This is a genomic window from Ferrimonas gelatinilytica (genome assembly GCF_039544205.1).
GTDB classification, from domain to species: domain Bacteria; phylum Pseudomonadota; class Gammaproteobacteria; order Enterobacterales; family Shewanellaceae; genus Ferrimonas; species Ferrimonas gelatinilytica.
Genome location: NZ_BAABLF010000011.1, coordinates 1 through 57,671 on the forward strand (window position 1 = coordinate 1; position 57,671 = coordinate 57,671).

46 protein-coding genes and 2 pseudogenes (1 of these 48 running past the window's edge) are annotated in these 57,671 nt (G+C 59.7%); 16 read left to right on the forward strand and 32 right to left on the reverse strand.

The window, feature by feature from the left end; all coding sequences use genetic code 11:
- Window positions 1-145: 145 nt before the first annotated feature.
- Window positions 146-487: a hypothetical protein gene (locus ABD997_RS09170; protein WP_345316714.1), complete on the forward strand. Its 342-nt coding sequence runs from the start codon at window positions 146-148 to the stop codon at window positions 485-487.
- Between the two features lie 248 nt (window positions 488-735).
- Here the strand turns inward: ABD997_RS09170 and ABD997_RS09175 are convergent, their stop codons facing one another.
- From ABD997_RS09175 to ABD997_RS09220, 10 genes are all read right to left on the reverse strand, one after another.
- The gene (locus ABD997_RS09175) at window positions 736-2,532 is read right to left on the reverse strand and encodes a replication endonuclease (RefSeq protein ID WP_345316715.1); all 1,797 of its coding nucleotides are present in this window, start codon (window positions 2,530-2,532) and stop codon (window positions 736-738) included.
- A gap of 3 nt (window positions 2,533-2,535) precedes the next feature.
- Entirely contained in the window at window positions 2,536-2,778 is a 243-nt protein-coding gene (locus ABD997_RS09180; RefSeq protein ID WP_345316716.1) for a hypothetical protein, read from the reverse strand.
- 12 nt (window positions 2,779-2,790) lie between these two features.
- Entirely contained in the window at window positions 2,791-2,979 is a 189-nt protein-coding gene (locus tag ABD997_RS09185; RefSeq protein WP_345316717.1) for a helix-turn-helix domain-containing protein, read from the reverse strand.
- 245 nt (window positions 2,980-3,224) lie between these two features.
- Window positions 3,225-3,641 carry a hypothetical protein gene (locus ABD997_RS09190; RefSeq protein ID WP_345316718.1) on the reverse strand — a complete coding sequence of 139 codons (417 nt, stop codon included), beginning with the start codon at window positions 3,639-3,641 and terminating at the stop codon, window positions 3,225-3,227.
- Between the two features lie 31 nt (window positions 3,642-3,672).
- Window positions 3,673-4,458, reverse strand: coding sequence for a hypothetical protein (locus ABD997_RS09195; protein ID WP_345316719.1), 786 nt, complete (start codon window positions 4,456-4,458; stop codon window positions 3,673-3,675).
- 307 nt (window positions 4,459-4,765) lie between these two features.
- On the reverse strand, window positions 4,766-6,379 hold the full coding sequence (locus tag ABD997_RS09200) for a tetratricopeptide repeat-containing sulfotransferase family protein (RefSeq protein WP_345316720.1): 1,614 nt from the start codon (window positions 6,377-6,379) through the stop codon (window positions 4,766-4,768).
- Window positions 6,380-6,471: 92 nt separating this feature from the next.
- Window positions 6,472-8,883: a TonB-dependent receptor gene (locus ABD997_RS09205; RefSeq protein WP_345316721.1), complete on the reverse strand. Its 2,412-nt coding sequence runs from the start codon at window positions 8,881-8,883 to the stop codon at window positions 6,472-6,474.
- Window positions 8,884-8,958: 75 nt separating this feature from the next.
- Window positions 8,959-9,828 carry a carbon-nitrogen hydrolase family protein gene (locus tag ABD997_RS09210; protein WP_345316722.1) on the reverse strand — a complete coding sequence of 290 codons (870 nt, stop codon included), beginning with the start codon at window positions 9,826-9,828 and terminating at the stop codon, window positions 8,959-8,961.
- A 107-nt stretch (window positions 9,829-9,935) separates the two neighbouring features.
- Window positions 9,936-11,738 (reverse strand): MocR-like pyridoxine biosynthesis transcription factor PdxR, encoded by a 1,803-nt coding sequence (gene pdxR, locus ABD997_RS09215; RefSeq protein WP_345316723.1) that lies wholly within the window; start codon window positions 11,736-11,738, stop codon window positions 9,936-9,938.
- Window positions 11,739-11,809: 71 nt separating this feature from the next.
- A complete protein-coding gene (locus ABD997_RS09220) occupies window positions 11,810-12,763 on the reverse strand; it encodes a LysR family transcriptional regulator (RefSeq protein ID WP_345316724.1) in 954 nt (317 codons plus the stop codon).
- A gap of 102 nt (window positions 12,764-12,865) precedes the next feature.
- Between ABD997_RS09220 and ABD997_RS09225 the strand changes: the two genes are divergently transcribed.
- Window positions 12,866-14,332, forward strand: coding sequence for an NAD-dependent succinate-semialdehyde dehydrogenase (locus tag ABD997_RS09225; RefSeq protein WP_345316725.1), 1,467 nt, complete (start codon window positions 12,866-12,868; stop codon window positions 14,330-14,332).
- 12 nt (window positions 14,333-14,344) lie between these two features.
- A complete protein-coding gene (gene gabT / locus ABD997_RS09230) occupies window positions 14,345-15,637 on the forward strand; it encodes a 4-aminobutyrate--2-oxoglutarate transaminase (RefSeq protein WP_345316726.1) in 1,293 nt (430 codons plus the stop codon).
- Window positions 15,638-15,832: 195 nt separating this feature from the next.
- Here the strand turns inward: gabT and ABD997_RS09235 are convergent, their stop codons facing one another.
- From ABD997_RS09235 to ABD997_RS09265, 7 genes are all read right to left on the reverse strand, one after another.
- The gene (locus tag ABD997_RS09235) at window positions 15,833-16,450 is read right to left on the reverse strand and encodes a hypothetical protein (protein WP_345316727.1); all 618 of its coding nucleotides are present in this window, start codon (window positions 16,448-16,450) and stop codon (window positions 15,833-15,835) included.
- A 437-nt stretch (window positions 16,451-16,887) separates the two neighbouring features.
- Complete coding sequence (locus tag ABD997_RS09240) at window positions 16,888-17,232, reverse strand: hypothetical protein (RefSeq protein WP_345316728.1); 345 nt, start codon at window positions 17,230-17,232, stop codon at window positions 16,888-16,890.
- A 516-nt stretch (window positions 17,233-17,748) separates the two neighbouring features.
- Complete coding sequence (locus ABD997_RS09245) at window positions 17,749-18,060, reverse strand: hypothetical protein (protein ID WP_345316729.1); 312 nt, start codon at window positions 18,058-18,060, stop codon at window positions 17,749-17,751.
- An 83-nt stretch (window positions 18,061-18,143) separates the two neighbouring features.
- The gene (locus ABD997_RS09250) at window positions 18,144-18,698 is read right to left on the reverse strand and encodes a hypothetical protein (RefSeq protein ID WP_345316730.1); all 555 of its coding nucleotides are present in this window, start codon (window positions 18,696-18,698) and stop codon (window positions 18,144-18,146) included.
- 915 nt (window positions 18,699-19,613) lie between these two features.
- Window positions 19,614-22,130, reverse strand: coding sequence for a choice-of-anchor D domain-containing protein (locus ABD997_RS09255; RefSeq protein WP_345316731.1), 2,517 nt, complete (start codon window positions 22,128-22,130; stop codon window positions 19,614-19,616).
- A gap of 219 nt (window positions 22,131-22,349) precedes the next feature.
- Window positions 22,350-23,528 (reverse strand): MFS transporter, encoded by a 1,179-nt coding sequence (locus ABD997_RS09260; RefSeq protein ID WP_345316732.1) that lies wholly within the window; start codon window positions 23,526-23,528, stop codon window positions 22,350-22,352.
- Window positions 23,529-24,013: 485 nt separating this feature from the next.
- Entirely contained in the window at window positions 24,014-24,730 is a 717-nt protein-coding gene (locus ABD997_RS09265; RefSeq protein WP_345316733.1) for a YebC/PmpR family DNA-binding transcriptional regulator, read from the reverse strand.
- A gap of 372 nt (window positions 24,731-25,102) precedes the next feature.
- On the opposite strand from ABD997_RS09265, the gene ABD997_RS09270 reads away from it, so the two are divergent.
- The 3 genes from ABD997_RS09270 to ABD997_RS09280 all read left to right on the forward strand — a co-directional run bounded on the left by ABD997_RS09270 (window position 25,103) and on the right by ABD997_RS09280 (window position 31,345).
- Window positions 25,103-27,274: a TonB-dependent receptor gene (locus tag ABD997_RS09270; RefSeq protein ID WP_345316734.1), complete on the forward strand. Its 2,172-nt coding sequence runs from the start codon at window positions 25,103-25,105 to the stop codon at window positions 27,272-27,274.
- Between the two features lie 500 nt (window positions 27,275-27,774).
- Entirely contained in the window at window positions 27,775-29,949 is a 2,175-nt protein-coding gene (locus ABD997_RS09275) for a TonB-dependent receptor (RefSeq protein ID WP_345316735.1), read from the forward strand.
- Between the two features lie 307 nt (window positions 29,950-30,256).
- Entirely contained in the window at window positions 30,257-31,345 is a 1,089-nt protein-coding gene (locus ABD997_RS09280; RefSeq protein ID WP_345316736.1) for an AI-2E family transporter, read from the forward strand.
- Between the two features lie 117 nt (window positions 31,346-31,462).
- Here the strand turns inward: ABD997_RS09280 and fis are convergent, their stop codons facing one another.
- The 3 genes from fis to prmA form a co-directional block, all read right to left on the reverse strand.
- Entirely contained in the window at window positions 31,463-31,771 is a 309-nt protein-coding gene (fis, locus tag ABD997_RS09285; RefSeq protein ID WP_013343972.1) for a DNA-binding transcriptional regulator Fis, read from the reverse strand.
- Window positions 31,772-31,790: 19 nt separating this feature from the next.
- Entirely contained in the window at window positions 31,791-32,756 is a 966-nt protein-coding gene (dusB, locus tag ABD997_RS09290) for a tRNA dihydrouridine synthase DusB (protein ID WP_345316737.1), read from the reverse strand.
- A 213-nt stretch (window positions 32,757-32,969) separates the two neighbouring features.
- A complete protein-coding gene (gene prmA / locus ABD997_RS09295; protein ID WP_345316738.1) occupies window positions 32,970-33,851 on the reverse strand; it encodes a 50S ribosomal protein L11 methyltransferase in 882 nt (293 codons plus the stop codon).
- A 243-nt stretch (window positions 33,852-34,094) separates the two neighbouring features.
- Between prmA and ABD997_RS09300 the strand changes: the two genes are divergently transcribed.
- The 3 genes from ABD997_RS09300 (at window position 34,095) to ABD997_RS09310 (ending at window position 37,571) form a co-directional block, all read left to right on the forward strand.
- Window positions 34,095-34,787: a succinate dehydrogenase/fumarate reductase transmembrane subunit gene (locus ABD997_RS09300; RefSeq protein ID WP_345316739.1), complete on the forward strand. Its 693-nt coding sequence runs from the start codon at window positions 34,095-34,097 to the stop codon at window positions 34,785-34,787.
- A 73-nt stretch (window positions 34,788-34,860) separates the two neighbouring features.
- Entirely contained in the window at window positions 34,861-36,837 is a 1,977-nt protein-coding gene (locus tag ABD997_RS09305; protein WP_345316740.1) for a fumarate reductase flavoprotein subunit, read from the forward strand.
- Complete coding sequence (locus ABD997_RS09310) at window positions 36,834-37,571, forward strand: fumarate reductase iron-sulfur subunit (RefSeq protein WP_345316741.1); 738 nt, start codon at window positions 36,834-36,836, stop codon at window positions 37,569-37,571. Before ABD997_RS09305 ends, ABD997_RS09310 begins: the two co-directional genes overlap by 4 nt.
- 192 nt (window positions 37,572-37,763) lie before the next feature.
- Here the strand turns inward: ABD997_RS09310 and ABD997_RS09315 are convergent, their stop codons facing one another.
- Together ABD997_RS09315 and ABD997_RS09320 are read right to left on the reverse strand one after the other, a co-directional pair.
- A complete protein-coding gene (locus tag ABD997_RS09315; RefSeq protein WP_345316742.1) occupies window positions 37,764-39,212 on the reverse strand; it encodes a VWA domain-containing protein in 1,449 nt (482 codons plus the stop codon).
- Window positions 39,188-40,759 (reverse strand): AAA family ATPase, encoded by a 1,572-nt coding sequence (locus tag ABD997_RS09320; RefSeq protein ID WP_345316743.1) that lies wholly within the window; start codon window positions 40,757-40,759, stop codon window positions 39,188-39,190. The genes ABD997_RS09315 and ABD997_RS09320 overlap by 25 nt, the downstream gene beginning before the upstream one ends.
- Before the next feature lie 578 nt (window positions 40,760-41,337).
- Here ABD997_RS09320 and ABD997_RS09325 point away from each other — a divergent pair.
- Entirely contained in the window at window positions 41,338-42,936 is a 1,599-nt protein-coding gene (locus tag ABD997_RS09325) for a S8 family serine peptidase (RefSeq protein WP_345316744.1), read from the forward strand.
- A 72-nt stretch (window positions 42,937-43,008) separates the two neighbouring features.
- On the opposite strand, the gene accC is transcribed toward ABD997_RS09325, so the two are convergent.
- The 5 genes from accC to ABD997_RS09350 form a co-directional block, all read right to left on the reverse strand.
- Window positions 43,009-44,355 (reverse strand): acetyl-CoA carboxylase biotin carboxylase subunit, encoded by a 1,347-nt coding sequence (gene accC, locus ABD997_RS09330; RefSeq protein WP_345316745.1) that lies wholly within the window; start codon window positions 44,353-44,355, stop codon window positions 43,009-43,011.
- Between the two features lie 11 nt (window positions 44,356-44,366).
- Window positions 44,367-44,831: an acetyl-CoA carboxylase biotin carboxyl carrier protein gene (gene accB, locus ABD997_RS09335; protein ID WP_345316746.1), complete on the reverse strand. Its 465-nt coding sequence runs from the start codon at window positions 44,829-44,831 to the stop codon at window positions 44,367-44,369.
- 8 nt (window positions 44,832-44,839) lie between these two features.
- Window positions 44,840-45,301, reverse strand: coding sequence for a type II 3-dehydroquinate dehydratase (aroQ, locus tag ABD997_RS09340; RefSeq protein ID WP_345316747.1), 462 nt, complete (start codon window positions 45,299-45,301; stop codon window positions 44,840-44,842).
- 166 nt (window positions 45,302-45,467) lie between these two features.
- Window positions 45,468-45,884: an alternative ribosome rescue aminoacyl-tRNA hydrolase ArfB gene (gene arfB, locus ABD997_RS09345; protein ID WP_345316748.1), complete on the reverse strand. Its 417-nt coding sequence runs from the start codon at window positions 45,882-45,884 to the stop codon at window positions 45,468-45,470.
- 42 nt (window positions 45,885-45,926) lie between these two features.
- Window positions 45,927-46,349, reverse strand: a complete 423-nt coding sequence (locus ABD997_RS09350) for a DUF2057 family protein (protein ID WP_345316749.1) — start codon at window positions 46,347-46,349, stop codon at window positions 45,927-45,929.
- A 586-nt stretch (window positions 46,350-46,935) separates the two neighbouring features.
- Between ABD997_RS09350 and ABD997_RS09355 the strand changes: the two genes are divergently transcribed.
- The 4 genes and pseudogenes from ABD997_RS09355 to ABD997_RS09370 all read left to right on the forward strand — a co-directional run.
- Window positions 46,936-47,220, forward strand: coding sequence for a hypothetical protein (locus ABD997_RS09355; RefSeq protein ID WP_345316750.1), 285 nt, complete (start codon window positions 46,936-46,938; stop codon window positions 47,218-47,220).
- A 173-nt stretch (window positions 47,221-47,393) separates the two neighbouring features.
- Complete coding sequence (locus tag ABD997_RS09360; protein ID WP_345316751.1) at window positions 47,394-48,434, forward strand: patatin-like phospholipase domain-containing protein; 1,041 nt, start codon at window positions 47,394-47,396, stop codon at window positions 48,432-48,434.
- 85 nt (window positions 48,435-48,519) lie between these two features.
- Window positions 48,520-48,714: a DUF2061 domain-containing protein gene (locus ABD997_RS09365; protein ID WP_345316752.1), complete on the forward strand. Its 195-nt coding sequence runs from the start codon at window positions 48,520-48,522 to the stop codon at window positions 48,712-48,714.
- A 143-nt stretch (window positions 48,715-48,857) separates the two neighbouring features.
- Window positions 48,858-49,358 (forward strand): annotated as a pseudogene (locus ABD997_RS09370) (LON peptidase substrate-binding domain-containing protein); the annotation flags it as partial.
- Here the strand turns inward: ABD997_RS09370 and ABD997_RS09375 are convergent.
- The 3 genes from ABD997_RS09375 to cutA form a co-directional block, all read right to left on the reverse strand.
- Window positions 49,312-51,006, reverse strand: a complete 1,695-nt coding sequence (locus tag ABD997_RS09375; RefSeq protein ID WP_425557064.1) for a cation:proton antiporter domain-containing protein — start codon at window positions 51,004-51,006, stop codon at window positions 49,312-49,314. The pseudogene ABD997_RS09370 and the gene ABD997_RS09375 sit on opposite strands and share 47 nt — an antisense overlap.
- A 238-nt stretch (window positions 51,007-51,244) precedes the next feature.
- Entirely contained in the window at window positions 51,245-52,984 is a 1,740-nt protein-coding gene (locus ABD997_RS09380) for a protein-disulfide reductase DsbD (RefSeq protein WP_345316754.1), read from the reverse strand.
- Window positions 52,981-53,235, reverse strand: a complete 255-nt coding sequence (cutA, locus tag ABD997_RS09385) for a divalent-cation tolerance protein CutA (RefSeq protein WP_345316784.1) — start codon at window positions 53,233-53,235, stop codon at window positions 52,981-52,983. The genes ABD997_RS09380 and cutA overlap by 4 nt, the downstream gene beginning before the upstream one ends.
- Before the next feature lie 242 nt (window positions 53,236-53,477).
- Between cutA and ABD997_RS09390 the strand changes: the two are divergent.
- A pseudogene (locus ABD997_RS09390) lies at window positions 53,478-53,924 on the forward strand (FxsA family protein); the annotation flags it as partial.
- Between the two features lie 287 nt (window positions 53,925-54,211).
- On the opposite strand, the gene ABD997_RS09395 reads toward ABD997_RS09390, so the two are convergent.
- Complete coding sequence (locus tag ABD997_RS09395) at window positions 54,212-55,612, reverse strand: anaerobic C4-dicarboxylate transporter (protein WP_345316755.1); 1,401 nt, start codon at window positions 55,610-55,612, stop codon at window positions 54,212-54,214.
- A 246-nt stretch (window positions 55,613-55,858) separates the two neighbouring features.
- Window positions 55,859-57,235, reverse strand: a complete 1,377-nt coding sequence (locus ABD997_RS09400; protein WP_345316785.1) for an MATE family efflux transporter — start codon at window positions 57,233-57,235, stop codon at window positions 55,859-55,861.
- Window positions 57,236-57,524: 289 nt separating this feature from the next.
- Between ABD997_RS09400 and ABD997_RS09405 the strand changes: the two genes are divergently transcribed.
- Window positions 57,525-57,671, forward strand: the 5' portion of a protein-coding gene (locus ABD997_RS09405) for a co-chaperone GroES (RefSeq protein ID WP_345316756.1). 144 nt of this gene lie beyond the right edge of the window; 147 of the gene's 291 nt are visible here — the first part of the coding sequence; the start codon lies at window positions 57,525-57,527; its stop codon lies off the right edge, out of view.

A 57,671-nucleotide genomic window follows, 5' to 3' on the forward strand; every position in this document is an offset into this window, starting at 1 on the left:
AAATCTGCCTAACAAATCGCTGCACCGGACGTTTGACCCGCCGCCCATTTTTGCTGCCGCAAAAACGGTCGTCGCCTCAAACGCCGGTGAGCTCAGGCGTTAGGCTTCCAATCGACAAATTCACAACCAATAAAAAGGGAAAGTTATGGGAATCGCAGAACAAATCTTAGATTATCAACTCAAACGCGGAGTTTTTGACAACGCGGCATTTGCAGGAGCAGAGGGGATTGCTAAGCGTGCGGTAGCCGAAGGCTTCGATACGCTATCTACAAAACAAAAATCGGTTCTTGAACCATACCTCTCAAAGACATGTTCAGGTGTCACAGATCCCGGCGGGCATCATAATGAGTGTGCGGCTGAGTTAGAAGGTGAAGCACTATTAGATGCATATCATCGATGCGATGATACAGAGTGTTTGGTTTGCGAGAGCTGCAATAGTGATGAGGGGTATTATGCCCATCAATGGGACAGAATATCACAAGAATAAAGCCTAACAAGGCCATCATAGGGACATTGTTTACTCCGCGGCGCTTTGGGGTGGCTTCGCCACTTTACCCCAAATCACCACTCCATAAACAATGCCCCATATGGCGGCGTTAATACTGAGCCTTTGAGTGGCCGGAGGTTGCACTTAACTTTGGGCTGCAAACTTTTGCTGATTGTCTCCTTCGGGGCGGAAGCGGTTACGCAGTTCTGTAATAAATTCTGTTTGATAAGGGAGCTCGGTACAGTTATTCACAGAACTCCAAGTGAAGCAGCGCCAAGAGCCAGAGCATCAAGCCGCCGCCATTCGTGGTAGCGGGTTACCAGTTTCTGGCCCAAGTACGTGATTCCCTTTAATGCATGGCTAAATGTGCCGTCATAGCGATTGGTTCGGATCTCGCCTGTATCGCCATCACATCGCACTTCGTAGAGGGGAGCTATAGCCCCTTTGGCAGCTACGGGATGTACCTCGTCGGAAGCTATAGGGTCATCGGGTGCTATAGCACCTGATGGAACGGAGTGGCCTTTAGCTGAATTTTCACCTTTAGGTGAAACGTCCTGAAGGGGTACCCCCAGCATTACCTTTAGGTACGCGGCCCAGTCACCATCATCGGCAGCGTGCCAAGCTTTAGCTAAGGCCGTACCTTTAGCGACCATGTTGGCTTTTAGGCGGCGCAGTTCGCGCCAGACTGTGACTGAGGCTCCCCCGATCTGTTGGAACTGGCGAATGCCCCAACAAGACGCCCAGGCGCGGACACGCTCGGCGGCTTCAATAGGGTCTTCCCCGTAAACGCCAGAATTGAGATTTTCACCGTCGATGTTCTTACAGATGTATTTGGCGATGTACCCCGCTGCCGAACCCTTCTCTTTGTCGATCAGCTTTACGTCAACGCGATGCTCAGCTGCCCCGGGTTCGTCACCATCCATCTGCAATGCGTAGTGACGGATGGTGTCGATAAGCGCTTGATGTTGCGATTTAGGGGCGAACAACAGCAAATGCCAATGAGGGGTTCCGTCATGCTGTGGTTCAGCAATACGAAAACCATAAGGACGGAGCCCTTTTCGTTGCCAATCTGAACGGGTTTTGGCCCAGCAGGAACGGAGGTAGGCTTGACCATCCTTTGGGGTACTGCCATCCCATTTCTCGTTGGGGTGTCCAGTTTTGCTATAGGCGCGGTGGAAGCGGCTGGGGCAGCTGATGGTGATAAACAGCCCTTCGTCACCCTGGAGTTCGGCGAACTCTTCAAATCCGCGGGCGCGGACCATCAGTTCGGCTCGGCGGACCTTCGGATTCGAGACATTGAGCGCCGACAGTTCTTTCAGGGTGTATTGCTGATCCTGCTCGTTAATGAGCACGGTTTCTTCCAGCAACAGATCGGTGATGTATCTCTGCTGTCGAGCGGTTTGTGCTTGCCAGTGGCTGCAATAGATCCCGGCAAAGCGGTTCACCCGATTCAGGCTCAGGTAGACCACCTCCCTGTTCCGCTTAACGGCCTTTTTCAGTTGCCTGTACCACCAGTCTTCACAGCACGCACGGGCAATGCTGCCCTTAACTTGTGTGGTCGGGCGCAAGATAACGGTTTGGCGCTTGGCGTAAGCCATGAGCACAGGCAGCAACGAATCATCATCAGGGTTGCTTTTGCGCAGTGACAGGCAGAACCGGGCGTTTTGTTTTGCTGTGATCTTGAGGTTTGTATCGCTCAGGTCGAAAAACTCGTTACGGGGCGAACCGCCGAGTTTCTTCTTGATGGCCTTAACCGTGCGAAGCAGGAACAGGTTCCGTTCCTGGCGGGTTGGCAGTTTGCTATAGGCGGCCATCAACATCACCTGGATATCGTGAGGAAAGCCTCGCAGGTGTCGTTCAACGAAATCGCGGTCTTGCCATTCGACGTTAACGAGCAGGCTCTCTGGAACCAACTGGGTGGCTTCAAACAGAGCCTGACGTACCCGCGATGGAAAGGCGGGAGGTGTGTTGGTTTTCCCGTTAACGTAACGGGGAGTTGGCCCCGTTACGTTAACGGGCCTTGGGACGGTTTGAGGTGCGTACATAGATCACCCCTCACTGTCCGTTAACGCGATACGTTCGTAACGGACGCCGTTGACGTATTCAGTGACGTTACGTAATGAGCCGGCCTCAATGAGCTGGAATACCACTCGCTCTGAAAATGGCCCTGGATAAGTCTCTATCCCCTCCCAGGTGCCGTGACGGACTCCCATCTCGGAGATCATTCGAAGTGCATTGCCTTCCTTAAGCCAACGGATCAGGCAACGATGAGCACGAGAGTTAATCTTCATTGCTGCCTCCCCTTACGCCGTCTGTTCGAAGATGCGGCCTTCGATGAAGGCTTCCACATCGGTAAGCCGGTACATCACGCGACGACCGACTTTAACGAAGGGGAGGGGATAGCGCCCGGTACAACGCCAGACAGCCAGGGTGCCAATGGTGACGCCGAGCAACTCGGCAACTTTGGTAGGGTTTAACAGTGGTGGGTTCATCGCATTCTCCTTGGTGCTTATCAGTGATTTCTCCATCACCGTAAGCTCGAAGAATGCGGGTGTATCTGCGTCTGCTAGCAGAAGCATGTTTTCGCTTGCAGAGGCATGTTTGTGCTAGCAAACACATGCCGTCATGAAGCCAGAATTACAGGTTGAACCTCATCGAATCAACTTCATCTGTTACGCAAGTAACAGTGGGAAGGTCCGCCGAGCGAAACGCGTAAACGGACTCCTCCTACTACGTCTTACTTGTCCCAAATGATATTCTGGTGGCATGAGATAAGGCGTTCACTCGACAGACCCTCACACTCTTGAAATCCATTCTTTTCAAGAAAGTCTTCGATTAGCCAGTTCATTTCTAAAACGACGTTATCCGACCCATATTCAGTGTCAAAAAGATCTTTTAGCCTTGTGTCGTCTCTATGCATCAAGGTTAGCAAAGTGATTACTGATCTTTTCCCCTCTTCCTGACTGTCTGAAATGTCGTCGTATAGCTGGATCAATTGGTGAACTTCCATTCGTCTATCCATAGCCAACTCAGTTAAGGCAATGGACGTTCCAACATAAGCGTCTCGACTTTCTCCTCGTCCCATCGACCAACCACCTGCATAGGAAACGGCAAGCAATATTAGGGCAAATAGCGTAACTAAAATCTTCTTCATAGTGGCATAACAATTTGTTTTTATTGATTAGTCAAGATTTAGGAAAGCCCTTTAGTGTTCCTTTCTCATATCGTATTAGCCAACGGTAGATAGTTTCCCAAAAGTCATCTTCGCTTGGAATTGGCCGACTAATCTCTTGAGCTTTAGCGATTACTTCGTTAGCGATGCGTTTTGCAGCATTGCGCGTAGATGGGTAGCTTCCCTTCTGATAAAGCTCTATTGAAAGTGCCTTTAACGGATCATCTCTGACTGATTTTGCATTACCTGCTCTACGCTTTTCATCAATGCGTTTTTGCTCTGCAAATATCTCTCTTAGAAGTTGCTTTAGGTCTTCATCCTCGTGCAGAAGCATATTGGCAAACAACTGAAAAAGCTGCTGATCAGCAAGATCTAAGTGGCCATGCCCTGCAAGCAATGCCGAAGCTTGGAGTTGGCCGCGATATTCGGTTGGCAGCAACGAAGTCAGGTACTCTGCATTGGCGACTTGCTCGGGGGTGTAGTCTTCATCGTTATCCTCATTGGCGGCAATGAGGCTTCGGGGCAGTGCAGCGAGTTTTCGAGCGATTTCCAACTTTAGTTGTTCGATGGTTTTGACGGCATTGGGCTTGCGAGCAGCTTTTTTGATGAAATCCATACGCTCTTCTGCTTCCCACGTATTCATTTCTTGGAGGTCTTGCCAACTCTTTAGCCCTAAGCATTCAGCAACAGCGTCGAGATAGAGCTGAAAGTTAGGGAGGACTGAAGCGAAGAATGCTTCAGTTTCGGTTAGAGATAGGGCGAGAAACTCTTCGAAGTTGCTTGGGCGAGGCGGAGCCATTTTTATTGCATCCTTGCTGGCAAGTTATGACGACTAATGGAGCCATTTTGCAGTGGATTGCGTTGAAGCGCAAAGTGCAGAAAATCGAGGCTTGGCCGAAGGATTAGGCCAGGAAGGGCAGAAGAAAGCTTTGGTTTGGGGTCGGCACAAGTGCGGCACAAAATATTTCACCAATTTCAAGTGATTGAATTTATAGGTGAAAAATGAAGATGTGGCCTCCCTAGGAGGACACAGACTCACAGGCCGGAAGGCATCGCCCATCTCGGCATGCCCTCCGGCTTTTTTCTGTCCCCACTTATCAAGCTTCTCACTCTGCCACTTGGGGTAAGTAGGCTGGCTTTACCTCTTCGTTGTCCAGCAAACCGGCGTGTCGGAGTACCTTAGCCAGAGGCGTGAGTTGGGCTTCATAGCAACGCCAGAGATCCCGTGCACTCTGGTATAGGGGCTGACGCACCTGAGCGGCGCTGGCGGTGGTGCTGGCGGTCCGGTTGCGGTGGAACGCCATCACCTCCTCCTGCCAGGGGAGCCCACAGTAAGCCAGTAGCTCACGGACGGTGGGCTCCGGGGCGTCCACCAGGCGTTCGTATTCGAGATGGTGAATTTGACCCGGGTGGCAGCGTTGCCAGTGGGTCATCAGTCGGTGATAGCCACAGTAGTAGTGGCCAATCTCGTTTAGGTCGTAGGAGAAGGGGTAGGCCCGGTCGAACCACTGCTTGTAGATGGCGTAGCCGGCGGCCATGGGGTGGCGACGGACATGCACGATGCGGGCGTGGGGCAGGGCCCTCAGGATCAGGCCCACGTAGAGGAAGTTCAGCGGCATCTTGTCGACGAAATAGGGCGCTGAGGCCGCCTCCGGGGGCAGGCTGTCCAGGTAAGCCTGGCCCAGCGCGTCCCAATCCAGTCGGGTACTTTCATGGACCAGTTCGAGGGGCTGGCGCAGTGAACGCCCCTGCGCCCGGGCCTGCTGCTGGCTATGGCGGCTGAGCAGGCGGGCGAAGTCGTTCAGTTCGCCGGCGCCGTGGCACTTCGAGTGGGCATCGAGGAATCGCTCCACTAGGGTGCTGCCGCTGCGGGGCAGGCCCAACACGAAGATCGGGGTGGGCCCCTGAGGTTGGGTGTGGGGCGCTGAAATGGGGCCGAACTGCTCGGCGATGGTGTCCATGATCGCCAGATCCTGCTCCACCCGGTAGTGGATCTGCCCACGCCGTTGCTGGGCGCCGACGGCCAGGGCATCGAAGGCCAGCGGGTGCTGGCCGAGATCCTCCCGCTCTTTGGCCAGGGCGTAGTGCAGGGCCGGGCAGGGGCGTTGCCGCTGGGTGATGGCAAGTTGCAGGGCATCGATGTGGTGGCGCCCGGCCTGCTGTTTTCGCAGGCTGCTGCGCAGGTACCAGGCCTCGTCATCCTCCGGGTTGAGCTCAATGGCCGAATCCAGGGCGGTTTCCGCCTCCTCGAGCCGTCCCAGGTAGCGCAGCATGGTGGCCAGACTGTAGTGCAGCGTGGCCTCACGGGGATAGTGCTCGACCAGGTGCTGATACTGTTCGGCGGCGGCGTCGAAGCAGCCCAGTTCCGACAGCAGCCAGGCGCGATCGGCCCCGAGCTGGGGATCATCCAGCAGCCCCAACTCCAGAGCGAGTGACCGACCCTCCTGGTAGCGGCAAAGCGCGCGGAGGCAGCGGATCACCTGGAGGCGGGCTGCCGGCTCAGGCGCGAGTTGGGCCGCCTTTTGTGCCAGTGCCAGGGCGTTGCCCGTGTTCCCCAGGGTCAGTGCAATCTCGCTGGCCAGCTGCCAGCCCGGGGCGTAGGCCGGCGCCTGTTGGTTCAGGGTGCGGCAGAGCGTGGCGGCCTCGGCCAGTGCCCTCTGGTCGAGGGCGGTACGCACCCGGTGGGCCAGGCTGGCGGGTGTCATTGGTTGATTAGCCATGGTCTTTCCCTTCCCTGTGAAAGCATTCCAGTTTGTAACATAAAGAAAAAAGCCGGGCTCAGCCCGGCTTTTCTGCCTCTCTCGGTCAGCGGTCAGAAACGCCAGGTCAGGGCAGCCCCGTAGGTGCGTGGCAGGCTGATGTAATCCTTGGAGCTGTTGCCGAGGAAACCCTCGCTGGGCTCGGTGCCCATGTAATTCTCCAGCAATGCCCCAGTGACCCCCTCCTCGTTGAACAGGTTCTTGGCGTAGAACGCCAGGTCCCAGTGTTCGCCGGAGAGGCGGGTCTGCAAGTTCCAGAGGCTGAAGCCCTCCAGAGTTTTCCTGAACTTGTCGCTCTGGCTCAGGGAGTTCTCTGTTTCCGATTGGTAGTAGCCGCTGAGGGTAGTGATCCAGTAGAGATCGCCATTGACCTGGTAGCTGTAATCCAGCTGCAGGTTGACGGCGTGCTCAGACTGGCCCGGCAGGCGGCTGCCCTTCTCGGCGTAGAGGTACTCGGCACCGCTGCCGGGCAGGACGATGAAGTCCTTGCTCAGCTCGGCATCCACGTAGGCGTAGCCGAAGTTGTAGCTCAGGGCATCGGTAATATAGCCACGCGCCTCCAGCTCCAGCCCTTGGCTGCGGGCCTTATCGCCGTTGACGGCGGCGAAGAAGCCCCAGTTGGCGGTGGCAATATTGAGCTGGGGGTCGCTCCAGTCCATGTAGAAGGCGGAGACGGTGTAGCTGTGGTTATCGGTGGCGCCCTTTACCCCCGCTTCGTAGTTGATCACCGAATCGGAGTCGTAGCGCTGGTAGGCGGGGTCTTCCGCCAGGAATCCCTCAAGGGGAACGGCATTGGCGCCGCCGCGACGATAACCCTCGGACACCGTGGCATAGAACATGTGCTGGCGGCTGAAGTCCCAGGAGAGGTTGCCCTTGAACAGGAAATCGTCATCCTCGGTCTTGAAGTTGGGCTCGCTGTCGAAGCCGGGCCAGACCGGGAACGCCATCACGGTGTTATTGGTGAACTCATTGTCAAACCAGCGGGCGCCGGCGGTCAGGCGCAGGCTGTCGCTGATGTGGAAGGTCAGCTCGCCAAACACCGCGGTATCCTTGAAGGTTTGGTCCCGACGGTAGAAGAAATCCTGGTCCTGGACATCGGCTCCCCAGCTTATCCAAAGGGCCGCCTGATCCGTGGCCTCCATCCAGGCGGCCCAGCCCGGCATGAAGCTGTCCTGGAACGCCTTGAGGTCTTGGTCCATGTAGAAGGCGCCGAACACCCAGTCGATAAAGGCGTCCTCGGCGTTGGAGACGAGCCGCAGCTCCTGCACGAAGGCATCATCCTCGTAGCCGCGCTGCGCCACCGCCAGTGGGCGGGGCGTGCCGGCGTAGAGGCCGCTGAACCAGGCGTTCTTGGCGTAGAAGCCGGTGTTATCGCTGATGGATTCGCCCTTATGGTTATAGAGCGAGCTGGAGGAGCTGAGGGTGGCAAAGCCCAGGTCGAAGTCCATCTCCAGGGCGGTGAGCTCCACCTCCCGCTCCGAGGGCTCCAGCACCACGGCACCGTTCTGGTACTCGCCGTAGGGCTGTTCGGTGCCGTCGACCCAGTTGGTGCCCCGGGTCACCTGGCGCCGGCCGCCGGTGTCATCCTCCTGGCGCTGGTAGCTGAGAAGGGCGCTGAAGATATCCACCGGCTCAATCAGAATGGCGGCGCGGCCGTAGGTGATGTCCACGGTGTCGGCGTCTTCGACATAGCGAAACTCCGGCCCGCCGGCGGCAATATCACCACCCACGGCGGTGGGGGCGCCACTGCCATCCAGTTGGTAGACGTTGGCATAGTCGACGATGCCGTCGTTATCGATCTTACCGATGTTGCCCCGAAAGGCGATGTGCTCACCGAGGGAGACATTCACCAGGCCATCGTAGTTCAGGTTGATGCCGTCGGAGCCATCGGTCTGGCCCAGGTTAACGCTGACCTGGCCGGACAACTCCTCCATCTGGGGGCGGTTCATGATGTAGCGGACGGTGCCGGCCAGGGAGCCGGAGCCGTACAGGGTGCCCTGGGGGCCGCGCAGCACTTCCACCTGGGAGATGTCCTTGAGGATGAAGTTGGCGAACAGCGGCGTGTCATCGATGTAGGTGGCGACTGTGGGCACCGCGGAGAGGGAGATGTCCCCCTGGGTGGCGGAGTCTACGTTCATGCCCCGGATCATGATGCTGTTGACGGTGCCGGAGTTGCGATAGCCCCGGTCGATGACGGTGATGCCCGCGACGCCGCGCAGCAGGTCGACGGAGTCCACGATGCGCTGGGCTTCGAGCTCCTCGCCGCTGACGGCGGAGATGTTGTAGGGGATCTCATGGATCGACTGCACCCGCCGGGTGGCCGTCACTTCGATCCGCTCTATCTCGCGGCCACCTTGGGCCTCCTCGGCGTTCAGGCCAATGCTCAGTCCGCCCAGGGTGGCGGCGCTGATGGCCAGAGCCAGTTGGGAGCGCTTAAAGCGCGGTGTGTTCGCCTTCACTGCCATCGGTCGTCCCTCTCAAGAATGGTTCATCCTCTCCAACCTAAACGGCCGCGTTGGATCGGTGTTAGAGCCAGTGGATTAGTCGTTATGGTTCCAGTTGCGCGGTTTTGGCCTGGCCAGGGGGCCTAGTTTGTCCAGGGCCTCGGAGCGTGCCCCCGGTTGGTAGGGGGGGTAGGCCAGGGGGTGGTCACGGAAACTTTTCAGCGGCTGGCCGAGCCCATGCCAGCCCCGCTCCCGGCAGCGACGCAGGTAGTCCAGGTCCAGCTCCACCAGGATCACCTCGTGGTGGCTGCTGGCCTGGTGGAGCACCTCTCCGCCAGGGCCGGCAACGATGGAGTGGCCCACCCCAAGATCACCGGCGGCGTTGATGTCGAGCATGTAGAGCTGGTTCATGGTGGCGTTGGCGCGGGTCAGGGCCAGCTCGGCATTGCGGTCGATGGTGTTGGTGAGGGTGGGGTGAAGCACCACCTCCGCCCCCTGCCAGGCTAGGGTGCGACACACCTCGGGAAACCACATGTCGTAACAGATGGCGATGCCGAAGCGCCCCACGTCGGGCACGTCGAAGGTGACGCACTCGCTGCCGCTGCTGACACCGGTTTCGTAGGGCAGGAAGGGAAACATCTTGCGGTAGCGGGCGATCACCTCCCCATCGGGGGTGATCACCGGGGTGGTGTTGTAGATGGCGTCCCCGTCGCGCTCGTAGAGGGAGCCGGGCAGCAGCCAGATCCCCAGCTCCGCCGCTAGCTCGACGTAGCGTTGCTCCGCCTCGCCGGGCATCGGCTGGGCAAAGCGGGGGGCGCTGCCGAAGGTGCACAGCTCCGGCAGCAGCACCATATCCAGGTGAGGAAAGCGGGTCTTGGCCAGGATCACCTGCTGGCGGATGGCGGCAAAATTGTCCTGGTGATTGCCGAGGGCCAGCTGCAACCCGGCCACGGTGAAAGTACTCATAGGCTCACTCCCTGAGGCATGCCCACAGACGCGGGCCGATGAGGGATAAGCTAGGAGATGGGGCTGGATCGCTGTAGTACCAGATGGAAAACGGCGACTGGGCCAATTCAGCTGACCTGGCTGAAGAAGGCGGAGTCCGCCAGGTGGCCGTCTCGGAACCAGAGGATGCGGTTATCGTCCAGCACCACCTCGAACCCCGCCACTTCGCCGTAGGACCAGCTCTGCCACTGACGGTACCAGCGGTCCCCCTCCAGCCACCACTGGCCGCGATCGCTGCGCTCGTCCCGTCGCCCCTCCCAGCCCTCCATGGTGCCATCGGGGTAGAGGCGAATGCGGTAGGGATCCCCGAATACGGTGCGGCCGAGAAACTCGCAGTGGCCGAGGTGCTCCCGCAGACCCTGGGCATCCAGTTGCCGCCCGCTCGTGCCCTCAAGCCGTTGCCGGGGTGCATCGGAAAGCTCCCAGAACAGGGCGGCCAGCGCGGCGATCCCCGGGCGGATCTGTGCGGTGGGGATGCTGGAAACGCCGAGCCTCAGGGCGTTTTGGGGCGTGCGTGGGTCGCCGAAGAAGCGCTGCACCGGCTCCAGCAGGATCCCCCGTTTGGCCGCTTCATTGGCCAGCTCCTGGCTGCCCAGCTCCGCCGGCCCCTGGATCCAGCAGCTGCTGCCGCCGACGGTGCGGGAGGTAACGATGGCGGTGGGCAGGTAGTGGTTGAGGGCCTCCCGCAGCTCGCTCCAGCGCTCCGCCAGTTCGGTATTGAGCCGGCGCATCAGGGTGTCGTAGTGGCCGAGCGAGAGAAACCGCCCCAGGGTGTGCTGATTGTTGGTGGGGGGATGACGCAGGATCTGGCTGCGCAGGGCCCGGGCCCGGGCGATGAGCGGTGCCGGGGCCACCAGGTAACCCAGCCGCAACCCCGGCGCCAGCACCTTGGAGAAGCTGGAGCAGTAGAGCACCCGGCCGGCTTGGTCCAGGCTCTTCAACGCCGGGTGGGGGTTACTGACAAAGTTGCTCTCCGGTTCATAATCGTCCTCGATGATGAGGAAATCCTCCTCCTGCGCCCGCGTCAGCAGGGCCTCGCGCCGGGCCATGGAGAGGGTGACGGCAGTGGGCACCTGGTGGCTGGGGGTGACGTAGACCAGCTGGGTGCCCCGGGGAATGCTCTCCACTTCCAGCCCTTTGGGGTCCACCTCCACCAGCGCTAGCTTGCTGCGCCTCAGCTGCACCAACTGACGTATGCCGGGGAAACCCGGCTCCTCCACCGCGACCTGGGTGGACTCATCTGAAAGCAGCTGCATCAGCAGGTAGAGCGCCTGCTGGGAGCCGGTGGTGATCAGGATCTCCTCGGCGCTGGCCTGGATCCCCCGTCGTGGCAGCACCTTGGTGCGGATCTGCTCCACCAGCAGGGGGTCGTCCCGGTTGGCGCCATCGCTGGCCCAGTCGTGGATCGCGTCTATGCCCAGGCTCAGGCGAGAACACTCGCGCCAGGGGTTGGTGGGAAACAGCGAGGGGTCGAACTGGCCATCGATAAAGGGGTAGGGGTATTTGTGCCAGTTATCCGGATAGCTGCGCGCCAGTGGCTGCGGGGGCTCCTGCTTCAGGTAGCGGGACCACTCCAGTTCGCTCCGGCTGGATTTTGGGGGCAACGCCACTTGGGCCGGCGTCGGTGTGTCGCAGACAAAAAAGCCGCTACGCTCGCGGCTCTCCAGGTATCCCTCCTCCACCAGGGCGGTGAAAACATGGACCACGGTGTTGCGGGCGACACTGAGCTGGTCCGCCAGTTTTCGGGAGGAGGGCATGCGGCTGCCGGCGGGAAAGAAGCCGTTGCCGATGGCGGCGATCAGCTTCTGTTTGATCTGCTGCTGCAGGCTGAGGCCGCCTTCATTATCCAGTTGAAACAGGTGGTTCTGCATAGGGCCTGGGTGCCGTTAGGGGTACGCACTCAACCTATCCACTTTTGTAACCAACAGCAAGGTGACTGATTTTATTGAGAACTGTCTGAGCCTTCCGGGGCAGGTTCTGTCACCTTCGACAACAGCATCCGCTTGAGCAGCGCCGCCTTCGCCTTCTCCCGCGCTCCCGCCTTGTAGGCCAGCGCCAGTTGTACCGGGTAGCCGCGGCTATCGGGCTTCAGCAGCCGCATCCGTCCGTCCGCCAGGTAGGGGGCGAGGTAGGTCCGGGGGAAGAAGCCGAGGTAGACGCCGGAGAGCACCAGCGCGGTGCGGGTTTCATAGTGGTAGGCCCGGGCGGTGAGCCGCATCTTGCGCAGCACCTTGCGGCCAATCTCATTGAGCTCCACCCCGGGGTGAACGGTATCGCAGGCGTCGATCTCCTCGTCGTCCAAGCTGTCGTCGTCCCGGCCAAACAGAGGATGGTTGCGGCCGCAGGCGAGGTACATCTGCTCCCGGTAGAGGGGGACGTAGAGGAGGCCATCGATATTGCGGTAGTGGGGCAAGAGGCCAACATGGGCTTGTTCGTTGAGCAGCGCCTGCTCGATCTCCGGCAGGGTGGCGGACTGCAGGGCAAACTGCAGCTGGGGTTCCTGTCGGGCCAGTTCGGCGATGGTGGCGGGCAGGTTGAGCGGGGGCGCCAGGGCCAGGTCGTCGGAGCACCAGAGCACCAGGTCTCCCCGCAGGGTCGGGTCGAGATCCTGCACCTGGTGGCTGAAATGGTCCAGGGCCGACAGCAGCTCCAGCGTGGCCTGGTAGGTCTTCTGTCCCGGCTCGGTGAGCATGAACCCCTGCCGGCCCCGGCGGCACAGCACCAGTCCCAGCCGTTGCTCCAGGCTCTTGATGTGGATGCTGATGGTAGAGCGGGTGAGGTTGAGGCTGGATTCGGCCGCCGCAAAGCCCCCGCATTCGGCAACGGTGCGGAAGATACGCAGCAGCTTGATGTCGTAATCGCTGACCGGGCGGGGCAGGGAGGGAGCTCGGTACATAGTTTTAGGATTCTCAAACTGATTGTTTAAAGTTTAATCTTTACCTGGGTTTACGCCCGGATTCAAATGGAGACTCCTTTCCGTTTGCTTAAGGAGTGCCAGATGCACGGTTTGTCCGATAACGCTTTGCTGCAAAAAGGATCTTTCATCAATGGCCGATGGGAGGTCAGCGCCGACACCTTCGAGGTACGCAACCCCGCCAATGGCCAGCTGCTGGCGGAGATCAGCAACCATGGTGCCGAGGCGGCCACGGCGGCGGTGGAGGCAGCGTACCAGGCCCAGAAAGCCTGGGCGGCCCTGCCCGCAGCCAAGCGCGCCGAGACGCTGATGGCCTGGCACGATGAGATGCTGGCACATCAGGAGGATCTGGCCCGGCTGCTCACCCTGGAGCAGGGCAAGCCGTTGGCGGAGGCCCGTGGGGAGATCGCCTACGGGGCCAGCTATATCAAGTGGTTCTCCGAGGAGGCGGTGCGGATCTACGGCGACACCATCCCCGCTCCCTCCGGCGATAAGCGGTTGTTGGTGATCAAGCAGCCGGTGGGGGTGGTGGGCTCCATCACCCCCTGGAACTTCCCCAACGCCATGATGGTGCGCAAGGCGGCACCGGCGCTGGCAGCCGGCTGCACCTTCGTGGCCAAGCCGGCCTCGGAAACGCCCCTCTCCGCGCTGGCGGTGGCGGAGCTGGCCCGCCGGGTCGGCCTGCCGGACGGCGTCTTCAATGTTGTGGTGGGCACCGATTCCGCCGCCATTGGCAAGGTGCTCACCCAGCACCCCAAGATCAGCAAGTTCTCCTTCACCGGCTCCACCGCCACCGGCAGTAAGCTGCTGGCGCAATGCGCCGAGGGGATCAAGCGCACCTCCATGGAGTTGGGCGGCAATGCCCCCTTCATCGTGTTCGATGATGCGGATCTCGACGCTGCCATCGAGGGGCTGATGGCCGCCAAGTTCCGTAACGCCGGCCAGACCTGTGTCTGCAGCAACCGGGTCTTCGTCCAGCAGGGGGTGTATGACGCCTTCGCCGAGAAGCTGGCGAAGGCGGTGGCGGAGCTGACCGTCGGTGATGGCCTTGTCGAGGAGACGAAGATCGGCCCCCTGATCAACGAGGCGGCGGTGGAGAAGGTCTCGGATCTGGTCAGCCAATCCCTCTCCCAGGGGGCCAGTCGCCTGGGCAGCGTGTCGCTCAGTGCGGAGCAGCAGGCGCGGGGCTTCTACTACCCACCGACGGTGCTGACCGGGGTAAGTAACGCCATGGCGTTGGCGCGCAATGAGATCTTCGGCCCCGTGGTGCCGCTGATCCCCTTCGAGGATGAAGCGGACGCCATCGCCCAGGCTAACGACAGTGAATTCGGCCTGGCAGCCTATTTCTACAGCCGGGATATCGGCCGGGTGTTCCGGGTCAGCGAGGCGCTGGAGTACGGCATGGTGGCGGTGAACGAGGGGATCCTCTCCAACGCCGCGGCGCCCTTCGGGGGCGTGAAGGCCTCCGGCCACGGGCGGGAGGGCTCCAAGTACGGCCTCGACGATTACCTCGACATCAAATACCTCTGCCTCGGTGGCATGGACAAATAGGGAGCCAGACGCATGGACAATCAACAACTTCAGGCCCGCAAGGAGCTGGCTTTTGCCCGCGGCATGGGCAACCTCTACCCTGTCTACGCCGCCCGGGCGGAGAACGCCGAGATCTGGGACGTGGAGGGCAACCGCTACGTGGACTTTGCTGCCGGTATCGCGGTCACCAACACCGGCCACCTGCACCCGAAGGTGAAGGCGGCGGTGGCGGCCCAGTTGGAGGCGTTCAGCCACACCTGCGCCATGGTGACCCCCTACGAATCGATGGTGACGCTGGCGGAGAGTCTGAACCGCCTGGCCCCCGGCGACACCCCCAAGCGTTCCATTTTGGTCACGACCGGGGCCGAAGCGGTGGAGAACGCGGTGAAGATCGCCCGGGCCCACACCGGCCGCCCGGGGGTGATCGCCTTCCAGGGCGGCTTCCACGGCCGTACTAACCTGACCATGGGACTGACCGGCAAGGTCACCCCCTACAAGGCGGGCTTCGGCCCCTTCCCCGGTGAGATCTTCCACCTGCCCTTTCCCATCGCCTTCCACGGCTGTGGTGAGGATGCCTGCCTGGCGGCGCTCAACCAGCTGTTTCACTGCGACATCGAGCCGCAACGGGTGGCGGCGATCATCATCGAGCCGGTGCAGGGGGAGGGGGGCTTCTACCCCGCCCCGGCGGGCTTCATGCAGGCGCTGCGACGGGTCTGCGACGAGCATGGCATCGTTTTGATCTGCGACGAGATCCAGACCGGGTTCGCCCGTACCGGCAAGCTGTTTGCCAGCGAGCACTCCGGCATCGAACCGGATCTCATCACCCTGGCCAAGGGGCTGGCGGGGGGCTTCCCCATCGCCGCCGTCACCGGCAAGGCGTCGATCATGGACGCTGCCGCCCCGGGGGGGCTGGGCGGTACCTACGCCGGTTCCCCCCTGGGTTGCGTGGCCGCCAACGCGGTGCTGGAGGTGATCGAGGAGGAGCAACTGTGCCACAAGGCGCTGGCCATCGGCGAGTACCTGGAGGGACGGCTCAACCACTTGAAGGCGCTCTACCCCCAGTGGGTGGGGGAGATCCGCATCACCGGCGCCATGGTGGCGATGGAACTGGTCGAGGAGGGAGACGCCGGGCGTCCCAACCCGGCCCTGACCCGCGCCATCATTGCCAAGGCCCGGGAGCATGGTTTAATCCTGCTTGCCTGCGGGGTGCGGGCCAACGTCATCCGCATCCTGGCCCCCCTCACCATTCCCCATGCGCAACTGGGGGAGGGGGCGGATAAGCTGGAAGCGATCTTTGCAGCGGTGAGTGCCAGTCAGAACGCCTAGTCATCTTGATGCTTTAAACAAAAAGCGCCCCCATATTTGGGGCGCTTTTGCTGGAGCAAGGGCCGGTTTCGCCACAGAGCGGTCATCGAATAACGCCGCCATAAGCGGTACAAAAATGCTTGGCTAAACTTAGCGGCGAAGGAGCACAAGCCAAGCTTTTTGTTTCCTTATGCTTTAGGGCCTTGTTAGGCTTTGTTAGCAATTTAGTGGGTGCAAAAATAAGCCACTTCTTTTCGAAAATACAGATTGAGGTATTTGTTCAGTTTTACCATTGATAGTTAAAGAAAACGCAGAAACTTCTATAACTTCAACATTATCGGTGCTGACAATGAAAGACTCATAGAAATTTTCTTTATCTAAATTGTTTTTCTTTTTCATGATTGTGCCAACAAGATATGTTTCACTTGTACTGTCATTGCCTTGGCGTATCAACCTACGGAAACTTGCGACTTCAATACTTTTTTGAGTCTCATTAGTTGTTACCAACAATGGCTGCTGCGGCCAAATCACTTCGGCTTTTGATTGAAGTTTAAATGAAATGCCCAACCTGGTTATGCCCTGGTACTCCCATACATCCATATTCACTTCAACATCTTCAAACGAAAATATTAGTTGATTATCAACTCCAACTTGACCACGGCACCACTGTTTTTCAACTTTACCGCCAATAGCTTGTGGAAAGAAATACTCCTCGTGTAAAACTACGCATGAAGAAAGAGCACAAGTCATTAATAAAATAACGATGAGTTTGATTGTATTCTCCAGAAGCCTAACGCCCCCAACAGGGGCCGAGCGTAGCGAGATCCCACGCACTCAGTGCGCATTTCTGATTGGGCTTGTTATATGACACTGGACACCCAGGATGCTAATAGAATCCCCAAACACAGCAATCCTGGGGCAGCTAACGCAACCGGCCAGCGCAACTTATACAACAGTGTCGCCGGTAGTTTGTCAGGGTAAACATAACTGACGAAGAATCCGACCGCTGCGAACAGTGTAGAGAGTGTCACACCTATACCTACGCTCAGGAATGAAAGTGCTAGAAGAAAACCACCGGCATTCTTTCCTATTTCCTCAGACACTTGGTTTTCGAGAAAGGCAGCGATACCGACTCCCGCAAGGAGTGCTGCAGCTGAGATTGACATCGAAGCTAAGTAGATTACTCGATACATGATTGTGTCATATAACGCCTCAAGCAGCGGCGCGCGTTAGCGCGTCCAGCCACGAAGTGGCGATGCTGCCTTGACTTGTTAAGTGTTTGCACAAAGCTTTGCATATATTACCTTTTGGGCTGTTTCTGATTGCAAGCTTTCATAATGCTCAAATAGGCTAAACCAATGCAGCCTCTCGTTCATGGTCATACCGCCAATGCCTTCTATGGCCTCTTTTTCGAACTTAGACCAGAGGCCATACAGATGATTATGAGTATCCTCATTTCCGATCCAGGAATTGCCAAAGAATCGTTCAATTGAATTGGCTAATTGAATGACATCAGAATCATCTTTCTTCCACTCCGAAAGATACTTTCTCAGACGAGCAACCACCTCATCACCTGAGAATCTTTCAACTTCCTTGATATATTCGTCGTAGTTCATTCGTACACTTAACAGTGGAGTTATTGCGACCTTTGGAGAAAAATAATTCGCAATAACACCGGTGAAATTTCTCCTAACGTATCAGTCACTCCTAACTGAATCAATGATTTATGAAAAAATCAGAGCTGTTCTCTTGGTGAAACAGAGCGGTCATCCGGTGAAAGTTCGCCAACGCCGCGAGTGACCGCTTTGGGTGCTCTAGCGGCCGATTACCCTGCCGCTAACTTTGCCGCTAACTCTGCCGATCTGGCTGGGCTTTCGGCGCGGTTGGATAAACTGGGTGGCACGAATAGCCAGAAAAGGTCAGGCTACCGACAGTCAGTCCCTATCGGTTGGACTCGGCGGTGGCCTTGAACCAGAACTCGGCGTCGTTATCGCTGAAAGTGTAGTAAGCGGTGCCGTTGGGCAGCAGCAGGATGGAGATCCCGCCGTACCGCCCTCATAACCGGTGAAGCTGGGATGTGTCCGGCGCTGAAAGCGGGTCACTTCAGGCCAGACTTCATCGGATGGTTAAGTTTAATTAGTTCGACGAATGATCTCCACGATCTCCCTGGTGTTTTCAATCACCTTAAATATCTCATCCTCAATACCTATTGTGACGATATCGCCATTACGAGAGATAACTTTTCTTTGATTGTAGATCCTCGAGTCTATCACATTGCCAACTGCGATTTTCTTTTGCCATCCCGGAGGTAGGGGCTCGCCCCTGGCGACTTTCTTTTGTAGCCCAGGAGGCAACTCTTTATGCTTGTCATTTTTGGCAAGTGCTGCCTCACTAACCCCTAAGGACAGAAGCACTACCGATATCAGTATCTTTATATTTTTCATAATTTTCCTCATTGAGTTGATAAAACATAACGCCGCCAGAAAGGGTCGAAAAGTCAGAGCGAAGCGGAAGTTTCTTGGCCTTGTTAGAGATGCTTGTACCGCTGCTTGATAGTACTAACAATATGGTTTGCCTCTGCTTCATCTAGCTGCGCACCAAATTTATGTGTGCTATGGCCATAATCAAACACCACTGAGCCACCAGATATACCCCAAAACTCCATGCCATTGCGGGTACCAAACATTGAACTGTCTGGTGCTTGAGTTCTCAACTTAGATACTGCCGAGAGATCATACTCTTTTGATCTTTGAAAAACTGGAAGACGACGGATATGTTGAAGCTCGGTGCTTGATAAGTTGATTATTTCGCGACCATTTACGTTCCAGAGCCAAGCATATATAGCGAACGCACCACCTAAAGTCCAGCCACCGAGCCAAGTCAGCATAAACAGTTTAGGGGCGCCACTTTCCGGATTGAGGAGCTGAGCTAATGCCGTGACCTCACCAAAAGCCCACCCAACTAGCCAAAATGCTAAGAATAGAATTAAGAAATAATTCTTTTTGGCGGGGATGGTAATTCTTAAACCTGAGTGGGTTTCCTCTATTTGGCTTCTGCTTTTTCCAACTTCAACTTTTGCCATTTAACTTCCTTGTATCTCTAATAATGTATTAGTTCGAATTCCGTGTGACGGGTAAAATGGAGCTGTTCCATTTCGCCGCCGAAAGTGAGATGAAGCTATCAGGAGAACACATCTAAATCAATGGCTTAGATATGGTTTGTTGACTATTCTTTAGGTGGAAAAGAGCATTCATTCGCATAACGTGCCCTACTTTACTGCATGCCGATTTCTTGTCTCTGTCCTTGCCTGTGCCGCTTCGTACAGTCCCCCTAAACGTTAAATTGTTGATCCTTAATATTCTCCACTTTTTGTGGAGCCAGCATTGATTAATTTTTAATCAATCAATGCTGAACTCTCTCGGCCCTTCTTAACTTTAACCAATTCAAGGTATGTTTCCAGGCTCGAAAAAGCGCTATCAGCAGAATCGAAGCTCCCATAAGACAAATTGGCAACCACTCCCAAACCTCATAACGTCGCTGCGACAGAAACTCATAGCCGAGATAAGCTCCTATTGCAGTAAACCCACCGGCTCCGAGCCCGACCGCCCCTCCCAAGGCTGCGACACCAACGCCACCGGTAGCTAAGAATGTTAGGGCTCCCAACGCCCCACCGAGCAACACCCCTGATACAGATGACTCTGATTGGGCCATTACGATGCTGCCACCTAACACCCACGCTCCAAATACGAGTAGCAGTAGAGTGATCAGTTTTGAGCCAGTTGTATGAGTAACATTTAACAGTTGTTTAACGTTCATGTAGTCACGGCCCGGTGCTCAATATTATCTGTCACTATAGGACAAGGCTAGGTGTCTCGTTTGTGGCGAACCCAGCCCTTACTAGGTAACTCTCTCGATGGCTAGGGTGAGGCACAATTGGGAACAGTTATGCAGAACAAAGAGCGGGCGCTTAGGTAAGCGCCCGCGCTTTGTATCTCGGTTACTGGCAGTAGGCCCTTATCCGATTGGACTCGGCGGCGGCCTTGGACCAGAGGTAGGTGTCGTTATCGCTGAAATAGTAGTAGGCGGTGCCGTTGGGCAGCAGCAGGACGGAGATCCCGCCGTAGCCGGACATGAAGGGCACCCAGGTGTCGCTGCTGCAACCCACCTTGGTTTTCACCTCGTGGGCCCAGAACCCGTTGTTGTACTTGTAGTCCGTTAACGGATCCAGACCCCGGTCGCTGCTGTCCCTCTGCATTGCGGCTTCGAACAGGGTGCTGTCGAACATCGCCTGGCCGTTGATGGTGCCGTTGTCGGCGGAGAGAAAGCGAACCAGCTTGGCCACGTCATCGCGCAGGAAGGTGAGGCCCCAGCCGGTGAAGGGCTGCGCCTTGGCATCATAGGTGCGACGGCTGACCCGGGCGGCGGGCGACAGACCAAGGGGGGCGAAGAGGTCCGAGACGATGAGATCATCGAAGAGATCCGCCGTGCTGCCGCGCTGCTGTTTGAGGTAGGCGTCCATGGCGGTGCCGAGGATGTAGGTGTCCGAGGTGTGGTAGACCCACTGGGTGCCGGGCTGCGCCTTGCGGTTGTACTCGTTGCAGCTGTAGGCGATCTTGGAAGCGTGGTCCTCCGGCAGGAAGAGGTTGTTGGTGTGGCTGGCCCCCTCGTCACTCATGTAGCCGGTGAGGTTGTAGTTGCCGGTACCCATGTCCAGGTTGTCCTCGAACCGCACATCCCCCCAGTTGCCGTTACTGGCACAATCGCTGACGTAGTTGGCGATCACTTCGTTCTTTACCCCGGCATAGAGCTTCTCCAGCCGCATCAGGCCGGCCCCGGCAAACACCGTTTTGGCGGTGGAGTAGGAGGGGACGGTGATGCGGTCACAGTAGGGGTGCGGACCCTGGCGGGTCTGGCAGCCCCCGACGTAGTTGACGCCGTCGATGACGAAGCCAAACAGGGTCATGTAAGCCGGGTCGGTCTCATCGACGGAGCCGAACTGGCTGGGGTCGGCTCCGGGGTGGTCGTTGGCCAGTTCACTGATCGGCTTGGTGGGCATGCGTCCGACCTCCTCGGCCTGGTGGTCGGCCCTGAGGGTCGCAGCCCCAGCGACCGCCTGCGGGGTATAGCTGGCATCCAGCAGGCCCCACATGTCGAACTGGAAGTAGAGGCAGGTTTCGGAGGCGATCTGGTAGCTCACCTTGGAGACGCTGCCGTTCTCCTTGAACAGGAAACTCATCAGGCCGTTGTGCTGACAGTTGGCGTTTTTCTGGTGCAGGGTGAAGGGCAGCACAGCGCGGCTGTAGCCGTTATCCCCGTTCTCGTCCCAGACCCGTCCCGGCTCCAGGATATACTCCCACTCCGGATGGCTGGCAGGGATACTGCCGCGCTGGGCCGGTACCAGGTGGCTGCCGGTCTGGACAAACTCGAAGTCGAACTCCGGCAGGTGTTTGCGGGTGCTGTCGCCAGTGCCGGTGTAGCGGAAGCTGTCCTTGTGCTCATCGAACTGGCCGCTAGTGGCTTCGTCGAACAGCTCCAGGCGTCCCTCGAAGCGGTTGCTCGGATGGGCGGCCTCGGCGGGCAGGGCATAGCCGGAGGTGGCTACCAGCGCTTCGCTGCCGGCGGTGAGGGTGGCGTAGTCGAGCAGGGTCCGGTTCACCGCGCCGCTGCCGGAGAGCGGGTCGAAGTCATCCACCACGGTGCCCGGTTCGACGCCGGTGCCGGAGAGGGTCAGGACCAGCGGGCTGGATTCGTCATTGGAGGGGATGGTCAGGTCTGCGCTTTGGTAGCCGCTGACGTTGGGACTGAATTGGGCGCTGAGGGCGCAGTCGGCGCCCGGGGCCAGTGTCTGGCCGGAGCAGGCGTCGCTGGCCAGGGAGAAGGGGGCTACGAGGCCGGAAAGCTGGCCGATGGTGAGATCCGCCGTCCCGTCGTTGGATAGGGTCAGCGGACTCTGGGCGCTGTCGCCGAGGTCGACGCTGCCCAGGTGGGTGGCACCGCTGACGGCCAGCAGCGGCTTGGGGGTGACGCCGCCGGCGGTGCCGGTGACGGTTACGTTATCCCCCCAGCAGTAGTCCCCCAGTAGGTCGCCGGTGCTGCGAAAGCGCAGCCGCAGGTTGCTGTTGTCATCGGCGTCGGTGGGGGTGACGGTGGCGCTGTAGAAGGTGGCGTCATCCTGGCCGTCGGTGAGCTGGATCATTGCCGTCCAGCTGCTGCCGCCGTCGGTGGAGTACTCGGCGTAGCAGTTATCACCGCTCTCCAGGCCGGTGGCGGCCAGGTGCATGGTGATGACGACGGCGGAGTGGCCGCCGGTGTCAACGCCGGCGGTGGCGGAGGCGGTCTGTTTCAGCCGCATCGATTTGTCGTCGATGGACTGGGTGCCGCTGATCTGGGCGTTGCCCACCAGGGTCCAGCCATCGGCGGTGCCGTCTTCGAAGTTTTCGCTAAAGAGGGTGGCGGCGTGACTGCTGCAGCCGAAGGTGGCCGTCAGCAGGGCCACGGAGATCAGTCCTTTCATGGTGTGCTCCAGTGTGGAATGGCGTCCAGGTGAACCCTGGCCCGATCCCTGTGGGGCCCCATTTCCCGAACCTCCCTGTTCGGACTGCGGTGTCAGAGTGAATTGGTTCACCGCTTCAAACTAGGCCAGAGCGCTGGCCGGGCGTAGCACCAGTTGGTAAGGGGGAATGGGGCCAGATGCCGCTGATGCTTCTGGCCCGAGGATATTGCGGGGACAGGCTCAGTGGCGATCCAGCAGGCGGGCCGGCGGCAGCATGACGGCGATGCAGAGGATCAGTGCCACCACGGCCAGGTTGATCAGCAGGCCGTAGTTGCCTTCGCCCACCAGCAGGGCCGCCGCCATGGGGCCGGAGGCCAGTCCCATCTTGGAAGCAAAGCCCCCCAGGGCGGCCATCTGGCCGTGGCGGTCGAATGCTGCCGCCATCCCCAGCAGGTAGGGGATCACGAAGGCCCAGGTGACGCCGATGCCCACATTGGCCAGCCAGAACACCCACTCCTGGGCGCTGAGGTGCAGGCCCCAGGTGCCGGCGGCGGTCAGGCCGATCGCCAGCAGCAGTGGCAGGGTGCGGCCAAAGCGGGTGGAGAAGAGCACCACCAGGCCGGAGCCGAGGATCCCGACCCAGGCTGCCTGGCCCAGGGTGCGGGAGGTGAACTCCGTCCCCAGCCCGGCGGCCTCGGCCAGTGGCAGGATGTAGGCGTAGAGGCCCATGTTGGCGGCCTGGAACAGAAACAGCGCCGCCAGGGTCAGCGCCAGTGGCCCCTTGTCGATCCGCCCGGCGGTGGCCTTGGGCGCTGGCTCCACCGGGTAGTCATCCAGGAAGGGGAGCATCAGCAGGGTGACCAGGGTAAAGGCGATCAGGGAGAGGAACAGAACCGAGGTGCCATACTCCGGCACCAGCCGCGGCAGGTACATCACCCCAACGCCCCCGAGGCCAAACTGCACCAGCAACAGCATGCCGAAGGTTTTATCCGGGTCGACGGTGCGGGCGATAACGGAGAAGCCGATCCCCACCAGGGCCCCGCCGATCACCCCGTGCAGGAACCGCATCGCCATCAGCAGCACCGGTGAGGTGATCATCATCGAGAGGCTATCAAGCAGCAGCAGCGTCAGCATCAGGGCATAGGCGCTTTTGCGCCACATCAGCTTTTTCACCACCAACACCACGGCGAAGGCCCCCACTGCGGCGCCGTAGACGTTGAGGGAGCCCACCAGGCCAGCGTCGCGCTTGGTGAAATCCAGCCCCGCCACCAGCCCATCCACCAGGGCGGGCATGATGTTGACGTAGAACAGGCCCGCCGTGGCCAGAAACGCCAGCAGGACGCGGGCCAGCATGCCGTTGGCGGCGGCCCGGGGACGGCGGCGGGGGGCGGGGATCGGGGCGATCTCTGAGGGGGTCATGGCGGCTCCTTGCACGGTTATCCTTACCCTAACCTACCGGATCTGGGCCATCCTGCCAGAGCCAGTTTTGCCCCCACGATGGAGCCAGCGCCCTCCTGTGGACAGGCTTGGTCTAACCCTGAACCCGCAGCCCGGCAGGGTGTTGGCAACCTACATGGCAAATAGCGGGTAACAAAAAAGGCCCTGCATGAGCTAGCTGTTGTTTTTAGTAACCCTCTAATAGTCAGTCACATATGCGGGTATTAGCTTTGCCGGGTTGCCGGCGCAACAGCAAACTGAATGGCTGCTCCTAAATACGTTCGGCTTTCGTGAAAGCTCAGGCTATCTGGGCTTTGCTCCGGCTCTTAGGAACGAGGGCCTAGAACCTAGAACCGAGTTCCAGATTGCTTGCGCGAACGGTAGGGTGAAGCACAGGTCGGAACAGTTATTCTGGACACCGTCCCACAAAAAAGCCGCTCACTGAGCGGCTTCTTCGCAGGCCGGGCTTAAAGCTCGGCGTTGTGGTAGACGTTCTGAACGTCGTCACAATCTTCCAGCATCGCCATGAACTTCTCGAACACGGCCACATCGTCGCCCTCTACCTTGGTGTAGGTCTGCGGGACGAAGGTGATCTCCTCCATCTCGAACTGGATGTCGGGCATCGCTTCGGTCAGGGCGGTTTTCACCTTGAAGTACTCGGTGTTGGGAGCGAAGACCGTGGTCATGCCGTCTTCAACCTCGACATCGGTCACATCCACGTCCGCCATCATCAGGATCTCCAGCACGCCGTCTTCGTCGTCGCCTGGGAAGGCGAAGATCGCCTGGTGATCGAACATGTGGCCCACCACACCGGGGCTGCCCAGCTTGGAGTCGGTTTTGACGAAGCACTGGCGTACCTCGGCGAAGGTCCGCTTGTTGTTGTCGGTCAGGCAGTCAACGATCACCATGCAGTTGCCGGGGCCGAAACCTTCGTAGCGGGCGGTTTCATAATCTTCACCGGCGCCACCCTTGGCCTTGTCGATCGCCTTCTCAATGACGTGGGAGGGTACCTGCTCCTTCTTGGCCCGCTCAATCAGGCCGCGCAGCTGCAGGTTGGCCTCCGGATCCGGGCTGCCGTTCTTGGCCACCACGTAGATCTCTTTACTGTACTTGGAGTAGACCTTGGTCTTCGCACCAGCGGTCTTGGCCATGGAGGCCTTACGAACTTCAAAACTGCGACCCATCGGGAATCTCGCTCTTATGTCAGTTGAATCGATAACGGTGCAAGAGTGTACCAGTTCGTCCTAACGGGGCAAATTGGAATGCCACAAAGCCCCCATCGCAGCAGCATTTCACGCGGCTCGCATCACCGTATCGACATCCTTTGCTGAACGTTTATCAGGCCCGACCATGGTGATTACCAACCGATTGTTACGCGAATGTAATAAATGCGGCAGTGTGTAAACCCAGAGTAATCCATGTTGGATCTCAACCCGTTGCTACTGGCAACCGGCACCGTGTGACCTTCTTTCGGAATCGCTTGGGCTGGCTCGGAGAGAGTCACCGTCCATTTCAGGGAAGAGTCACCGTCCATTACAGGGAAAGGATGAAAGTCGATGAGAATACATATCTTGGCAGCCCAGATTGCGGCTGCATTGACTGGGATCAGCGCGGTACAGGCCGCGGAAACTCCAGACGCCGGCGCAAGTAATAAAAGCATCGAAGTGATCCAGGTAACCTCTCAGAAGCGGGTGCAAAACCAGCAAGAGGTGCCGATCGCCATTACTGCGTTGAGCGAGGCCGATATCGAGCGCATCGGCGCCACTGAGGTGAAGGATATCCAGTACGCCACCCCCAACCTGGTGATCGGGGGACTCAACCCGTTACAGCAGGTGTTCGGGATCCGTGGCATCTCCGACCGTGGACGTAACCCCGGTTATGACCAGCGTGTTGGTGTCTACGTGGATGGTGTTTGGGTAGGTAAGTCCGCCGCTTCCAACCAGTCCGCACTGGATGTGCAGACCATGGAGGTGCTGCGTGGCCCCCAGGGCACCCTGTTCGGTAAGAACACCGTGGCCGGGGCCATCAACATCACCACGCTGGAACCCACCGAAGATTTCTCCGGCCACGTGCAGGCGGAAGTGGGGAACTACAACAAGGCCCGAGTCAAGGCTGCCGTGAACGGCGGTTTGACCGACTCTCTGGCCGGCAAAATCAGCCTTAGCTACGATACCCGCGATGGCTACGTGGATAACGTTTCCAGCCTGGGTAATGACAAGTACAACGACAAGGATGAGTTTGCGGGCCGTGCCCAGCTGCTGTGGCAGGGTAACGCCACCCGCGTCAAGTTCACGCTTGACCACCTGCAGAACGAGTTTACCGATGTGGCCGCCGGTGAGTGGGTGGACGATCCGATCGCACCGGACCCGTACGAGGTCAACATTAACGGCAAGCAGGAGTATGACATCAAGGGGGTTGGCGGGGCTTCGGTCAACATCAACCACACCCTGGACAGTGGCTTCGATCTGACCTCCATCACCGCCTATCGCTACGAAGATTGGAGCTACGAGGACTTCGATGATGATTACACGCCCATCGCATTGGGGCGAACCGATGAGTTCGCCGATGCCGATCACGTGACCCAGGAGTTTCGGGTTGCCTCTCCGGTGGGGGATCGCTTCGATTATGTCCTGGGCCTGTACTACCTCAACCAGAACATTGATGGTGGCGGTGATGCGACGTTGAACCTGGATGTCTTCAGTGGTGGCATGGTGCCTATCACCGACTACGGGCTTGGGTACCGTGCCGTGGTGGACGTTGAGTCCTATGCCGCCTTTGGCCACGCCAACATCAAGCTGGCCGAGAAGTGGCAGTTGACCGCGGGCCTGCGTTACACCTACGAAGAGAAGGCGATCGATTTCAGCATCACCGATCCCTTTCTGATCTTCTTCGCCAATGATTCCACCAGCAAAAAGCGCGATTCCGACGACTGGTCACCCAAGGCCAGCATCAACTGGTTCGTGGCTGAGGATGTGATGCTTTATGGCGGTTACTCCCGTGCCTTTAAGAGCGGCGGCTTCAACGCCGACTTCATCGCTGACCTCGATGGCCTGGAGTTTGATGACGAGCAGGTGGACGCTTACGAGCTGGGGATGAAGAGCAGCTGGCTGGATAACAGCCTGCGTTTCAACCTGGCGCTGTTCCGCTCTGAGCACAGTGACTTCCAGGTGCAGGCCCAGACGCCTCTGCCAACCGGTGACGGCTCTATCCTTACCGTGTCTAACGCGGCCGACCTGACCAGTCAGGGCCTGGAGCTGGAGATACATTGGCGTATCACCGAGAACTTCACCCTGTGGGGTGGCTACGGCTACACCGACGCCAGCTTCGACAGCTTCAAGGATTGTTCCTACAGTGACGGCCTCGGAGATTGCAGCGGCAACCGCCCGGCGGAAGCTCCGGAGAATACCTTTAACCTGGCGTTCGAGTACATCCAGCCCATCAGCAGTGGTGAACTCTTCGTCGATGCCAACTACTTCTGGCGCGATGAGATGTACTCCAACCCCAACAACGAAGAGGGGTTCAAGAACGACGACCTCAGTGAACTGGGTGGCCGCTTCGGTTGGCGCTCCTCCGAAGGTCAGTGGCAAGTTTACGCCTGGGGCAAGAACCTGACCGACGAGACGACCCAGATATACAACAGCGTCTCCTTCCTGGGCGCCAACCGGGCCGTGTACAACGCGCCCCGCATGTACGGTGTGACCTTCCGCTACAACTTCGGCTTCTTCTAAATAGCGGATCCTAAATGTGCGCCACTTTCGTGTAAGCCCAGAAGCATCGGGGCTTGGTCCCGCTCTTAGGAACCAGGGCCTAGATCCTAGTTCCTACCAGCTTGGTGCTGGACTGCACCGGGTTGTCTTCACGAACGGTAGGATGTAGCGCAATCAAGAACCGTAACTGAGTGGGCAGATGCGGCGGGCCAGATGGCCCGCCGTTTTTATCTGCTCTGCCTTTAACGTTTTCCTATCCCGCCCCTGCCACCGACTCGGGCAGTCGGCTTAGGCCACCTTATCGACCTCCTTTGCTGACCGTTCATCAGGCCCGACCATTGCCATTATCACCACATTTGTTATGGGATTGTAACTAATGTGGCAGTGTGTGAATGAAAGGTAATCCATGTTAGGACACTGTCTGTTGCCACTGGCAACCGGCGCCGCGTGACCTGCCTTCGGAATAGCCTGGGCTTGTTCGGGGAGAGTCACCGTCAATTTCAGGGAAAGGATGAAAGTCGATGAGAATACATATCTTGGCAGCCCAGATTGCGGCTGCATTGACTGGTATCAGCGCGGTACAGGCCGCTGAAGCGCCAGACGCCGGCGCAAGTAATAAAAGCATTGAAGTGATCCAGGTAACCTCTCAGAAGCGGGTGCAAAACCAGCAAGAGGTGCCGATCGCCATTACCGCCTTGAGTGAAGCCGACATCGAGCGGGTCGGTGCCACCGAGGTGAAGGATATCCAGTACTCCACCCCCAACCTGGTGATCGGGGGAACCAACCCGGTACAGCAGGTGTTCGGGATCCGTGGTATCTCCGACCGTGGGCGTAACCCCGGTTACGACCAGCGTGTTGGTGTCTACGTGGACGGCGTCTGGGTGGGTAAGTCAGCCGCCTCCAACCAGTCTGCACTGGATGTGCAGACCATCGAGGTACTGCGTGGCCCCCAGGGCACCCTGTTCGGTAAGAACACCGTGGCCGGCGCCATCAACATCACTACGCTGGAACCCACCGAAGATTTCTCCGGCCATGTGCAGGCGGAAGTGGGTAACTACAACAAGGCCCGCATAAAGGCTGCCGTGAACGGCGGTTTAACCGACTCTCTGGCCGGTAAGATCAGCCTCAGCGCCGATACCCGCGATGGCTACGTGGATAACGTCTCCGGCCTGGGTAACCGTAAGTTGAACGACAAGGAGGAGTTTGCGGGCCGTGCCCAGCTTTTGTGGCAAGGTAGCGCCACCAGCGTCAAATTCACGGTTGACCACCTGCAGAACGATTTTAGCGATGTGACCGCCGGTGTGTGGGTGGACGATCCGGTTGCGCCGGATCCGTACGAGGTCAACATTAACGCCAAGCAGGATATCGAGCTCAAGGGGATCGGTGGGGCTTCCGTTAACATCAACCACACCCTGGACAGTGGCTTCGAGCTGACCTCCATCACCTCCTATCGCTACGAAGATTGGGGCTACGAGGACTTCGATGAGGATTACACGGAAATCGCATTGGCCAGGTCCGGTATTTTTGCCGATGCCGACCACGTGACCCAGGAGTTCCGGGTTGCCTCTCCGGTGGGGGATCGCTTCGATTACGTCCTGGGCCTGTACTACCTCAACCAGAACATCGAAGGGGGCGGTGATGCATCCTTGGACCTGAATGTCTTCACCGGTGGCGCAGTGCCTATTTCGGATTACCCGCTGGGGTATGACGCCGTGGTGGACACCGAGTCCTACGCCGCCTTTGGCCACGCCAACATTAAGCTGGCCGAGAAGTGGCAGCTGACCGCGGGCCTGCGTTACACCTACGAAGAGAAGGCGATCGATTTTAGCATCATGGATCAATATCGGATCTTCTTCGCCGATGGTTCCACCAGCGAAAAGCGTGATGCCGACGACTGGTCACCCAAGGCCAGCATCAACTGGTTCGTGGCTGAGGATGTGATGCTCTACGGCGGTTACTCCCGCGCCTTTAAGAGCGGCGGCTTCAACGCCGACTTCATCGCTGACCTCGATGGCCTGGAGTTTGACGACGAGCAGGTGGACGCTTACGAGCTGGGGATGAAGAGCAGCTGGCTGGATAACAGCCTGCGTTTCAACCTGGCGCTGTTCCGCTCCGAGCACAGTGACTTCCAAGTGCAGGCCCAGACGCCTCTGCCTACTGGTGAAGGCTCTATCCTCACCGTATCTAACGCGGCGGACCTGACCAGTCAGGGCCTGGAGCTGGAGATGCAGTGGCGTATCACCGAGAACTTCACCCTGTGGGGTGGCTACGGTTACACCGACGCCAAGTTCGAAAGCTTCGATGGTTGTTCCTACAGCGAAAGTGACTCGACTGATTGTAGCGGCAACCGCCCACCGGAAGCCCCGGAGCACACCTTTAACCTGGCGTTCGAATACATCCAGCCCATCAGCAGTGGTGAACTCTTCGTCGATGCCAACTACTTCTGGCGCGATGAGATGTACTCCAACCCCAACAACGAAGAAGGGTTCAAGAACGACGACTTCAGTGAGCTGGGTGGCCGCTTCGGTTGGCGCTCCTCCGAAGGTAAGTTCCAGGTGTTCGCCTGGGGCAAGAACCTGACCGACGAGACGACCCAGATCTACAACAGTGTCTCCTTCCTGGGGCGTAAGCGCGCCGTGTACAACGCGCCGCTCATGTACGGTGTGACCTTCCGCTACAACTTCGGCTTCTACTAGTCGACACAAGTCCTAGTCGGATCAAGCGGCGGGCCAGATGGCCCGCCGTTTTTTTATCTGCTCTTTCTTCCCGGTTTTCCCTGTCCCTCTCTTGCCCTTGCCCCTGGCTTCACCACGGTCACCATGACCGTGGTGAAGCCAGGTCCTGGCATGCCTGCACAGGTCAACAGGGGGTGTCGACTCGGTGGCTGGCCTGATCTGTTTCATCGCCATGCCGCTTCGTTACATCCGTCCTGGTAGTCACCCCGGCGGCGCGTAAGTTAACTAACTTTACTGGGTCACTCTCTGTTTTCGAAAAGGCGGCCCCATGGCTGATCTTGACCCCCGTTTCCAGCGCGGCGCTGTTGAAGCGGCCATCCGGATTGGATTGCTGTTTGTCTTGGTTCTCTGGTGTTTTGAAATCATCCGACCCTTTATCACCCCGGTGGTCTGGGCGGTGATCCTGGCCGTCGCCCTGTACCCCATGTTCTGTAAGCTCAAAAGCTGGCTGGGGGGCCGCGGCGGTCTCGCCGCGGCCCTGATCGCCATCGTGGGGATGGCGATCCTGCTGCTGCCTGGCTTCCAGATCGCCGCCTCGGCGGTGGACAGCGTGGCGGCGATCGGCGCCCAGCTGGAGGAGGGCAGCTTTTCATTGCCACCGCCAGCGTCCGCAGTTAAGGCGTGGCCCCTGGTGGGCGATCTCATCTTCCAGCACTGGAGCCAGGCCTCCACGGACATCGAGAAGTACCTGCTGACCTATGCCGCCGATATCAAGCGCGTCGTCGGTGGCGCCGCGGCCTTCGCGGCGAGCCTGTTCGGTGGCATCCTGATGTTCTGCCTGTCGCTGGCGATCGCCGCTTTCCTGATGGCCAACGGGGCGGCCTGCGAAGCGGCATGCAGGCGGATCGCTTTTGGCCTGCTGGATGAGAGAGGTGGGCAACTGATGCAGCTCTCCCGTGACACCATCCAGAGTGTGGCCAAGGGGGTCCTTGGGGTGGCGGTGATCCAGTCTACCCTGATCGCCGTCGGCTTCTTCGTGGTGGGGGTTCCCGGTGCTGCGGTGCTTTACGTGGTTTTGCTGGTTGTGGCGATCGCCCAGCTGCCCTCGATCCTGGTGGTGGTGCCGGTGATCATCTATGTATTCCAGACCGAAACCACCCTGGTGGCCATCCTCTTTACTGCCTGGAGTGTCCTGGCGGGCCTCAGTGACAATGTGCTCAAACCCATGCTGCTGGGGCGGGGTATCGATGTGCCCATGTTGGTGATCCTGCTAGGCTCGCTGGGGGGAATGCTGATGTCCGGCTTTATCGGCTTATTCGTGGGGGCGGTGGTGCTGGCACTGGGTTACCAGCTGTTCATGGGCTGGCTGGAGATCAATACCCAAACTCCGCAGGAGGATTCGCCCAGGTCAGAATAGTCGCTTCGACGGGTTGCGGGCGAAAGCGCTTACGCCGCGTGTTGCAGGGCGGGCGCACAAAAAAACCGACGCTCTTTCGAGGGTCGGTTTTTAACTCAATGCATGGGATGCACCGATTTAGTTCATGCCGTACTTCTTCAGCTTCTTACGCAGGGTGCCGCGGTTGATGCCGAGGATGTTGGCGGCGCGGGTCTGGTTACCGCGGGTGTACTGCATGACGATGTCCAGCAGCGGCTGTTCCACTTCACACAGCACCATCTCGTACACTTCGGACGCTTCCTGGCCATCCAGTTGAGCAAAGTAGTTGCTTACGGCGCGCTTTACGGAGTCACGCAGCAGCTGCGGCTTCACGGTACCGTTGGGGGTTTCGATCTGACCGACGGTCAGTTGGTGCGCTTCAGAAAAGGAGTTCTGCTGATCAAACATACTGTCTTTGCTCTGTCTCTTAACAATCAAATTGCTCGAAAAAGCCGGCTAGGGCCTCACGCTGCGCGGTTGCCGAATCCAACTGGTTGAATCGGCGACGCAATTCCGGTTGTTGCTGGTTATCCAGGTACCAACCCACATGCTTCCTGGCGATGCGCATGCCGCGCTCCTCACCGTAGAAGTCATGCAGGGCTTGAAGGTGTTCCTGCATCAGCACTTGTCGCTCCGCTTTGGGCGGGGGCGGCAGATGCTGTCCGGTCTCCAGGTAGTGGTGGATCTCGCGAAAGATCCAGGGACGTCCCTGGGCAGGGCGCCCCACCATGAGTCCATCGACCCCGGTTTTATCCAGTACCTGTCGGGCCTTCTCCGGGCTGTCGATATCGCCATTGGCGACGACAGGGATGGAGATGGCCGCTTTAATCGCCGCAATGGTGTCGTACTCCGCTTCCCCTTTGTACATGCACTGTCGTGTCCGACCGTGCACCGCCAGGGCCGCAATGCCGCTTTGTTCGGCAATGCGGGCGATGTCGACGCCGTTGCGGTTATCCGGATCCCAACCGGTTCGGATCTTTAGGGTCACCGGCACTTCGACGGCGTGAACCACGGCATCGAGGATTTGGCGAACCAGATCCGGGTGGCGCAGCAGGGCTGAGCCAGCCAACTTTTTATTAACTTTCTTTGCCGGACATCCCATATTGATGTCGATGATCTGGGCGCCGCGCTCCACGTTGAAGCGGGCGGCCTGAGCCATCAACTCGGGTTCACAGCCTGCGATTTGGACGGAGCGGATCCCATCTTCGCCACTGTGGTCCATCCGTGACAGAGACTTCTCGGTCTTCCAGACATCGGGGTTGGAAGAGAGCATCTCCGACACGGCCAGGCCGGCGCCAAGCCGGCGGCACAGTCGACGGAAGGGAAGGTCAGTTACCCCGGCCATCGGCGCCACGATCAGCTGGTTGTCCAGTTGATAGGGTCCAATTTTCATGAGCATTAACCATCCGCGTCCGAAACAAGGGGGCGAATCTTACTCTTTTTTTCTGAGCCTGGGAAGGTCAGAAAATGAACGCAGAGCAAATTTTTTTGCTTGACTTTGCGCCACTCAAAGCCTTGTTTCAAGGTGATGCCCGTTAGCGTTCGCTCACTTTCTTGGCATCGCCCGTGCTGGTTAATTATTCGTCACGACGACATCATGGGGGCGTTAACGTTTGCGGCCGTCGAGTCGGCACCAGTCACCCTCGATGGCGGTGGGGTTGAGGTCAAACCACTGGCCATAGATGGCGCGAAGCTCCTCCGCCTGTTCTGTCAACAGGCCGGAGAGGGCCAGTTGGCCACCGGGTTTTACCAGGGCGCTGATCACCGGTGCCAGCTCACGCAGCGGGCCCGCCAGGATGTTGGCGACCACGACATCCGCCTGGACATTCTCGGGCTGATCCTTGGGCAGGTAGACGGTGAGTTTGTCCTCGACGCCGTTGCGCTGGGCATTGTCGGCGGAGGCGGTCAGTGCCTGCGGGTCGATATCCAGGCCGATGACGTTGTTGGCACCGAGCTTAATGGCGGCGATCGCCAGGATCCCTGAGCCGCAGCCAAAGTCGATCACCGACTTGCCTTCCAGGTCCAGGCCGTCCAGCCAGGTGAGGCAGAGGGCGGTGGTGGGGTGGGTGCCGGTGCCGAAGGCGAGGCCGGGATCCAGCAGCACGTTGACCGCCTCCGGTTCCGGCGCCTCGCGCCAGCTGGGGCAGATCCAGAGCCGGCGGCCAAACTGCATCGGGTGGAAGTTCTCCATCCACTCTCGCTCCCAATCCTTATCCTCCAGGGCCTCCACCTTGTACGCCATCTGGTTCGACAGCTCCGGCAGGGTTTTCAGCTCGGCAATCACCGGTTCCATCTCGGTGATGGCGTCGAAGAGGCCTACTACATCAGTATCGCCCCAGAGGCGGGTTTCACCGGGGGCCGGCTCGAACACCGGGGTGTCCTTGGCATCGAGGAAGGTGACTGAGACGGCACCGAGCTCCATCAGCTGGTCACTGATGGTGTCGGCGGTGTCGGCGGTGGCGTTGAGACGCAGTTGGATCCAGGCCATGGGGTTCTCTTTCTGGGATAGTGTTCGAATGGGCGAATTGTAATGGCTGGTTGCGGCGGCGCCACTGTTTTCCCTCGGCGACTCTAAATCGCAACGCGTCTTTATGCGGCCGCCGGCGTGATCCAGGTGTGATCCTTGCGATGAATCGCATTTTCCGTGATCGTCGATGTGATCGCGGTCAAAGTTGTTTGGCGGTCGAATGCCTACATTTTACAGACTGTGCCTAAAGGGAGATGCGACAGAATGCGCAAGTTATTGGCGTTGGGCCGGGGCCCGGCGAGGATGGAGATCCTGCAGGGGGTGACGGGGGCGGCGCTGACGCTGTTCCTCTTTATCCACCTGCACCTGGAAGCCAGCGTGCTGTTTGGTCCTGAGGCCTTTAATACCGTGGCCTGGATGCTGCACGCCGGCTGGGCGGATCCCGCCGGAGTGGGCTATGGCGCGCCGGTGGTGATCGCCGTGCTGGGGGTAACCCTGCTACTGGTGCTGCACGTGCTGGCGGTGTTGCGTCGCCTGCCGGGTGAGTGGCGCAAGGTGAAGGCGTTGCGTCACCATACCCAGGTGGTGCGTCATGAGGGCACCCGGCTTTGGGTGCTGCAGATGCTCAGTGGCGTGGCGATGATGATTCTGGTGCCTATTCACCTGGTCACCATGCTGACCCAGCCCCATAGCCTGGGAGCGGAGCCCTCCTCGCTGAGGGTGGTATTCGAGGGGGGCTGGCTGCTCTACCTACTGCTGTTGCCGTTGGCGGTGCTCCATGGTGTCGCCGGCGTGACCCGGCTGTGGCTCAAATGGTGCCCCTATGCCGAACCCCGTCAGCAGGGGCGTCGCTGGATGCGTCGGGTGGCGCTTTACCTGCTAATCCTCGGCGGCCTCAGCCTGTTGATGCAGATCTACAACGGTCTGTTCCTGTTTTCCCCCTCCCTAACCGGATGAACGCACTGCGGACCCTGGGACAGATTTTTAGGCCGGACCACTGAGTGATAGGCCGCGCAAGGAGAGAGATATTATGAAGATCCGCTATACCGATGCCCTGGTGATAGGTGGTGGACTGGCAGGACTGAGGGTGGCGCTGGCGGCCCGTGAGAGGGGGCACCAGGCGGTTGTCCTCTCCCTGGTGCCGGCCAAGCGCTCCCACTCGGCCGCCGCTCAAGGCGGCATGCAGGCCAGCCTCGGCAACTCGGTGATGGGCCAGGGCGATAACGAGGATGTGCACTTCCTCGATACGGTGAAGGGCTCCGACTGGGGCTGCGATCAAACCGTGGCAAGGATGTTTACCCATGTGGCGCCCAAGGCGGTTCGCCAGTCTGCCAGCTGGGGGGTGCCCTGGAGCCGGATCAAGCACGGCCCCCGGGAGGCGGTGATCAACGCCGAGCACACCACCCTGCATGAGCCGCTGGAGGCCCACGGGCTGATCCAGGCCCGGGACTTCGGCGGTACGGCCAAGTGGCGTACCTGCTACACCAGCGACGGCACCGGCCACTCTCTGCTTTACGCCCTGGACAACCAGGCGATCGGCGCCGGCATCGAGGTGCATGAGCGGGTGGAGGCGCTGCGTCTGGTCCACGACGGTCAGCGCTGCCATGGCGCCATCGTGCGGGATCTTATTACCGGTGAGCTGGTGGCCTACCTGGCCCGCACCACCACGCTGGCGACCGGGGGCTGGGGGCGGCTCTGGTCGGTGTCTACCAACGCCCTGATCTGCGAAGGCACCGGCGCCGCCCTGGCGCTGGATGCCGGGGTGGCCCTGGGTAACCCGGAGGCGGTGCAGTTCCACCCTACCGCCATCGTGCCGGTGGGGATCCTTACCACCGAGGGATGCCGCGGCGACGGTGGGCTGCTGCGGGACGTGGATGGCCACCGCTTCATGCCGGATTACGAGCCGGAGAAGAAGGAGTTGGCCTCCCGTGACGTGGTCTCCCGGCGGATGACCGAGCATATGCGCAAGGGTAAAGGGGTGCCGAGCCCCTACGGCGATCACCTCTGGTTGGACATCACCATCCTGGGCCGCGAGCATATCGAGAAGAACCTGCGGGAGGTAAAGGAGATCTGCGAGCACTTCCTGGGGATCGATCCCGCCGAGGAGTGGATCCCGGTGCGACCCACCCAGCACTACTCCATGGGCGGTGTGCGCACCAATGCCGATGGGGAGAGCGATGGCCTCAAGGGGTTGTTCGCGGTGGGCGAGGTGGCCTGCTGGGACCTGCACGGGTTCAACCGCCTGGGCGGCAACTCCCTGGCGGAAACCGTGGTGGCGGGGATGATCGTCGGTGAGAAGGTGGCCGATGCCTGCGGGCAGTACCCCATGGGGGATCCGGCCCTGGGCCGGGAAGCCGGGGCGGCGGTGGAGCAGGAGATCACCGAACTGCTGGACCGCTCCAGCGGCAGCGACCCCATTGCGCTGCGTGCGCGGATGGAAACGCTGATGATGGACAAGGTGGGGATCTTCCGCAATGAAACCGAGTTGGCCCAGGCGGTGTCGGCCCTCCAGGCGCTGGTGACGGAGAGTGAGCAGCTCTGCGTACGGACCAAGAAGCGTCACGCCAACCCCGAGCTGGTGGATGCCCTGAGGGTCCGCAAGATGCTGCGGATCGCCCTCTGTATCGCGACGGCGGCCCGGGCCCGGACCGAAAGTCGCGGTGCCCATGCCCGTGAGGACTATCCTGAGCGCAATGACAGGGATTGGCTCAAGCGCACCCTGGTACGCTGGCCCGAAGGGAAGGCGGGGCCACAACTCGACTACGAGGCGCTGGATGTGATGGCGATGGAGTTGCCGCCGGGCTTCCGGGGTTACGGTAAGGATCTCACCATTACCCACCCGGACAGCGCGGCACGCCAGGCGCAGATAGATGCCTGGGACCGGGCCCACCCCTATGCCACCGCCACCGAGCGGCAGCGGGCGCTGATGCCCTTCGACCTGCCCGCGGGACTCGAGGGGCCCAACCGGCGCCTCGGCGATAACGACACTGATTCTGGAGCGCTGTGATGAGCCCTCGTACCCTGACTTTTACCATTTTCCGTTACGACCCCCAGGACCCTGACGATACTCCGCGTCAGCAGGAGTTTCAGCTGGAGGAAGCCCCGGGGATGACGGTGTTCGTGGCGCTCAAGATGCTGCGGGAGACCCAGGACCCGAGCCTGCAGTTTGATTTTGTCTGCCGGGCGGGGATTTGCGGCAGCTGTGCCATGGTGATCAACGGCGTGCCCACCCTGGCCTGCCGTACCCTCACCGCCAACTACCCCGAGGGGCGGATCACCCTGATGCCCCTGCCGGGGTTCGAGCTGATCGGCGATCTTTCTGTCAATACCGGTAAGTTCATGCGTGCCCTGTCCGAGCGGCTGGCGGCCTGGCTGCACCCGAAATCCGTTGACCACAGTCATGACGAGCTGGAGCAGAGGATGGAGCCCCACCTGGCGGAGGCGATCTACGACACCGATCGTTGCGTTGAGTGCGGCTGCTGTGTGGCCGCCTGCGCCACCGCCCAGATGCGCGAAACTTTCGTGGGCGCCGTGGGCCTGAACAAGGTGGCTCGCTTTGCCCTGGACGACCGCGATTGCCGGGAGGTGGATGACTTCTACCACGTCATCGGTGACGAGGATGGGGTGTTCGGCTGCATGACCTTGCTGGGCTGCGCCGATACCTGCCCGAAGAACCTCAACCACCAGATGCAGATTGGCTACCTGCGGCGCAAGCTGGCGCTGCACCCTCGCATCCTGTAGCTGTGCCCACACCACCGGTGTCCCGCCCGTACTCGGAGGACACCGGTCCCCCCAAGCGATTAGATAGCTGCTCCTAAATAGGTTCCACGTTCGTGTGAGCCCAGAAGCCTCGGGCTTTGATCCGGCTCTTAGGAACTCGGGCCTAGATTGCCTTCGCCAAAGGTGGGGGGCAGCACAATTCGGAACAGTGATTTAGGCCGAGCCCTCCAGTGCGGTGAGCCAGACCGGGAGTGCCTCGCCCGGTAGGGGCACTGCCCCTCCTGTTTGTGACTGAATGTCCCCGCTGCGGGCATCATAGTGCCAGTAGTGATCCATCTGACTGTCCAGGCTGCTGTCGCAACTCTGCTCGCCGATCATCACGCCAAAGCAGTGATGGCCTCGCTGACGTTGGTGGCCAAGTTGCGCAAGCAGCTCTGTGGGCAGATCCGCCAGGACAAAATCGGAGATCAACACCAGGTCCCCCAGGGCGTAGTGGGGATCGGAGAGTCGGGCCAGCGCTGCCTCCAGGGCGGGCACCACGTCGGTGCCGCCGTGGAAACTTTGACACAGGAAGGTAACGAGGGCATCGGGGGTTTGTTGTAGATCCAGCTCGGCCAGCAGAGTAGAGAAGTTGATGAGGTAGCAGGCCCGGCCCTGGGCGAGGGCCCGGGTGGCCAGGCAGAGGGCGATCGCCTTGGCGGCCAGTTCTGGCGCGCCCTGCATCGACAGGCTGCTGTCGATGCACAGGATAAGCGGCCCCGGCTGCCGGGTGACGGTGCTGGCTTCCAGCCGCTGCACCGTGCGCCACTGCCACTGCTGTTGCCAGCCCCGGCGCTGATACTGGCTGAGGCGATGCTCCAGGTACTTGAGGTCAAACAGGGTTTCCAGCTCCGGATCGGCAAGCTGCGCCAGCTCCGCAGGCAACGCCAACGGCAGATCCCGCCCACACTCAACCCCGAACAGCGCCTCCGGCACCGCGGCATTGGCGCGATGGGCTGGCACCCGCTCCCGGACATCAACCGGGTGATACTCGGTCTGTTCGGCGGGACGTCGTTGCCGTCCTATCTGGTCACACAGTGCCAGGATCCCGGGGTTTCCCTCCAGGTACTCTGCCCAGCGAAGCAGCTCCACCGAGGCCTGCACCGTCGGGCGATCCTCACTGAAATCCACCAGGAATCCCGGGTCCAGCCCCATGGGTGAGAAGCGTCGGCTCAGGGCCAGAAGCTGCTCCAGCCAGGGGCGGAGCTGTGCCAGGTAGCGCTGTCGCAGCGCCTGTAACTGGGCCAGGCGCCAGTGTTGATGTTCCCCATCCAGTGCCCGTCGCCACTGGGTCAGCAGCAGGCGCACGAGGGCGGCCCGTTGGCGGGGTGCGTTACTCTGCTCCTGCCTCGCGACCCAGAACGCCCGGTTGTCCGGTAATCGACACTGCTGGCGAAAGTGCTGATAACTGCCGCTGGCGCATGCCAGTTCGACCTGCTCCGGCGGGGTCGACTCCAGCTCAGCAAGCTGCTGCTCCCACAGGGTGAAGGGGCTGGTCTCCGCCAGGATCTTCGCCGCTTGCGCCTCCAGCTTGGCCAGGGTCTGCGCCAGTTTGCGCTGCAGGCCAGGTGACTGGCGCAGTACGCTGGCGTAGTCGCTTAGCTCGCTTTCAAGGTGCAACATGGTGTGACCAGGCTCTGCAGGCTATCGCAACGTAACAGCGCCAGTTCAAGCGCTTCAATCTGCGCTTCCAGGCCGGTGAGTACCTGAGTTACCAGGGGGGCGGGTACGAAGGGCGTATGGGCTCGTGGGCGGTAGTCGTCCAGGAACGCGGCGGTGCTGTCGAGGCGTTCCATCAGTCTTTGGCGTTGCCGGGAAAGGGCATCGAGCAGGGTTGCCAGGGTTGCCTCATCCCGCTCCGGGCGAGGGTCACCTTTACGGTGAAGCAGGGGCGGCAGAAAGGGCTCCACATGGAAGCCGCTCTGTTCGAAACGCCCCTGCTCTTCATAGCGGATCTCCAAGATGCCGGACGGCTTAAAGCGGCACTGAACATTTTCCCGCAGCGGCCCCAGTGGGTCGAAGGGGTGAAAGGGGGTATCGCTGCTCATCTGGCTGCGATGAACATAGAAGTCGAAATGAACCGGATCACGACGGCGGTGCTCATGACGGGCGGTGGCCTGAACATAGAAAAATCCCCCCCTATCTGGGCGTGCCGCTCCCTCATTGGCGAAGAAGAATTGCTGGGGAAAAAACTCCACCGTATCGAAGACATCCTCCTCGAAGAAGAGCAGGCTGTGGAGCTGTTGCTCCAGGGCGTCAAGCTCCGAGTGACAGGCGGAGTGATCCTCCTGGGCCAGGGTGTCCACCACCAACTGCTGGATCGCCTCTCGTTGGCTCGGTTCCTGCCAGAGAACGTGGCGCAGCAGTAGCAGATCGCTGTAGTTGGTCTCTGCACGGCCACAGAGGTAGGCGGATGCCTTGAGAAGGGCTGCGGCCTGGTGCCAGCGCCGGTCCGATATGTAGAGATGGTCCGGCAGGGCGGCCTTGATACGGCGGATCGCCGCCAGGCTGTCCGGGCCGATCCGCACGGACGGGTATGCTTGCTGCCATCCTTGCCACTCATCCCGACGGATCGGCTGGTCAGGGGTGACGGGCCGATCCGCAGCGGGTTGGTTTAGGAGGGTGGCAAAATGGTCCCACTGCTGGGTGGGTTCGGTGACCAGGCGAACCAGAAAGCGGTCGTACAGGGCCTCCAGCCCCTGATCCGGCTCGGGCAGTTCGTTGGAAGCGGCCAACACCCCCATCAGAGGCACCGGCAGCATCTCTTCCCCATTACGAAAGCGCCTTTCATTGACCAAAGTCAGCAGGGTATTGAGGATGGCGGGACTGGACTTGAACAGCTCATCCAGGAAGGCTACTTCGGCGCTGGGCAGGTAGCCCTGGACCCGGCGCTCGTAGCGGTCGGCTTTCAGCGCCTGAATGGAGACTGGACCGAAGATCTCATCCGGGGTGCTGAACCGGTTCATCAGGAACTCGAAGTAGCTTGTTTGCTCGAAGGCGGCGGCCACGCGACGGGCCAGCAGGCTTTTGGCGGTGCCGGGAGGGCCGAACAGGAAACTGTGCTGGCCGGCGAGGGTGGCCAGCAGGGTCACCGCCAACGCTTCCTCCCGTTCATGCAGGCCTTGGCCGAGGCTTTGCAGCAGTGAAGTCAGGCGTTGTGTCAGGGGCACAGGCTATCTCCAGGGGGGGTGATGGAAAAGGTTGCAATGAAGAGGGGATGGGGGCACCCAATGCGCGGCATCAGGTCCCAGCTCAGAGTGTGAAATAGAGGACCACTCTGCGCCACAGCCACCCTGAGACCATGCTCTTCTGCTCATGAGTGGCAGGATAGAAGGCATTGCCCTCCTCCTGCTGTGAGCCTGGTGGCATTGTTGGGATCCTCTCGGTGGCAATCGGGTGAAGCGATCATTTTTGAGCTTTATAAAGCTAGGTTTACCGAGTCCGACTCCGGCAGGGGTCGGCAGGTGAAGCCGAATTTCGGGTTACTACTTCTAAGCGCCTGCCCCTTTTCCTGCAAGCTGTGCAACCGGCGGAAGCCCTTATGGGGACCGCCGACGATTCTTGCCCCACAGACCCCGTTACCCTTTCCATTTAATTGAACGGAAATCATTTTTTTTCTGGTGGGTGAATTCTGGTTTTGCAAAGTGGGGTGTCGCCGACTAGGTTGGTGATTGGCAGCTAAGCTGGCGACCAAGGAAAGGGTTGTGCTGCCCCATAGACGTTTAACAACGATTGAGGGAATTTCAGCATGACAAGAGTCACCACTTCATTGGGCTTATCCGCCCTGGCGCTGGCAATGTTCGCGGGCTCGGCAGCTGCCGACGAGGGATCGGCCCGTTACATCGTCAAATACCAGGCAGGCCAGGGGGCCGCCGTGCAGGCCGCCGTCGCGGCTCAGCAGGGTCAGGTAATGCGGGAACTCAGTGCCCGTCACGCCATCTCTGTTAGTTTGCCTCAGGGCCGCGCCGACGCTCTGGCCAGACACCCCCACGTGGAGTTTCTGGAGGAGGATGTAAAACGCTTCCCGATGGCGGAAACTACGCCCTATGGGGTTATCCAGGTTCAGGGGGATCAACTGGGCCTGAACGCCTCGGCCCCCACCAAAGTCTGTATTATCGACTCGGGCTATGACCTCGCCCACGAGGACCTGCTCAGTGCCGGGGTCGATGGCACCAATGATTCTGGTACCGGTAACTGGTTTACCGACGAGAACGGCCACGGTACCCATGTTGCGGGCACCATTGCGGCGGCCTCAAACAACGGGATCGGGGTGGTTGGCGTGGTGTCTGACCCGGGCCTGAATCTTCATATTATTAAGGTGTTCGGTGCCGATGGCTGGGCCTATTCCTCCGGCCTGGTGGCGGCCCTGGATGCCTGTAAGGCGGCCCGCGGTGCCAATGAAAATCTGGTGATCAACATGAGCCTCGGCGGAAGTCGCAAGAGCCGTTTCGAGGAGCAGGCGTTCGCTCAGGCGGACAGCGAGGGGATCCTCAGTGTTGCGGCGGCAGGTAACGATGGCACCACCCGAGACTCCTTCCCGGCCTCCTACGGTTCGGTGGTCTCCGTGGCCGCGATCGATGAGCAGAAACAGATTGCCAGCTTTTCACAGCAAAACGCACAGGTTGAGTTCTCTGGTCCTGGTGTGGCAGTCCTCTCTACGGTCCCCATGGGCACTGCCAGCGTGGCCAGCCTGACGGCAAACAATACCGATTATGCCGCTGAGGGGATGGAGGATTCCCCTTCCGGCTCGGCCAGCGGTGAAATGGTGGATTGTGGCTTGGGCGAGTCCGCCTGCGCCGCCGCAGGCGGTAAGGTCTGCTTGATTAGCCGCGGTAACATCTCCTTCGCTGATAAGGTTCTTAACTGTCAGGCCGGGGGTGGCAGCGCGGCGGTGATCTTCAACAACGAACCGGGGATGCTGTACGGCACCTTGGGAGGGGTGGCCACCAACATCCCGTCCGTTGGGATCAGCGATGTGGATGGGGCGACCCTGTTGCAGGCGCTCTCTTCCGGGGTGGTCAATGCGTCCGTCGATGTGGGAGCCGGCAACTACGCCTACTTCAACGGCACTTCCATGGCGACCCCCCATGTGGTGGCGGTCGCGGCCCTGGTTTGGAGCAACCACAGTAGCTGCAGCAATGTTGATATCCGTAATGCTCTGGCAGCAACCGCAGAAGATCTGGGTGCGACGGGCCGTGACAATGCCTATGGCTACGGCTTGGTCCAGGCGAAACTGGCCAGCGACTACCTGACCACTTATGGCTGTGCCGGTGATGGCAGCAATGGGGGTGACGGTGGTAATGGCGGCGGTGGCGGTGGCGGCAAGGGCAAGCCGAAGCGCCTCTAAAGCTGAAACTGACACCCAGTAAAAATAAAAAACCGGCCTGATGGCCGGTTTTTTATTGTCTCGAGGCGACGATTAACGCTCCGCTTCGAGTTTCTTCTCCAGGTAGTGGATGTTGGTGCCACCGTTCTGGAAGTTCTCATCGTCCATGATCCGCTGCTGCAGCGGAACGTTACACTTGATCCCGTCCACCACTAGCTCGCGCAGGGCGTTGCGCATCCGGGCGATGGCGATGCCGCGATTCTCTCCATAAGTGATCAGCTTGCCGATCATGGAGTCGTAGTGCGGCGGCACTGTGTAGCCCGCATAGATATGGGAGTCCCAGCGGATCCCCATACCACCGGGCGGGTGGAAGTGCTCGATCTTACCCGGAGAGGGCATGAAGGTTTCCGGGTCTTCGGCGTTGATGCGGCACTCGATGGCATGGCCACGTAGATGAACGTCATCCTGGGTAATGGAGAGGGGCTGACCTGCGGCGATCCTCAGCTGCTCCTTGATCAGGTCGACCCCTGTCACCATCTCGGTGACGGGATGCTCCACCTGGATCCGGGTATTCATTTCGATGAAGTAGAATTCGCCGTTCTCGTAGAGGAACTCGAAGGTTCCCGCACCGCGGTAGCCGATCTCAACGCAGGCGCGGGCACAACGTTCACCGATAAACTTGCGCATTTCGGTGCTGATCCCCGGCGCCGGGGCTTCCTCGACCACTTTCTGATGGCGACGCTGCATGGAGCAGTCCCGCTCACCGAGATGGATGGCATTGCCCTGCCCGTCTGCCAGAACCTGAACTTCGACGTGACGGGGGTTTTCCAGGAATTTCTCCATGTACACCACGGAGTTGCCGAAGAAGCTTCCCGCTTCGGACTGGGTCACGCTGATCGCTTCAAGCAGCTCGCTCTCTTTGCGAACCACCCGCATACCGCGACCGCCGCCGCCACCGGCTGCCTTGATGATCACCGGGTAGCCGATGCGCTTGGCGATCTGCAGGTTGCGCTGGTTGTCGTCGGTCAGGGGACCGTCAGAGCCGGGAACGCAGGGTACGCCAGCTTTTTTCATCGCTTCGATGGCGGATACCTTGTCGCCCATGAGGCGGATGGTCTCCGCTTTCGGGCCGATGAAGATAAAGCCACTTTTCTCGACCTGCTCGGCAAAGTCGGCGTTTTCCGACAGGAAGCCGTAGCCGGGGTGGATGGCGATGGCATCGGTGACCTCGGCAGCGGCGATCAGGGAGGGAACATTAAGGTAGCTCTCCGTTGCCGGCGCGTTGCCGATGCAGATGGTTTCATCCGCCAATAGGACATGTTTAAGGTCGCGGTCGGCGGTGGAGTGCACCGCCACGGTTTTGATCCCAAGTTCGCGGCAAGCGCGAAGGATCCGCAAGGCTATCTCGCCACGGTTGGCGATCACCACTTTATCCAACATGAGGCGCTTCCTTACTCAATGATGAACAGCGGCTCGTCAAACTCCACCGGGGAGCCGTTTTCCGCCAGGACCGCTTTTACTACGCCGGACTTGTCCGCTTCGATCTGGTTCATCATCTTCATTGCTTCGATGATGCAGAGGGTGTCGCCTGCATTGACGGTGTCGCCCACCTCAACGAACGGCTTGGCGCCCGGGGTCGGGGCACGGTAGAAGCTACCAACCATGGGGGACTTCACCTGGTGGCCATTGACGACCGGGGCCGCGTCATCGCTGGCCGGTGCAGCGGGGGTGGAGGCCGGAGCTGCGGGCGCCGGTGCAGCGGCGGCCGGTGCTGGGAGGGCGTAGCTCATCGGCATGGGGGCCGCCGCATGGGTGCTGGCGATACGCACGCTCTCCTCACCCTCGGTGATCTCCAGCTCGGCGATACCGGATTCCTGTACCAGTTCGATCAGTTTCTTAATTTTGCGAATGTCCATAATGGCGCTTAATCCTGTTGCTCAGTGTGAGGTTGTTGCAAATAGTGTTTGGCCGCGTCCAGGGCGAAGTGATAGCCCTGGGCGCCCAGTCCGCAGATCACGCCCTGCGCCACATCCGAAAAGTAGGAGTGGTGGCGGAAGGGTTCCCGGGCGTGCACGTTGGATAGGTGAATCTCGATAAAGGGGATGGCCACCGCCAGCAGCGCGTCCCGAAGGGCAACGCTGGTATGGGTAAAGGCAGCGGGGTTGATCAGGACAAAGTCAGCATCGCTCTTGTGGAGAGTGTCGATCAGCTCCGCTTCGCTGTTGCTCTGCGTGTGCGTGAGGGTTAACCCGGCACGCTCGGCTTCGCTGCGCAGCCCTTCAACGATCTCGTCCAAGGTCTGATGGCCGTAGTGACCCGGCTCTCGCCGCCCCAGCAGGTTGAGGTTCGGCCCATTGAGCAGCAGAATTTTCGCTTTGTCAGCCATCGTGTCTCCATCCCCATTAAACCGGAGGCGAAAAGTCGGCATCTTATCTCTTCTAAGAAAAAACGCCGGCTAGGCAGCCGGTTTATGATTTGTGGAGCCATTATAACGACATCAAAGGATTTGGCAGCAGTTTACTGGTCTAATCTCTGCTCAATCGCCGCAATCTTCACTCGTCACGGGTTTGCCGCCGCAGGACCTTGGTTTGGCCGTGGCGCTTCTTGCTGTCGACTCGCCGACGCTGGGAGGCCTTGGTGGGCTTGGTAGCTATCCGTTTTTTGCGCACCACCATCACCTGCTCGATCATCGCTTTCAGCCTCGCCAGGGCGTCCTGACGGTTCATCTCCTGGGAGCGGTATTGCTGCGCCTTGATGATGATTTTTCCCCCCGCGGTGAGGTTGGGATGGGGGCGTTGCAGCAGGCGCTGCTGGTAGATCTCTGGCAGCGAGGAGGCGCGGATGTCAAAAATCAGCTGGATAGCACTGCTGGTCTTGTTCACATGCTGACCGCCGGGACCGCTGGCCCGGATCATCTGGAATTCGAGTTCATGGGCGGGAATGGTAACCCGCTGGGATAGTGTGAGCATGTCGCCATGGTAGCGCCAATGGGGGCTAAATTCATCCGTGGGTTACTGGCTAAGCAGGGCACCCAAAGCCTCGTCGCCAATATAGGTGTCGAAATCCACCGATTTGCCATCTTTTATCAGGTCGATAACCGGGCGGCGCGCATAGCGTTTGGCATCTTCGAGTTTGGTTGGCAGCTTTGCCTGCACCTGATACTTCCCCTGGGCCTTGGCATGAAACACCAGGTAGAAGGGGCGGGACACCACCAATTCATGAAACTCCTTGTGGAAAAGGAAGGGGTTGATGTAACGCAGCGCGACCACCTGCTTGCCTTCTGTCAACGAGAGGCGCTCACTGTGGGGGGAAACTTGGGTGCCATTGAGGGAGGTGGCGTAGAACCCTTTGGGCAGATAGAGGTCGGCGCTCAGGGCCCAAAGCGGCACAAAGCACAGCGACAGGAACAGGGCACAACGGGTTACTCCGGTCATCAGCTCTCCTTTTCCACCGAGGGGGGGGCCACGCCTCCCCCGAGTATAGCCCCCCTCGGTTGGAGGGCTGATGTGCTTCAGATTGAAGCCGGGTAATGGGCGAAGACGGCAACTTGTTTTTACCTGTACGTAACAAATCATGTAACAAATCATGTGTTATTAATTGTGAGTGTGGTTCAGGGGGCGCCCTTTAAGCGGCTTTAGGAGTGAATTTGAACTGCATATTTAGTCCATTTATCCCGATAAAAACTGCGATCTATCTCTTCGGAGATTTACTTTTCTGGTGGAGAAGAAGGGAGAAAAGTTTAAAACCTCGCGATCCCTCTACAAGATGAACTGAATTTAACTAAGTTGTTCTTTTATAGATATTTGGCGGTGTTTTTATCCCTTTACGGCTGTACGCCAGAGTGTGCAGATCGCCTCGGGAAAGGGGCTGGAGGGGCAATGGGGCGATGATATTTCCTCGTCATCAGCAAAAATTTATTGATGAAAAATGCATTCATTGCTTTCGCTTGCGAGTGTATTGTTGCTCCGTGTTAATACCGCGAGTAGGATGATAACCGGGTGTTAACAAAGGAGAGTCCCCATGAAAATTAAATGTGTCGTACTAACGTCAGCTGTCATTGCGTTTTCCGCGGTGGCCAATACTCCAATCACGCGTGAGATGGATCGTCCCTACGTTTCTCAAAACCTGTACCAGGGGGCTGAACTGGCCGCCAAGCAGGAGGAGATGCGCGAACTGGGTGTCCAGTTGAACAGCCGTGAAGGCAGCCCTGAGGTGCTGGCTCAACACGTTGTGGTTGATCCCAAACCGCTGGATCAGCAGGTTCGCGAGGCCAGGGCCCGCGGCGTCTACAAAGGCAGCAAGTGATCCCCGGTATCCGGCCGGTTTCATCACAAGCTCTGCAAAGGTAAACGCCAAAGTGGCGTTTGATCGAAGCCCCGTCGATGTACGGGGCTTTCCTTTTTTCCGGCATGATACCCTTGCAGCCCTGCCCTCAGGGACTCAATGCCCGTTGTTCAAGCAAACTGGAGGAGATCAGGATGTCTCAGCTGCAACTGCTGGCCGGAGCCGAAGCCGCGGCGCAGATCCGCCAACACGGCTTGGTGCCCGAGCTTTTTGACCGGGTGATTGCTGCCAGCGGCGGTCCCAAGTGGCTGCCACTGGCCCAGTTGGATCGCCATCTGCTCTACCGGTTCTTTCCTGGCCAGCAGTCGCTCTCCCTGCTGGGAACCTCCTCCGGTGCCTGGCGCTGTGCAATGATGTGTCACCCCGATGGAGATCAAGCCCATCAGCGGCTGGAGCGCGGCTACATTCACCAACGCTACGAGACCCGCCCGACCCCCGCCGAGGTCGATGAGCAGTGCCATGGATTGCTGGCGGATGCGGTCGATGGTGATGGCCCGGCGCTGCTGGCTAACCCCCATCGGCGCCTGAATATGATCCTGTGCCGGGGGCGCCACCTCAGCGGTAGCGATTCCCGAGCGCTGCAGGTGCTGGGTTTGGGTGGAACGGCTCTGGGGAACCTGGTCAGTCGCAAAGCCCTGCCGCTGTTTTGGCAGCGCTGGCTGCTCAGTGTGGACGCGGAGACCCCCTTTGCACCGATGCGGGATCTGCCAACGAAAAGGGCGCGTCTAAACCAGGCCAACCTGATGCCCGCGCTGCTTGCCACCGGCAGCATCCCCCTGGTGCTTTCCGGTGTGACGTCGCCACCGGGTCTCCCGGCCGGACGGTACTTTGATGGTGGGATTACCGACTATCACCTGGATCTCCCCTCGCTGCGAACCGGTGGTCTGACGCTCTATCCTCACTTCTACTCCCAGGCTACGCCTGGCTGGTTTGATAAGAAACTGGCCTGGCGTCGGGCTGATCGGAATTTCTCCAGGGTGGTGATGTTGGCGCCCAGTGATCAGTTTGTGGCCCATCTGCCCGGGGCGAAACTGCCGGATCGGACCGACTTCTCCCGCTACGACAGTGAAACCCGGATCCGGCTCTGGGAAGCCGCGGTGGCCCAGGGTGCTGCCCTGGTGTCAGCGTTTGAGCAACTAAGGACAGATCCCCTTCGGTACCTGCGTTCGATTTAGCCGATGAGGGTAACCGGGCGCGCCAGATGGATAACCGATGATGATAATGGTTATCATTACCTTGTCTGTTCGGGAGAAATTTACGATGTTGAAGACCACAACCTTTGCCCTGATGCACTTTTCTATCGCGTTTTCGCTGGCGTACTTGATCACCGGCAGCCTGGTGATCGGTGGGTTATTGGCCTTGATTGAGCCTATGGTGAATACCTTAGGCTACGTGCTCCATGAGCGGCTCTGGGCCCGCTTCGGGCACGAAGATTCGGCCATGGCTCAGCGATGAGCGCGTTGCGACGGGACAGTTAAAGGCAGATCTTCCTGGGCTAAGCTCGTGGTCTACACTCGAAAGAGTGGCGAAAACCAAGCTTTTCTCACTCACAATCCGAACAACCCAAGGTGTTTACCACCGCTGTAGCAGGAGGCTCTATGAGCGACATAGAGACTGCGCTGCTCCCCATCGAGGCACCGGTGTTGCCAAAGGGGCGAAAGGAGCTGCGTATCGTTACTCCCGGGCAGCTAAGGATGGTAGCCAACTCACTCAAGGATGAGAATGTGTGGCTGGTCGCGTGCATGAATCGCGATGGGTCGGACATGCCCTGTTACCCTTTAGCCACCCAGGTTCGGGTGGTGGATTTCCATCAGCTGGATGATGACACCCTGGCCATCGTGGTCGAAGGGGTGCAAAAAGTGCGCATCGATGAGGCTTGGGCCGACCATGATGGAGTTTGGCGGGGGCGAGTATTTCCCCTACCAAACTGGCCATCCCGTCCCCTCGGAGACAATTACGCCATGTTAGGGCAGGCGTTACAACGGCTTTACGAAGCTCAGCCTGCCCTGGCGGATCTCTATCCCGAACCCGAGTTGAATGACGCCTGCTGGGTCAGTCAGCGCTGGTTGGAAGTGCTGCCTTTGATTGAGAAGGACAAGCAGATGCTGATGGGACAGCCGGATTGCCGTAAGACGATGCAGTACGTGATGTCTCTGATCCGCTCTCACGGTGTGGCAAATGAGGGCTGAGTTCCAGCACCTGCTCCGCGACACCGGTGCCGGCAGCTTCGTAGATGTTGTAGACGCGGTGGACTCCAAGCTCGTAAAGGGCTTCCTCCTCCTCCGGCCAACGTGATACCGCGGCAATCTGGCCGTGGAACTGGATCTGCGCTAACTGCTCGGCCGTAAAGGTATTTCCGTGGTGGTGCGGCATCGCCAGGATCGCCAGTTCGATGTTGCTGTCGTGTTCCACCTTGTCCCAGAAGTCACTGTCCGTGGCATCCCCAAGAACCACATTACGGCCCGCCTGACGGTGGTGCTCCACCGCCTCCTGTTTGTGATCGATCCCCAGGATCCTGTCCCCGTAATGTTGCCTCAGGTCGTCATAAGCACCGGAGCCGATCCGGCCCATGCCGATGATCAGTACCCGTGGCTGCCCCAGCCGGATAGGTCGCTCCTCCGGGTGCAGCAGCTGCCGTTCCAGGCCACTGAGTCGAATTTTGACCCTCTGGTAAAGCGCCTGGCTTCGGGCAGAGAGGGGGGCGCTGAGGATAAAGCTGAAGGTGACCGCGAGGGCCATCACCCTAAGCCAACTGGCGTCCATGCTACCGGTGGCGATGGCGGCGGTCATGACGATAAGACCAAATTCGGAGAAGTTACCCAGGGTCAGAGTGGCCATGATGGCGCTGCGCAGGCGCAGACGAAAACGGGTCAGCAGGGCCAGGAACAGCGCGCTTTTGACCGGCAGCAGCAGAGTCAGCGCCAGGGCCGCCACGATCTCCGCCCCGTTGGGCAACCCCTGCTGACCGATAGTGAGGAAAAAGGCCACCAAGAAGAGCTCCTTAAACAGGAACAGGGACTTGGACAGTTCGTTTGCCTTGGGGTGGCTGGCCAGCAAGAGCCCCATCACCAAGGCACCCAGGTCGGGCTTGAGTCCCACCAGTTCAAACAGTGCGGCACCCGGAGCAAGAGTCATCGCCAGGCCAAACAGCACCAGAACCTCGCCGTGCCCGGCGCGATCGAGCAGCCTAAACAGCAGCGGGCGGCATAGCGGTAGCAGCAAGAGGCCCAGTGCCCAGACCGAGGGCAGGGCCCCCTTACTGATGGTCAGATAGAGTACGGCGAACAGATCCTGCATGATAAGGATCCCGATGGCGGTGCGACCGTAGAGGGATTGGGTGTCCCCCCGCTCCTCCAGAACCTTGATGGCAAACACCGTACTTGAGAAGCTCAGGGCAAACCCCAGGGTCAGCACCTGTGCCAGCGGCAGGGCGGCAAAAAGGCCGATTCCCAGAAGCCCCAGCAACTTGATGGCGGCCGCAGCGATCACCACCGTGAGGATCAGGTGAAGACTGGCACCGCCCCAGACTTCGGTTCGGATGAGGCTACGCAGATCCAGCTTGAGGCCGATGGCAAACAGCAGCAGCAGTACCCCAAGATCGGCGATGGGCTCCAGCACCGGCAGTGCTTCGATTCCCGCCCCGTAGAGGGCAAAACCGGCCAGCAGGTAACCGATCAGTGGTGGAAACCCGATTAGGGTAACTAGGACGGCCAACATCAGCGGCAGCAGTAACAGCAGGGGATCCATCATGGAGCAACATTCCTTTTTGGGGGCATCGGGGGCGGCGACATTCTACCAGTTTGCCGGGCTACGGGGAGGCCACACCAGGGTGGTTTTTTCCGCCTCGGCCGGTCCGCGGGTTGTCCGTGTCAGCGTGACGGCGAGGCCCGAGCCGAATTGCCGGTCAGCAGAGAGGCTCCTTTTCAGATGGAGAAGCAAAAAAACGCCCGCAGTGGCGGACGTTTTTTATTGGGCAAGCGGATAATTACTGCTTCAGCACCCTATCCAAGTGCTCGGCAAAGGGGCGTGGGCCCATGAAGCCGGTGACCCTGAGCTGGCTCAGCTCGTTGCCTTCGGGGGAGAAGAACAGCAGGGTGGGAAGGCCCAGTACCCGGTAGCTTTCCAGCAGCTCGATATCCTGGACATCGTTGGCGGTGACATCCGCCTGCAGCAGCACCATGTTGTCCGTGCGCTCACGCACCTCCGACTTGGGGAAGGTCTTATGTTCGAACTCTTTACAGGCCACGCACCAGTCGGCGTAGAGATCCAGCATCACCGCCTTCCCTTCGGCGTTGGCCTTGGCGACCTCGCGGTTCAGATCGTCCAGGCTCTTGATGTAAACAAACTCAACCTGGTGTGCTGATTCCTGCTCCATCACCGCGTGAAGGCCGTAGGAGACGCTGCCGAGCAACCCGAGGGAGAGCAGGACGGTGCGAGCCATCTTGAGCCAGCTGAACGCCGTTTTTTTGTTGGCCAGCAGCAGGTAGGCCGCCAGAGCAACGCCCCAGAGTGCCCACAACAGATCCAGCACCATACCGGCGTAGAGGCGGTCCAGCATCATCAGGGCGACGGCGATCATCAGGAAGCCAAACACATGCTTGATGGTTTCCATCCAGGGCCCGGCTTTGGGCAGGAGCTTACCGCCGGAGGTGCCCAGCATCAGCAGGGGTAGGCCCATTCCCATGGAGAGGGCGTAAAGCGCCGCGCCGCCAAGCAGGGTGTCGCCACTTTGCGCCACGTAGATCAGCGCGCCGGAGAGGGGTGCCGTGGTGCAGGGGGAAGCCACCAGGCCTGAGATTAGCCCCATGATGAATACTCCCGCGAAGGAGCCGCCACGTTGCTGGTTCTGGGCCTGGTTGAGTCGGTTCTGCAGGGCCGCAGGCAGCTGCAGGTTATAGAGACCGAACATCGACAGGGAGAGCACCACGAAGAGCACCGCCAGGCTTATCAAAACCGCCGGACTTTGCAACGCCGCCTGGTACTTGACCCCGGCAGAGGCCACCACCAGTCCCAGCAGGGTGTAGGTCAGTGCCATGCCCTGGACATAGGTAAAGGAGAGGGCGAACGCCTTGGAGGTGGTGAGCTTACCTTGTCCACCGATGATGGAGGTGAGGATCGGGTACATGGGGAAGACACAGGGGGTGAATGCCAGCAGTACACCGAGTCCAAGGAAGGTGGCCAAGGTCAGCCACAGGGAGTCACCGGCCAGCATAGCGGCCAGGCCGTCCTGCTGGGTCTGGGCCCCCTCGATGGAGGAGCCGGTCGGGGTCTGCGCTGTCAGGCCACTGTTCTTGGCAACAGCATTGAGAAACACGGTTTTCTTGGTGGGGGGATAACAGAGGATCCCATCGAGACAACCCTGATAGGTGACGGTCACGGTGGCGTCATCGCTGGCCTGGAGAATGGGCAGCGTCACAGTTACCTGGTCGAAGTAGACCGGTTGGTCGCCGAACCAGTCATCGAAGTGGTTCTGTGGGGTGGGGTACAGGGGCTCCCCAAGTACGACCTCTCCCTCGGTCTCAAAGCTGAATTTCTCCTGGTAGAGGTAGTAGTCCTTACCGGCCATGGCCCAGGAGAGTTCGAGCCGATTATCCTGCTGACCGAAGTCAAAGGTGTAGGCTTCCTCTACAGGCAGCACCTGTGGCTCCTGTTTCAGGAAGGAGAAGTTGGCGAAGGCGTGGCCACTGGCCAGCAGCATCAGCAAAAAAGGTAACAGTCTTTTCATGTTGTAAGGTTTTGCTTAATCCATTCCATATACGCTTGATGACCCCAAACAGTGGGCACCGCAATGATCTCCGGCACCTCGTAGGGATGATGCTGCAGGATACAGCGTTCCAGTTCGACCAGGCTGCTTTGCTGGGTTTTGATCAGCAGTTGGCACTCCTGGTCTTCACAAACTGAGCCCTGCCACCGGTACAGAGAGGTGATCCCGGGTACCAGATTAACGCAGGCGGCCAGGTGTTGGCTCAGCAGGATCCTGCCAGGTCCTTGCCACGCTGTTCAGTGGGGCAGGTGCAGAGGACTACCACGGCGTCGCCGTCGTTGCTCAATGTTGTCATACCGAATCGCTCGTGCTTCCTGTTTGCGATAGAGGACAGGGTACGGGATTGTGGGCGCGACTGCACAGTTTGCCTGCGCAAAACATGAGCCTGGCTTGAAATCTGACCCTTGCGGCCCCAGCTTGGTTTCATTCGCGCCGATGAATTTGTGAGGTTGTCTTGTTCTTTCCCCTGTTTTTGCTCTTCGTCGTGGTGCCCGTTGCCGAGATCTATGTGCTGGTCAGCGTGGGATCGGTACTGGGGGCTTTTAATACCATTGCCCTGGTTCTGCTGACGGCCCTGCTGGGGGCGTCATTGGTGCGCAGCCAGGGGCTGGCCACCCTGATGGATGTTCAGCAGCGTCTCTCCCGTGGCGAGATGCCGGGCCAGCAGATCATCGAGGCGATGCTGCTTGCCCTGGCCGGTGTGCTGCTGGTGACGCCGGGATTCGTGACCGACTTCTTCGGTCTGTTGATCCTCACTCCGGTGACCCGTGCCCCCATTGCCCGTTACGTGATGACCCACATGCAGGTGCGCATGGTAGCGAGGGGCGCGGGCGGATTTGAACCCCGTCGCCCTGGCGACGCCCAATCCGGTAACACCATCGAGGGAGACTTTGAGCGTAAGGACTGAGTGACACCGACCCGTTGGCCCCGGCTCTTGGGAATCAGGTCCGAGATCCTCGTTCCTAAGAGCGCTGTGCCTCACAGCGCCCAGTAATTTCCAAGGTAGACGGAGTGAATCACAATTCAGAGCCGTTATTTAGTGTGAAGCTCTGGGGAGCGGGGCCCATTGCGGGGATAACCACGACAGAGGAAAAAACGGGGCCGATTGGCCCCGTTTTGCTGTGTATCCGCGGTTTCGGGCTTGGCCCCGGCATCAGGCGGGGGCGGATCGAACACCTAAAAAACCGGTCAGTACGCCGCTTCCGGCCGGGGGCGCAGGGCGATAAAGGCCAGCAGCGCCATCAGGGCCAGCGCCAACCAGAGGCCAAAGGCGGTGGTGGCCATCAGGTAGCCCAGGACGGTCGCGCTGCCCACCCCGATCAACCCCGGGACCATAAAGCTGTGGTTGAACACGTACTTTCCGATCCGGGTGGTGCCGGAACGATCAAAGTTGATGGCAGCCAGATCGCTCGGGTAGAAGCAGAAGACGAAGTAGGCGTAACAGGCAGGCAGGACACCGATCAATACGTCGGTGGGCAGCCCCAGGGTAAAGCCCATCGGCAACATCACCGTCAGGGTGGCCGCCTGGCTTTTCAGGAAGATGGAGACGGCGAACATCGCCAGGGCGAAGGTCCAGGGGGCGGCCTGCACCATGTCGCCCACCTGCGCCAGGATCATTACCTTGTGTGTCGCCACAATGGTGTCGGAGAACCAGGCGATACCAAACACGGTGATTACCGCGGTCATGCCCGCCTTGAAGACACTGGCTTCGGGAATGGCTGCGGCCTTGATCTTGGTACTCAACAGGATCAAGGCACCCACGGTCAGCATCATGAACTGGATTGCCACCGACATCGACAGCGGCTTGCCGTTGTCCATGGCGGGCAGCAGGGAGGGAAAGAGGGCCACCAGAACGATGGCAGCGATCCCGGCGATAAACACGGCCAAACCGACTTTGGCGGTGCGGTTCACCTCGGCATTGAGGGTGGTGGTGCGATCGCCCTCGATGCGGGCACGCTGCTCCGGATCCGCCAGGCGGGCCTGGAACTCGGGATCTTCTGCCAAATCCTTGCCGCGACGCACACTCCAGGTGGCGGCCAGCAGCATGCCGAGGAAGGTGGCGGGGATGGTGACCGTGAGGATCTCCATCAGGCTAAGGTTCACATCGTTGCTGGCGGCATTGGCCAGGACAACGGCGGCGGCCGCGGCGATGGGGCTGGCGGTGATCCCCATCTGTGAGGCAACCGAGGCGATGGCCATCGGCCGCTCCGGGCGGATCCCCTTGCCGTAGGCTACGTCGTAGATCACCGGCAGCAGCGGGTAGACCGAGTGACCGGTACCCACCAGGGTGGTCAGCGACCAGGTGCAGATGGGGGCCAGGTAAACCACCTTCTCAGGCCGTTTGCGCAGTAAACGCTCTGCCGCCTGCACCAGCAGGTTGAGGCCACCGGTAACCTCCAGTGCGGCGGAGGCCGCGACCACCGCCAGGATGATCATCATCACGCTGACCGGCGGTGACCCCGGGACCAGACCGAAGACGAACGCCAGGATGGAGACCCCCAGTCCCCCCAAAAGTCCGAGGGCCATGCCGCCGAAGCGGATCCCCACAAGAATGATCCCCAAAAGCAGGGCAAAATGGATCCAGAACATCCTCTTCCTCAATCTCTTTGTGAATGGCCCTGCGGGCCTGAAATGCATGCACGGGTAAACTAGCCGCTGCGGTATTTTCGCGGTGTGCGCCGAGTCACAAATCGGGTTGGTGGCGGGAGCTTTTTCTCAAGTGGGCGATGGCCGCTGTGCGTTACATCAATACCTTGGGTGGCCAAACCGCTTTGGCCCGGAGTGGACTGACGGTGGGGGCTGCGCGGGTTGGGGTTGTTCGAAGGGGCTTCTGGGTCAGCGCAGCGGGCGCAGGAAGCGAGCGAGCGGGCGTTGCTCGGTCGTCTCGCTCAGCGAGCCCAGGTGGTGGCGGGCCAGCAGGTAGCTGCCCAGCCCCAGCAGGGTGTTGGCCAGGGCAACCCCGATAAACAGGCCCTCGGCGCCGTTCAGGTAGGCCCCGAGCCAGGCGCCCGGCAGCAGCACCGACAGGCGCAGGATGTTCAGCAGCAAGGCTGGTAGGGGCTGACTCATGGCGTTGAGGGAGATCGCGAGCAGGATCACCACCGCCAGGGCGCCGTAACCCAAGGGCACCCAGAGCAGGAACTGCTCGAGGTAGTGGTGGGTCTGGGGATCGGTGGCAAAGATTGACGCCAGGGGCTCGTTGCCGAGCCAGAGCAGGCCGTAGATCCCCAGTTGTACCAGCACAATGGCGTGGATACTGCCCAACAGCGCTTTGTAGGCCCTATCCTGCCGCCCCGCCCCGAGATTCTGTGCCAGGAAGGGCGCCAGTGCACCGCAGAGGGCGGTGACGCCGATCAGCAGAAAAGACTCAATTCGGATGGCGGCGCCAAAGGCCGCGACCGCGTGAGTATCGATCCTCGCCAGCAGGGCGATGAGAACCGCATTGGCTAGGGGGTTGAGCAGGTTGGAGAGCGTGGCCGGCCGGGCAATATGCAGCAGCGAGCGCCAGTGGCTGCGCAGCCGTGCCGCGCAGGGGCGGGTGATCAATCGATGGCGAACCGCGAGCAGGTACGCGGCTACCAGGAAGCTGAGACTCCAGGCCAGCACGGTGGCCAGGGCCGCCCCTTTGAGCCCCATGGCGGGGATAGGGCCGAGGCCAAACATCAGGATGGGGTCCAGCACCGCGTTGAGCAGCGCCACCAGCACCGTCACCAGGGCTGGGGTAAAGGTGTTACCGGTGGCGCGGATCGCCTGGTTGCCGACGATGGGCAGCACTAGCAGGCCTACCCCCCAGTACCAGATGGTCATGTACTCCTGGGCCAGGGGCAAGAGGCGTTCTGTCCCCCCCAGCAGGCGGAAAAGGCTCTCCTGGGTGAGCAGACCACCAAGGCCCACGGCGGTGACGACCACCAGGGCCAGCAACAGGCCGTGGCTGACAAATTGCTGCGCTTCTTCTCTTTTACCCCGGCCCAACAGTCTCCCCAGTGGCACCGCCATACCGGTGCCCAGTCCCAGCGCGATGGAGATCACCATCAGCGTGGGGGCCAGGGTCAGGCCGAAGGCGGCCAGGGGTTCAGTGCCGAGCCGGGAGATGAAGTAGGCATCGGTCAGTTGAAAGGCGATGAGGCTGAGTACCGCCAGAAGGTTGGGCAGGGTCAGGCGCAGCAGGGTGCGGGTGATGCTGCCATGCAGCAGATCCAGCTCTTTTCCCATTGACACCTCTACGACTCGTGTACTGCCCGGCGGCAATGAAACATCGCCATGCTTTGTGGCTCCTTGGCGGAGCAAAACCCCGGCATGTTAGCAATCCAGGGGGGGGGCGGCAAAAGATATCGCCGCCGTTTAGGCGGCTCGCGTCGATGCCCCTGGGAGAAAAATTTTTTTGTGTTGCCCCTTGTTTTTGTCCGGGGCCGATCCCCATATACCCAATCAGTTGGCAGCTAACTGCCCAACCCGTTGGTTTAAAGAAAAAACACGGAACCGTTCTTAGGAGAGATTACAGATGAAAATCCGTCCGTTGCACGATCGCGTTATCGTTAAGCGCACCGAAGTTGAATCCAAGTCCGCTGGCGGCATCGTTCTGACCGGCAGCGCGGCAGAAAAGTCCACCCGTGGCGAAGTGGTCGCCGTGGGCAATGGCCGCATTCTG

What these genes read in the sequence shown, in the direction of transcription:
- ABD997_RS09170 (WP_345316714.1), top strand. Translation starts at nt 146, where the DNA reads ATGGGAATCGCAGAACAAATCTTAGATTATCAACTCAAACGCGGAGTT.
- ABD997_RS09175 (WP_345316715.1), bottom strand. Translation starts at nt 2,532, where the DNA reads ATGTACGCACCTCAAACCGTCCCAAGGCCCGTTAACGTAACGGGGCCA.
- ABD997_RS09180 (WP_345316716.1), bottom strand. Translation starts at nt 2,778, where the DNA reads ATGAAGATTAACTCTCGTGCTCATCGTTGCCTGATCCGTTGGCTTAAG.
- ABD997_RS09185 (WP_345316717.1), bottom strand. Translation starts at nt 2,979, where the DNA reads ATGAACCCACCACTGTTAAACCCTACCAAAGTTGCCGAGTTGCTCGGC.
- ABD997_RS09190 (WP_345316718.1), bottom strand. Translation starts at nt 3,641, where the DNA reads ATGAAGAAGATTTTAGTTACGCTATTTGCCCTAATATTGCTTGCCGTT.
- ABD997_RS09195 (WP_345316719.1), bottom strand. Translation starts at nt 4,458, where the DNA reads ATGGCTCCGCCTCGCCCAAGCAACTTCGAAGAGTTTCTCGCCCTATCT.
- ABD997_RS09200 (WP_345316720.1), bottom strand. Translation starts at nt 6,379, where the DNA reads ATGGCTAATCAACCAATGACACCCGCCAGCCTGGCCCACCGGGTGCGT.
- ABD997_RS09205 (WP_345316721.1), bottom strand. Translation starts at nt 8,883, where the DNA reads ATGGCAGTGAAGGCGAACACACCGCGCTTTAAGCGCTCCCAACTGGCT.
- ABD997_RS09210 (WP_345316722.1), bottom strand. Translation starts at nt 9,828, where the DNA reads ATGAGTACTTTCACCGTGGCCGGGTTGCAGCTGGCCCTCGGCAATCAC.
- pdxR (WP_345316723.1), bottom strand. Translation starts at nt 11,738, where the DNA reads ATGCAGAACCACCTGTTTCAACTGGATAATGAAGGCGGCCTCAGCCTG.
- ABD997_RS09220 (WP_345316724.1), bottom strand. Translation starts at nt 12,763, where the DNA reads ATGTACCGAGCTCCCTCCCTGCCCCGCCCGGTCAGCGATTACGACATC.
- ABD997_RS09225 (WP_345316725.1), top strand. Translation starts at nt 12,866, where the DNA reads ATGCACGGTTTGTCCGATAACGCTTTGCTGCAAAAAGGATCTTTCATC.
- gabT (WP_345316726.1), top strand. Translation starts at nt 14,345, where the DNA reads ATGGACAATCAACAACTTCAGGCCCGCAAGGAGCTGGCTTTTGCCCGC.
- ABD997_RS09240 (WP_345316728.1), bottom strand. Translation starts at nt 17,232, where the DNA reads ATGAACTACGACGAATATATCAAGGAAGTTGAAAGATTCTCAGGTGAT.
- ABD997_RS09245 (WP_345316729.1), bottom strand. Translation starts at nt 18,060, where the DNA reads ATGAAAAATATAAAGATACTGATATCGGTAGTGCTTCTGTCCTTAGGG.
- ABD997_RS09250 (WP_345316730.1), bottom strand. Translation starts at nt 18,698, where the DNA reads ATGGCAAAAGTTGAAGTTGGAAAAAGCAGAAGCCAAATAGAGGAAACC.
- ABD997_RS09255 (WP_345316731.1), bottom strand. Translation starts at nt 22,130, where the DNA reads ATGAAAGGACTGATCTCCGTGGCCCTGCTGACGGCCACCTTCGGCTGC.
- ABD997_RS09260 (WP_345316732.1), bottom strand. Translation starts at nt 23,528, where the DNA reads ATGACCCCCTCAGAGATCGCCCCGATCCCCGCCCCCCGCCGCCGTCCC.
- ABD997_RS09265 (WP_345316733.1), bottom strand. Translation starts at nt 24,730, where the DNA reads ATGGGTCGCAGTTTTGAAGTTCGTAAGGCCTCCATGGCCAAGACCGCT.
- ABD997_RS09270 (WP_345316734.1), top strand. Translation starts at nt 25,103, where the DNA reads ATGAGAATACATATCTTGGCAGCCCAGATTGCGGCTGCATTGACTGGG.
- ABD997_RS09275 (WP_345316735.1), top strand. Translation starts at nt 27,775, where the DNA reads ATGAGAATACATATCTTGGCAGCCCAGATTGCGGCTGCATTGACTGGT.
- ABD997_RS09280 (WP_345316736.1), top strand. Translation starts at nt 30,257, where the DNA reads ATGGCTGATCTTGACCCCCGTTTCCAGCGCGGCGCTGTTGAAGCGGCC.
- fis (WP_013343972.1), bottom strand. Translation starts at nt 31,771, where the DNA reads ATGTTTGATCAGCAGAACTCCTTTTCTGAAGCGCACCAACTGACCGTC.
- dusB (WP_345316737.1), bottom strand. Translation starts at nt 32,756, where the DNA reads ATGAAAATTGGACCCTATCAACTGGACAACCAGCTGATCGTGGCGCCG.
- prmA (WP_345316738.1), bottom strand. Translation starts at nt 33,851, where the DNA reads ATGGCCTGGATCCAACTGCGTCTCAACGCCACCGCCGACACCGCCGAC.
- ABD997_RS09300 (WP_345316739.1), top strand. Translation starts at nt 34,095, where the DNA reads ATGCGCAAGTTATTGGCGTTGGGCCGGGGCCCGGCGAGGATGGAGATC.
- ABD997_RS09305 (WP_345316740.1), top strand. Translation starts at nt 34,861, where the DNA reads ATGAAGATCCGCTATACCGATGCCCTGGTGATAGGTGGTGGACTGGCA.
- ABD997_RS09315 (WP_345316742.1), bottom strand. Translation starts at nt 39,212, where the DNA reads ATGTTGCACCTTGAAAGCGAGCTAAGCGACTACGCCAGCGTACTGCGC.
- ABD997_RS09325 (WP_345316744.1), top strand. Translation starts at nt 41,338, where the DNA reads ATGACAAGAGTCACCACTTCATTGGGCTTATCCGCCCTGGCGCTGGCA.
- accC (WP_345316745.1), bottom strand. Translation starts at nt 44,355, where the DNA reads ATGTTGGATAAAGTGGTGATCGCCAACCGTGGCGAGATAGCCTTGCGG.
- accB (WP_345316746.1), bottom strand. Translation starts at nt 44,831, where the DNA reads ATGGACATTCGCAAAATTAAGAAACTGATCGAACTGGTACAGGAATCC.
- aroQ (WP_345316747.1), bottom strand. Translation starts at nt 45,301, where the DNA reads ATGGCTGACAAAGCGAAAATTCTGCTGCTCAATGGGCCGAACCTCAAC.
- arfB (WP_345316748.1), bottom strand. Translation starts at nt 45,884, where the DNA reads ATGCTCACACTATCCCAGCGGGTTACCATTCCCGCCCATGAACTCGAA.
- ABD997_RS09350 (WP_345316749.1), bottom strand. Translation starts at nt 46,349, where the DNA reads ATGACCGGAGTAACCCGTTGTGCCCTGTTCCTGTCGCTGTGCTTTGTG.
- ABD997_RS09355 (WP_345316750.1), top strand. Translation starts at nt 46,936, where the DNA reads ATGAAAATTAAATGTGTCGTACTAACGTCAGCTGTCATTGCGTTTTCC.
- ABD997_RS09360 (WP_345316751.1), top strand. Translation starts at nt 47,394, where the DNA reads ATGTCTCAGCTGCAACTGCTGGCCGGAGCCGAAGCCGCGGCGCAGATC.
- ABD997_RS09365 (WP_345316752.1), top strand. Translation starts at nt 48,520, where the DNA reads ATGTTGAAGACCACAACCTTTGCCCTGATGCACTTTTCTATCGCGTTT.
- ABD997_RS09375 (WP_425557064.1), bottom strand. Translation starts at nt 51,006, where the DNA reads ATGGATCCCCTGCTGTTACTGCTGCCGCTGATGTTGGCCGTCCTAGTT.
- ABD997_RS09380 (WP_345316754.1), bottom strand. Translation starts at nt 52,984, where the DNA reads ATGAAAAGACTGTTACCTTTTTTGCTGATGCTGCTGGCCAGTGGCCAC.
- ABD997_RS09395 (WP_345316755.1), bottom strand. Translation starts at nt 55,612, where the DNA reads ATGTTCTGGATCCATTTTGCCCTGCTTTTGGGGATCATTCTTGTGGGG.
- ABD997_RS09400 (WP_345316785.1), bottom strand. Translation starts at nt 57,235, where the DNA reads ATGGGAAAAGAGCTGGATCTGCTGCATGGCAGCATCACCCGCACCCTG.